The sequence below is a fragment of the Bifidobacterium pluvialisilvae genome, from assembly GCF_019331695.1.
Classification (GTDB): domain Bacteria; phylum Actinomycetota; class Actinomycetes; order Actinomycetales; family Bifidobacteriaceae; genus Galliscardovia; species Galliscardovia pluvialisilvae.
This window is the reverse complement of the sequence record NZ_JAHBBI010000009.1, coordinates 57,672-115,342: the sequence shown is the minus strand read 5'-3', so window position 1 is coordinate 115,342 and position 57,671 is coordinate 57,672. Positions and strand designations below refer to the sequence as shown.

At 62.5% G+C, this 57,671-nt stretch carries 39 protein-coding genes, 2 tRNA genes and 1 pseudogene (2 of these 42 cut by a window edge); 18 read left to right on the top strand and 24 right to left on the bottom strand.

Translation table 11 applies throughout. The features are described from left to right. Positions 1-1,362 carry the 3' portion of a Stk1 family PASTA domain-containing Ser/Thr kinase gene (gene pknB / locus KIH77_RS08245; protein WP_219100850.1) on the top strand. It extends 723 nt beyond the left edge of the window, so only the last 1,362 of its 2,085 coding nucleotides appear in the window; the start codon falls outside the window, past its left edge; the stop codon is at positions 1,360-1,362. A 125-nt stretch (positions 1,363-1,487) separates the two neighbouring features. Here the strand turns inward: pknB and KIH77_RS08240 are convergent, their stop codons facing one another. The 3 genes from KIH77_RS08240 to KIH77_RS08230 are packed head-to-tail and all read right to left on the bottom strand — an operon-like array spanning position 1,488 to position 4,100. Next, positions 1,488-2,168: an anthranilate synthase component II gene (locus tag KIH77_RS08240; protein ID WP_372445385.1), complete on the bottom strand. Its 681-nt coding sequence runs from the start codon at positions 2,166-2,168 to the stop codon at positions 1,488-1,490. 51 nt (positions 2,169-2,219) lie between these two features. Further along, complete coding sequence (locus tag KIH77_RS08235; RefSeq protein WP_219100848.1) at positions 2,220-3,344, bottom strand: class E sortase; 1,125 nt, start codon at positions 3,342-3,344, stop codon at positions 2,220-2,222. Positions 3,345-3,353: 9 nt separating this feature from the next. Then, entirely contained in the window at positions 3,354-4,100 is a 747-nt protein-coding gene (locus KIH77_RS08230; RefSeq protein ID WP_219100846.1) for a DUF881 domain-containing protein, read from the bottom strand. Between the two features lie 91 nt (positions 4,101-4,191). Here KIH77_RS08230 and crgA point away from each other — a divergent pair, with 91 nt between their 5' ends. Next, positions 4,192-4,782 carry a cell division protein CrgA gene (gene crgA / locus KIH77_RS08225; RefSeq protein WP_372445384.1) on the top strand — a complete coding sequence of 197 codons (591 nt, stop codon included), beginning with the start codon at positions 4,192-4,194 and terminating at the stop codon, positions 4,780-4,782. 358 nt (positions 4,783-5,140) lie between these two features. On the opposite strand, the gene KIH77_RS08220 is transcribed toward crgA, so the two are convergent. After that, on the bottom strand, positions 5,141-5,899 hold the full coding sequence (locus KIH77_RS08220; protein WP_219100844.1) for a rhomboid family intramembrane serine protease: 759 nt from the start codon (positions 5,897-5,899) through the stop codon (positions 5,141-5,143). Positions 5,900-6,041: 142 nt separating this feature from the next. Here KIH77_RS08220 and KIH77_RS08215 point away from each other — a divergent pair, with 142 nt between their 5' ends. Then, the gene (locus KIH77_RS08215) at positions 6,042-6,287 is read left to right on the top strand and encodes a hypothetical protein (RefSeq protein WP_219100841.1); all 246 of its coding nucleotides are present in this window, start codon (positions 6,042-6,044) and stop codon (positions 6,285-6,287) included. Positions 6,288-6,551: 264 nt separating this feature from the next. On the opposite strand, the gene KIH77_RS08210 is transcribed toward KIH77_RS08215, so the two are convergent. Next, the gene (locus tag KIH77_RS08210) at positions 6,552-9,005 is read right to left on the bottom strand and encodes a glycogen/starch/alpha-glucan phosphorylase (RefSeq protein ID WP_219100839.1); all 2,454 of its coding nucleotides are present in this window, start codon (positions 9,003-9,005) and stop codon (positions 6,552-6,554) included. Between the two features lie 96 nt (positions 9,006-9,101). Between KIH77_RS08210 and KIH77_RS08205 the strand changes: the two genes are divergently transcribed. Next, positions 9,102-9,560 (top strand): sterol carrier family protein, encoded by a 459-nt coding sequence (locus tag KIH77_RS08205; protein ID WP_219100837.1) that lies wholly within the window; start codon positions 9,102-9,104, stop codon positions 9,558-9,560. Positions 9,561-9,821: 261 nt separating this feature from the next. On the opposite strand, the pseudogene KIH77_RS08200 reads toward KIH77_RS08205, so the two are convergent. Continuing rightward, positions 9,822-10,148: pseudogene (locus tag KIH77_RS08200) on the bottom strand (DUF3073 domain-containing protein); the annotation flags it as partial. 150 nt (positions 10,149-10,298) lie between these two features. Between KIH77_RS08200 and trpS the strand changes: the two are divergent. After that, on the top strand, positions 10,299-11,390 hold the full coding sequence (trpS, locus tag KIH77_RS08195) for a tryptophan--tRNA ligase (RefSeq protein ID WP_219100833.1): 1,092 nt from the start codon (positions 10,299-10,301) through the stop codon (positions 11,388-11,390). 739 nt (positions 11,391-12,129) lie between these two features. On the opposite strand, the gene KIH77_RS08190 is transcribed toward trpS, so the two are convergent. Beyond that, the gene (locus KIH77_RS08190; protein WP_219100831.1) at positions 12,130-12,618 is read right to left on the bottom strand and encodes a MerR family transcriptional regulator; all 489 of its coding nucleotides are present in this window, start codon (positions 12,616-12,618) and stop codon (positions 12,130-12,132) included. A gap of 114 nt (positions 12,619-12,732) precedes the next feature. Between KIH77_RS08190 and KIH77_RS08185 the strand changes: the two genes are divergently transcribed. Next, positions 12,733-13,746: an aldo/keto reductase gene (locus KIH77_RS08185; RefSeq protein WP_219100829.1), complete on the top strand. Its 1,014-nt coding sequence runs from the start codon at positions 12,733-12,735 to the stop codon at positions 13,744-13,746. Between the two features lie 613 nt (positions 13,747-14,359). Here the strand turns inward: KIH77_RS08185 and KIH77_RS08180 are convergent. Next, a complete protein-coding gene (locus KIH77_RS08180; protein WP_219100887.1) occupies positions 14,360-16,129 on the bottom strand; it encodes a threonine/serine exporter family protein in 1,770 nt (589 codons plus the stop codon). Between the two features lie 450 nt (positions 16,130-16,579). On the opposite strand from KIH77_RS08180, the gene KIH77_RS08175 reads away from it, so the two are divergent. Further along, entirely contained in the window at positions 16,580-19,345 is a 2,766-nt protein-coding gene (locus KIH77_RS08175; protein WP_219100827.1) for a phosphoenolpyruvate carboxylase, read from the top strand. A gap of 145 nt (positions 19,346-19,490) precedes the next feature. Here KIH77_RS08175 and fucP read toward each other — a convergent pair whose 3' ends face one another. The 3 genes from fucP to KIH77_RS08160 all read right to left on the bottom strand — a co-directional run bounded on the left by fucP (position 19,491) and on the right by KIH77_RS08160 (position 23,350). Then, the gene (gene fucP / locus KIH77_RS08170) at positions 19,491-20,858 is read right to left on the bottom strand and encodes an L-fucose:H+ symporter permease (RefSeq protein ID WP_236024577.1); all 1,368 of its coding nucleotides are present in this window, start codon (positions 20,856-20,858) and stop codon (positions 19,491-19,493) included. Between the two features lie 85 nt (positions 20,859-20,943). Next, complete coding sequence (locus KIH77_RS08165; protein WP_219100823.1) at positions 20,944-22,176, bottom strand: anhydro-N-acetylmuramic acid kinase; 1,233 nt, start codon at positions 22,174-22,176, stop codon at positions 20,944-20,946. Between the two features lie 121 nt (positions 22,177-22,297). Beyond that, positions 22,298-23,350 carry a LacI family DNA-binding transcriptional regulator gene (locus KIH77_RS08160; RefSeq protein ID WP_219100821.1) on the bottom strand — a complete coding sequence of 351 codons (1,053 nt, stop codon included), beginning with the start codon at positions 23,348-23,350 and terminating at the stop codon, positions 22,298-22,300. Between the two features lie 238 nt (positions 23,351-23,588). Here KIH77_RS08160 and KIH77_RS08155 point away from each other — a divergent pair, with 238 nt between their 5' ends. From KIH77_RS08155 to KIH77_RS08140, 4 genes are all read left to right on the top strand, one after another. Next, a complete protein-coding gene (locus tag KIH77_RS08155; RefSeq protein ID WP_219100819.1) occupies positions 23,589-23,945 on the top strand; it encodes a hypothetical protein in 357 nt (118 codons plus the stop codon). A gap of 165 nt (positions 23,946-24,110) precedes the next feature. Beyond that, positions 24,111-24,713 (top strand): carbonic anhydrase, encoded by a 603-nt coding sequence (locus KIH77_RS08150; protein ID WP_219100817.1) that lies wholly within the window; start codon positions 24,111-24,113, stop codon positions 24,711-24,713. A gap of 414 nt (positions 24,714-25,127) precedes the next feature. Continuing rightward, positions 25,128-26,513, top strand: coding sequence for a hemolysin family protein (locus KIH77_RS08145; RefSeq protein ID WP_219100815.1), 1,386 nt, complete (start codon positions 25,128-25,130; stop codon positions 26,511-26,513). A 253-nt stretch (positions 26,514-26,766) separates the two neighbouring features. Continuing rightward, the gene (locus KIH77_RS08140) at positions 26,767-27,246 is read left to right on the top strand and encodes a Dps family protein (RefSeq protein ID WP_219100813.1); all 480 of its coding nucleotides are present in this window, start codon (positions 26,767-26,769) and stop codon (positions 27,244-27,246) included. Positions 27,247-27,425: 179 nt separating this feature from the next. On the opposite strand, the gene KIH77_RS08135 is transcribed toward KIH77_RS08140, so the two are convergent. Continuing rightward, positions 27,426-28,079, bottom strand: coding sequence for a M48 family metallopeptidase (locus KIH77_RS08135; protein WP_372445383.1), 654 nt, complete (start codon positions 28,077-28,079; stop codon positions 27,426-27,428). 124 nt (positions 28,080-28,203) lie between these two features. On the opposite strand from KIH77_RS08135, the gene KIH77_RS08130 reads away from it, so the two are divergent. Further along, positions 28,204-28,277, top strand: a tRNA-Ile gene (locus tag KIH77_RS08130). A 72-nt stretch (positions 28,278-28,349) separates the two neighbouring features. Continuing rightward, a tRNA-Ala gene (locus KIH77_RS08125) sits at positions 28,350-28,422 on the top strand. A gap of 314 nt (positions 28,423-28,736) precedes the next feature. Here the strand turns inward: KIH77_RS08125 and KIH77_RS08120 are convergent. Together KIH77_RS08120 and KIH77_RS08115 are read right to left on the bottom strand one after the other, a co-directional pair. Beyond that, positions 28,737-29,933 carry a coiled-coil domain-containing protein gene (locus tag KIH77_RS08120; RefSeq protein WP_219100811.1) on the bottom strand — a complete coding sequence of 399 codons (1,197 nt, stop codon included), beginning with the start codon at positions 29,931-29,933 and terminating at the stop codon, positions 28,737-28,739. A 150-nt stretch (positions 29,934-30,083) separates the two neighbouring features. Continuing rightward, positions 30,084-31,088 (bottom strand): AEC family transporter, encoded by a 1,005-nt coding sequence (locus KIH77_RS08115; RefSeq protein ID WP_219100809.1) that lies wholly within the window; start codon positions 31,086-31,088, stop codon positions 30,084-30,086. 727 nt (positions 31,089-31,815) lie between these two features. Here KIH77_RS08115 and KIH77_RS10485 point away from each other — a divergent pair. Both KIH77_RS10485 and KIH77_RS08110 read left to right on the top strand, forming a co-directional pair. Next, on the top strand, positions 31,816-33,234 hold the full coding sequence (locus KIH77_RS10485; RefSeq protein WP_236024576.1) for an isopeptide-forming domain-containing fimbrial protein: 1,419 nt from the start codon (positions 31,816-31,818) through the stop codon (positions 33,232-33,234). Beyond that, positions 33,182-41,086 carry a Spy0128 family protein gene (locus KIH77_RS08110; RefSeq protein WP_308283317.1) on the top strand — a complete coding sequence of 2,635 codons (7,905 nt, stop codon included), beginning with the start codon at positions 33,182-33,184 and terminating at the stop codon, positions 41,084-41,086. Before KIH77_RS10485 ends, KIH77_RS08110 begins: the two co-directional genes overlap by 53 nt. A gap of 66 nt (positions 41,087-41,152) precedes the next feature. Here KIH77_RS08110 and KIH77_RS08105 read toward each other — a convergent pair whose 3' ends face one another. Together KIH77_RS08105 and KIH77_RS08100 are read right to left on the bottom strand one after the other, a co-directional pair. Then, positions 41,153-42,760: an MDR family MFS transporter gene (locus KIH77_RS08105; protein WP_219100805.1), complete on the bottom strand. Its 1,608-nt coding sequence runs from the start codon at positions 42,758-42,760 to the stop codon at positions 41,153-41,155. Between the two features lie 341 nt (positions 42,761-43,101). After that, entirely contained in the window at positions 43,102-45,396 is a 2,295-nt protein-coding gene (locus KIH77_RS08100; RefSeq protein WP_236024575.1) for an exo-alpha-(1->6)-L-arabinopyranosidase, read from the bottom strand. Positions 45,397-45,411: 15 nt separating this feature from the next. Between KIH77_RS08100 and KIH77_RS08095 the strand changes: the two genes are divergently transcribed. The 3 genes from KIH77_RS08095 (at position 45,412) to cdd (ending at position 47,067) form a co-directional block, all read left to right on the top strand. Next, positions 45,412-45,678 (top strand): hypothetical protein, encoded by a 267-nt coding sequence (locus KIH77_RS08095; RefSeq protein ID WP_219100803.1) that lies wholly within the window; start codon positions 45,412-45,414, stop codon positions 45,676-45,678. A 42-nt stretch (positions 45,679-45,720) separates the two neighbouring features. Continuing rightward, a complete protein-coding gene (locus tag KIH77_RS08090) occupies positions 45,721-46,347 on the top strand; it encodes a TetR/AcrR family transcriptional regulator (RefSeq protein ID WP_236024574.1) in 627 nt (208 codons plus the stop codon). Positions 46,348-46,569: 222 nt separating this feature from the next. Beyond that, positions 46,570-47,067 (top strand): cytidine deaminase, encoded by a 498-nt coding sequence (gene cdd, locus KIH77_RS08085; RefSeq protein WP_372445382.1) that lies wholly within the window; start codon positions 46,570-46,572, stop codon positions 47,065-47,067. A gap of 211 nt (positions 47,068-47,278) precedes the next feature. On the opposite strand, the gene KIH77_RS08080 is transcribed toward cdd, so the two are convergent. The 8 genes from KIH77_RS08080 to gyrA form a co-directional block, all read right to left on the bottom strand. Next, positions 47,279-47,965, bottom strand: a complete 687-nt coding sequence (locus KIH77_RS08080; RefSeq protein ID WP_219100800.1) for a LysE family translocator — start codon at positions 47,963-47,965, stop codon at positions 47,279-47,281. Between the two features lie 65 nt (positions 47,966-48,030). Beyond that, on the bottom strand, positions 48,031-48,690 hold the full coding sequence (locus KIH77_RS08075) for a GntR family transcriptional regulator (RefSeq protein WP_219100798.1): 660 nt from the start codon (positions 48,688-48,690) through the stop codon (positions 48,031-48,033). Between the two features lie 171 nt (positions 48,691-48,861). Further along, positions 48,862-50,307 carry a GntP family permease gene (locus KIH77_RS08070; protein WP_219100796.1) on the bottom strand — a complete coding sequence of 482 codons (1,446 nt, stop codon included), beginning with the start codon at positions 50,305-50,307 and terminating at the stop codon, positions 48,862-48,864. 51 nt (positions 50,308-50,358) lie between these two features. Next, positions 50,359-51,525, bottom strand: a complete 1,167-nt coding sequence (locus KIH77_RS08065; RefSeq protein WP_219100794.1) for an Ldh family oxidoreductase — start codon at positions 51,523-51,525, stop codon at positions 50,359-50,361. Between the two features lie 240 nt (positions 51,526-51,765). Next, positions 51,766-53,088 (bottom strand): gluconate:H+ symporter, encoded by a 1,323-nt coding sequence (locus KIH77_RS08060; RefSeq protein ID WP_219100792.1) that lies wholly within the window; start codon positions 53,086-53,088, stop codon positions 51,766-51,768. A gap of 251 nt (positions 53,089-53,339) precedes the next feature. Further along, positions 53,340-54,662 carry an alpha/beta hydrolase gene (locus tag KIH77_RS08055; protein ID WP_219100790.1) on the bottom strand — a complete coding sequence of 441 codons (1,323 nt, stop codon included), beginning with the start codon at positions 54,660-54,662 and terminating at the stop codon, positions 53,340-53,342. Between the two features lie 313 nt (positions 54,663-54,975). After that, on the bottom strand, positions 54,976-55,515 hold the full coding sequence (locus KIH77_RS08050; protein WP_219100788.1) for a DUF3566 domain-containing protein: 540 nt from the start codon (positions 55,513-55,515) through the stop codon (positions 54,976-54,978). A 17-nt stretch (positions 55,516-55,532) separates the two neighbouring features. Then, a protein-coding gene (gyrA, locus tag KIH77_RS08045; RefSeq protein WP_219100786.1) for a DNA gyrase subunit A crosses the window boundary here: on the bottom strand, positions 55,533-57,671 show its 3' portion. 540 nt of this gene lie beyond the right edge of the window; only the last 2,139 of its 2,679 coding nucleotides appear in the window; the start codon falls outside the window, past its right edge — the gene reads right to left on this strand; its stop codon occupies positions 55,533-55,535.

Below are 57,671 nucleotides of genomic sequence, written 5' to 3'. Positions count from 1 at the left end.
ACGCCGCCGAGCGCCATCGTGCCCGGCCTGCCGAAGATGTGGGATTCGATCTGCGCCAAGGCCATGGCCAAGGACCGTCAGAACCGATACACCACGGCCACGGAGTTCCGCAACGACGTCATCGCCCTGATGAACGGCGGCACCCCCGCCGCAGCGGCCTTCAACCCGCTGACCGACCTGAGCAACGCCAAGACGCAGGCCATGAAGCCGGCCGTCGGCCCCACCGCCCAGCCGGCGGCCTACGAGCCGGGGACCGGCACCAAGACCGAGGCGTTCAACCCCGTGACCGGCACAATGACCGGCACCGGCACGGCCACGGACGCGGCCACGCGCGGCGGACGCCGGGCGGCCGCCGCGGCGAAGGCGAAAAAGAAGAAGCAGATCGCCGCGATCGTGGCCGTGCTGGCGGTCGTGGCCATCGGCCTCGGCCTGTGGTTCCTCCTGCACGGCGGCGCCACGCAGACGGCCACCGTGCCCACGATCACCGAACAGATGTCGAGCGCCCTCGCCAAGGAGAAGATCGAGGAGGCCGGCTTCACCTATGTGGAGAAGCAGGACAACAACTCCGACAAGGAGAAGGGCACCTTCACCAAGCAGAGCCCGGCCGGCGGCACCCAGGCAGAGAAGGGTTCCACGGTCACGGTATGGTTCTCCACCGGCCCCAAGCAGGTGAAGGTACCTGACGTGAAGGGCGAGACCCAGGAGGAGGCCAAGGCCGAACTGGAGAAGCTCGGGTTCAAGGTGAACGGCTCCGCCTCCGTGGAGGAGAGCAGCGACGTGGACAAGGACATGGTCACCCGCACCGACCCGGCCGCGGGCACCACGCAGAGCAAGGGCGCGAGCATCGTGATCTACATCTCGTCCGGCATGACCACCGTCCCCGACGGCCTCACCGGCATCTCCGAGGACCAGGCCACCGCCAAGCTGCAGCAGTCCGGCCTCACCGCCACAATCCGCTCCGCATACTCCGACACCATGGCCGCCGGCGCGGTCATGCGCGTGGATCCCGGTTCCGGCACCAAGGTGGAACAGGGGTCGTCGGTCACCCTCTATGTGTCGCAGGGCAAGGAGAAGGTCACGGTCCCGTCCGTCGACACCAGCGGATCGTCCACGCTATCGTCCATCCGGCAGCAGCTGGAGTCGGCGGGCTTCAAGGTCTCGGTCAGCGGCAACAGCTCCGATGACGCACTGGTCACGGGAATCAACCCCGGCGCCGGCCAGCAGGTCGACAAGGGCAGCACGATCACCGTGACCACCAAGGCCCCCAGCAGTCCGAGCCCCAGCCCGACGAACAGCAGCACAAGCAGTACGTCGCCCACCGACTCCGCAACCGGATCCACCGGCGGCGACAGCAAGGAGTAGCGGCGGTTCCCGACGCACAAATCACCGGGATATGGTTGTGCCCCGGTCCTTACCGATGAAGGACCGGGGCACAACCATATCCGGACGTGGCACGGAGCCAAATCCAGTGTGCCAACCATATGCGCCTAGGCGGCGGCGACCTTGGGATGCAGGCCGGCGGAACGCGCCACCGCGGACTTCTGTCCACAGACGGCGAGCCAGTTGGCGAGCAGACGATACCCGCCCTCGGTCATCACCGATTCGGGATGGAACTGCACCGCATACATCGGCATCCCTTTCACGCGGAGGCCCTGCACGATATGGTCATCCTTCGTCCAAGCGGTCACCTCAAGCGTATCGGGCACGCTATCGGGCTCCACGGCCAGCGAATGGTATCGCGTGGCCGTCATCGGATTCGGCACCCCGGCGAAGATCTCATCGTCGACATGCTCGATGAGGCTGGTCTTGCCGTGCATGATGGTGGGTGCGTGGCTGACCGTGCATCCATACACCTCACCAAGCGCCTGCATGCCGAGGCACACGCCGAACATGGGCTTGTGCTCCCTGGCGCACAGACGGATCATGTCCTCGCTCACGCCGGAGTCGGCGGGCGCACCGGGACCGGGGGAGATCAGCACGCCGTCGAAATCGTCAAGCAGGCCCGGCTTCGCGGGATCGATGGCGTCGTTGCGCACGACCGTCACCGTCGCGCCGAGCGTCTGCACATAGCCGACGATCGTGTAGACGAACGAATCATAGTTGTCGATGACGAGGACGCGCGCGGAATCCTCCGGCACGTCCATCGGGGAAGATGCTGAATCTGTCATGATGTCTCCTGAACAATCAGACGTCACTCGGACGTCGGAACCACTCTACGGCTACTCTACGGCAACAAAGTTGGACGTGACCTGCAGATACGGGATATTGGACGCCGCCCACGGGAAGCCCCACTGGAACAGGCATCCGACGATGGCGAGCGCCACGATGAGCAGCAGCAGCCATCGAATGAGCGCGGGTCCGGGCTGGTGACGGTAGATCCAACCGTAGATGCTGGCGCCGGGGGCGGGACGATGGCCGGTCCGCAGCTGGCGCAGGGCCGGATACCGCCATGCGATCAGCGAGGCCAGATAGACGACGACGTAGGCGAGGGCGAGGCCGATGATGACCTTGGCCATGACGGAGGACAGACGGGCCAGGGGCGAGGCCTGGTTCTGCACGAATTCGACCTTGCCTGACGACATGTCGCCGGCCAGCTCCTGCGGGATGCCGTCGGACACCTTGGCCCAATAGTCGAACTTGCCGTAGGAGATCCAACGATGCGTGGCCGTGGTGTATCGCGGCTCGCAGGTGGTGAGCGTGACGTAGCGGTCCTTGGGGGTCTCACCGGGCTTGCCGGGCACGGCGGCCACGACCTCGGTGTGCTCGGGCGTCACGATGGTGTAGTTCGTGTACGAGTAGACGTACCAGTAGTCCTTCGTACGCAGGATGATCTTGTCGCCCTTCTGGAATTCGTCCACGTGGGCGAGCGGCTCGCCGTAGCCGGAACGGTGGCCGGCGATGGCGACGTTGCCGAGCTCGCCCGGCATCTGCAACTCCTCATAGTGGCCGAGTCCGTGGCGGGAAAGCTCATAGGCGTCGGTTCCCTGCACGACGTTGCGATGCCATGCGGAGCCGAAGCGCGGAATGTAGATCTGCCCTATCAGGTCGCCGGTGTTGGCGCTCTTCGGCTCGACCGGCGGCTCCCCGGACTGGGCCTTGGCGATGGCGTAGCCGTTACCCGACTGCTTCGGGGCCACCCAGGAGGCGTTGCTGCTCTGGTCGGCCTGCGCCTGTTCGGCCACGACGCCGGTCCACCACAGCTGCCATGCGATATACAACGCCAGTACCGCGGCCATGGTCAGCAGTATCTCGCCGATGATGCCGAGGATGGAGGATGCGAATGAGCCGCCCCCGCGGTTGTTCGCGCGTCGTGAGGACACTGCCGACGATGCTTGTCTTGCCATATGAGTTCCTTAGCTTTTCTTTACCTTGGCGTATTTCAGTGTCTGTAGCGACGACGTTGCCGCGGGGAATCGAAGATCGTCGGACCGTTCCAGCTTCCATCCCAATCCGATGGACGTGACGTATTCCTTGTACACCTGTATCGAGGGGGAGTCGTTCAGGGCGCGGATCATGGCGTCCTGCGGTCCGATGGCTGCGATCCTGAACGGGGGAGCGTAGCGTTTGCCTTGCAGCAGCAGGACGTTGCCCACGCAACGGACGGCGGAGTTGGAGCGCACGCGCTGGTCCTCGATCATCATCGATTCGGCGCCTCCCGCCCACAGGGCGTTGACCACGCCTTCGATGTCCTGCTGATGGACGACGTAATCGTTGATGTCGGCCGACGATCCGGTATCGCCGACCTTGGTCTCCCAGAGTGGGGAATCATCCAGGGTGACGGTGACGCCCGGGCCGGTGACGGCGGGCAGTTTCGTACCCGAGCCGGTGTCCTCGCCCTTGGGCTTTGCCGTGCTGGAATCCGTGGTCAGGGTTTTCAGGGCGTCGATCTGGCTGCTGAGGTCATCGACCTCGCTCTGCAGCTCGGTCACACGTTTTGACCGTTCGTTAAGCAGCTGCGACGTATCGGAGTTGACGGTGACGGAACGGTTCACGCGCACGTTGACGGTGAGCAGATATCCGGCCAGCGCCAGCACGACGGCCACGGCGACCGCGCCCGCGAACGACTTGCGCGCAACGTGCCTGCCACCATGCTTTCCCATACTTGCCTTACTATTGAATCTGTCTGTTCGACGGTTTCCACTCTAGTCATTACTATGACTAGTAGCTTTTACGATAAAGGAGTATCCTCTTATGGCTGAACAGGACGAGCAGAAGCTCGACGAGACCACCACGACCGAAGACGCGGTCACCGAGACGACCGCCGACACGGCTGCCGATATGACGGATGCCGACGCCACGGAGGATGACGCCGCCAAGAACGAGGCCTCTGACAAGGCCGAGGCCACTGACACCGACGATAAGGCTGATGCAGCCGACGAGGACGGCAAGGCCGATAAGAACGGCAAAGACGACGAAAACGGCAAAGACGACTCGGACGACGGGAACGACGACGCCGACGATTCGTACGGCATTTCGATGGACAAGGTCGAGGCCGTGCTGAGCAAGTCCGCCGATGAGAACGCCATGACGCCGCAGATGCGCAAGATGTTCGCCCGCCAGCAGGAGAGCACGAAGCGCGTGGAGGAGTCCATCAAGGGCACGAAGTCGAATCCGTCGTGGTTCGTCCCGGTGTTCTGCGCGCTGCTCATCATCGGCCTGGTATGGGTCGTGGTCTTCTACATGACCGGCAAGTATCCGATTCCCGGCATCAACAACTGGAATCTGGCCATCGGCTTCGCCATCATGCTCATCGGCTTCCTCATGACCATGTGGTGGCACTGATCGTCATCCTGCCCCCGCTCCCGCTGGAGGGAGCTGTCAGGCGAAGCCTGACTGGGGACGGTCAGTCCGCCCCTCGTCAGGCCCTCCCCGTTGTGTCATCCTGAGCGGAGGCCGCAGACCCTCCTCGTTGTGTCATCCTGAGCGAAGGGCGAAGCCCGGAGTCGAAGGATCTTGCCACGATCGGCGCCAAGATCCTTCGACTCACTCCGTTCGCTCAGGATGACATAAGTCCGTTCGCTCAGGATGACATAAGAGGGACGTTTACTCAGTATGGCGAAGAGCCGTCCTACATCACGGGAACGTCCTACATCACGGGAACGTCCTACATCACGGGAACGTCCTACATCACGGGAACGTCCTACATCACGGGAATCAGGCACCACGCGCCGGCGGCGACGATGACGACCAGCAGCGGAATGCCATAGACCAGCGAACGTATGGTGAGGCTTTTGCCCCGCGTAATGGGGATACGCGACGTCAGCAGCAACGCATAGACGCCGCCGATGATGAAGCCGCCAACGTGGGCCTGCCATGCGATGCCCTGGATGACGAACGGTGTGGCGAAGTTGATGGCCATCCACACGAGCATCGACGTGATATCGATGCCCTGACGTCTATAGGTGACCAATACGGCGGCGAAGAGACCGAACAATGCGCCCGAGGCGCCATAGACGGAGACCAGCCAGCCGGAGCCGCCGGGGTAGAATCGTGCCCACAGCAGCAGGGCCAGATCGCCGCCGAGCCCGGACAGCAGGTACATGCCCAGGAAGCGCCAATGGCCCAGCAGGTGTTCGATCACCGGCCCTACCGCCCACAACGTGAGCATATTGAACAGGATATGGAATATTCCGGGCTCATGAAGGAACATCGATGTGATGAGCGTCCACGGATAGTGCGGCACGACGGCCGGTGTGAGCATGCCGAGGCTGAGCAGGGCGTTGAGCAGCGCGGGGGAGAGGAATCGCGCGACGATCTCCACGGCCCACATCACCACGCAGATCATGATGATGGCCTGGGTGATGACCGGCCCGCCACTACGCCATTCGCGGCGGACGGCGTCCTTGTTGAACAGACTGCGTGCCCTGGGGGAATTCGGGAACAAACGGAATTGACTCATGAGTCCCACTGTATTGCACATGCGGTAATTGCGGTATAGCGAACACGTGTTGGGAAAACACAGCATCGCCACAACGTCGGCATAGAATGGGTAAGAACGGTCTGAATGGGCAGGCTGTACAACCTTTGGGAAAGGAGCCATCATGGAGAACAGGTCGTCAAGCGGGTGGAAGTTCTTCGCGCTTCTGTTTGGTGCGTTGCTTGCCGGTCTCGCCGCGCTGTACGTCTACAAGCAGCAGAATCCGGAGTATGACCCGTGGGAGGAACCGTGGGAGAACAGCTCGTCTCCGGTCGATCTCGGCATCGCCAAGAAGAACGCCACGGACGAGGGCGACGATGAGGGGGCCGAAGCTTCTGACGCCGGTGACGCCGAGCCGGCCGTCGCCTGATTACCGCTTCGATACGCCATACGCTGAATAACCGCCGTTGATGGGTTTGAGCCCGTCAACGGCGGTTTTGTTGTGTATCCGCCCGACGTATGGCAGCGCATGGGCTGGGACGTGATATGAAAAAGCCCCGCCCGCCGAAGCGGACGGAGCCAAACAATGCCTCAGAGCGGAGCAAGTCTGATGATGTGTGTGTCCTCTAGGCGCAGGGGATGAAGGCGTACAAAAGTACGTCGAATCCCCTGCAACGACGAGGACACTCCATCATCAGGCGAGCGGGCCGGTGTGCCAGATGCGGTCCAGATAATCCTGAATCGACCGGTCGGAGCTGAAGTAGCCGGAGTTGGCGACGTTGAGCAGGGCCTTGCGGTTCCACTCGAGCGGGTCGCGGTAGAGGTCTTCGATGTCGCGCTGGATCTTGGAGTAGGCGGTGAAGTCGGCCAGGGTCATGAACCAGTCCTTGGTGAGCCAGTCGGCGACGAGCGGCGCGTAGGTGTTGCGGTCGCCGTTGGAGAAGGTGCCGTCGGAGACCATGTCGATGGCGGCCTTGAGGCGGGGGTCGCGCTCGTAGTACTCGGCGGGCATGTAGCCCTTCTCGTAGAGGGCTTCGACCTCGTCGACGGTCATGCCGAAGAGGAAGAAGTTGTCGGCGCCGACGCGCTCACGGATCTCGACGTTGGCACCGTCGAGGGTGCCGACGGTGAGGGCGCCGTTGAGGGCGAACTTCATGTTGCCGGTGCCGGAGGCCTCCTTGCCGGCCTGGGAGATCTGCTCGTCGAGGTCGGTGGCGGGGATGAGGTGCTGGGCCAGGCGGACGTTGTAGTTCCAGGGGAAGTAGACCTGGAGCTTGCCCTTGATGTCGGGGTCGTTGTTGACGACGCGGGCGACGTTGTTGATGAGCTGGATGGTGAGCTTGGCGAGGTAGTAGCCGGGGGCGGACTTGGCGCCGAAGATGACGGTGCGGGGGAGCACGTCGTCCACGGAGACCTTGCCGGACTTGATGTCGGCGTACCGGGCGATGAGGGCGAGGATCTTCAGGGCCTGGCGCTTGTACTCGTGGAGGCGCTTGATCATGGAGTTGAACATGGTGTTCGGATCAAGGTCGAAGCCGTACTGGCGCTTGGCGTAGGCGGCGAAGTCCTCCTTGTTGGCCTGCTTGACGGCGGCGAACTTCTTGACGAATTCGTCGTCCTTGGCGAGCGGCTCGAGGCCCTTGAGGAGTTCGAGGTCGGACAGCCACTTGTCGGTGCCGAGGCCTTCGGTGATGAGGGCCGAGAGGCGCGGGTTGGCGAGGCGGATGAAGCGACGCGGGGTGACGCCGTTGGTGACGTTGGTGAACTTGTCCGGGTAGAGGTCGGAGAAGTCACGCAGCGTGACGTCCTTGAGCAGCTGGGAGTGCAGCTCGGCGACGCCGTTGACGTGGGAGCCGCCGGCGGTGGCGAGGTAGGCCATGCGCACCTGCGGGTTGTCGCCCGCGGTGACGATGCGCATGCGGTCGATCTTCTCCTTGTCGCGGGTCTTGGTCTTGAGCTCGTCGAGGAAGTGCTGGTTGATTTCCTTGATGATCTCGAGGTGGCGCGGCAGCAGCTCGCCGATGAGGGAGGCCGGCCACACTTCCAGGGCTTCCGGAAGCAGGGTGTGGCAGGTGTAGTTGAAGGTCTTGGTGGTGATGTCCCAGGCGGTGTCCCAGGCGTAGTCGTATTCGTCGATGAGGACGCGCATGAGCTCGGGGATGCCGATGACCGGGTGGGTGTCGTTGAGCTGGAAGGTGATCTTGTTCGGCAGGGTGGTCAGGTCGGGCTTGTCCTGTCCGGGGTAGAACACGCGGATGACGTCCTGGATGGAGGCGGCGACGAAGAAGTACTGCTGCTCGAGGCGCAGCTGCTTGCCCTGCGGGGTGGAATCCTCCGGGTAGAGGATCTTGGAGATGTCCTCGGCCTTGACCTTGGGCTTGACGGCGTTGAGGTAGTCGGACTTGTTGAAGGTCAGCAGGTCGAACTCGTCGTAGGAGCGGGCGGACCACAGGCGCAGCGTGTTCACGCGGCCGGAGGCGTAGCCCGGAACCATGTAGTCGACGGGGACGGCGCGCACGGACCAGGCCGGCTTCCAGATCTTCTTGCCGTTCTTCTCGATGACGTCGCCGCCGAAGGAGACCTTCTGCGAACGGTTGTAGTCGACGTGGCCCCACGGCTCATCGTTGGCGAGCCAGTATTCGGGCTTCTCGATCTGGCGGCCCTGCTCGTCGAACTCCTGACGGAAGATGCCGTAACGGTACTGGATGCCGTAGCCGAAGGCGGGCACGCCAAGGGAGGCGAGGGAGTCGACGTAGCAGGCGGCGAGACGGCCGAGGCCGCCGTTGCCGAGGGCCGGCTCGTATTCGGAATCGACGACGGTCTGCGGATCGAATCCAAGGCCCTCGACGGCGGCGTCGAACTGGTCGAGCATACCGGCGTTGAGCAGCGCGTTACGCAGCTGCTTGCCGATGAGGAACTCGGCGCTCAGGTAGCCGACGGCCTTGGTGTTGCCGTTGACCATGTCCTGCTGGGTCTTGAACCAGGCATCCTGAAGATAATGACGAACAACAAGGGAGGATGCGACGTATACATCGGCGGGAGTGGCCTGTTCCGGGGTCACGCCCTGACCGTACTTGAGCTGTTCACGAATGCCATCGGTGAATTCGGCAGTCGTGACCGGCGACTTGGGAGCAGTGATTTCAGTCATATCATACTCTTTCTCGAGGAAACTCCTCTTTCATTATCCGTCCTCGGCCATGTGGCGGAATGCCATCAGCATGAATTCTGCGTTACATTACTGGGTATGGGAGTTATCAAACGGCAGGATATCGCGGAAGGTGAGCGCTCTCTCACCGTATGGAAAGAAACTGCGAAACATGAAGCTTCGGGCGTTTTGAACGATAAAAAAACGTACTTTTCCGATATCGACGCGCGGCGGCACCAGGGAGCCGACGCCGGCGTCGACGCGCTGCCGCGGCGCACATGGGCCATGGCCGTGCGCTATTCGCTGGCGCTGCTGGAACGCAAGGCGCCCGGCGAAGGCGTCGAGGTGCGCGTGGCGCCATGGGGCGCGATCAAGATCCTCGACGGCCCGGCATCGGACCCGCATAACCTCACGCCGCCCGACGTCATCGAACTGGAACCGGACGTATGGCTCCGCCTCGCCTGCGGACTGACGACATGGGACGAGGAGAAGGACGCCGGCCACATCAGCGCGGTGGGCGAGCGCGACGACCTCTCCGACCTGCTGCCACTGGTATGACAACGGTTATACGGACGTTTATCAAATAAAAAAAAAGACCGGGCGATACGCAGGAACGTATCGCCCGGTCAACGTACACGATGTCGACGGCCATCACCGTCGCAACAGTCGTAATAATCAGTCGGCCTTGGTCGACGTCTTCTTCGCAGCGGTCTTTCGCGCGGTCGACTTCTTGGCGGCCGGCTTGCGCGACGTCGACTTCCTCGACGATTCGGACTGCGGAGTATCCTCCGCCTTCGAATCATCCGGCTTCACGGTCTTCTTCAATGCGGAAGGCATCGGCATGGGAATCGGCTTACGGTGAACCGGAGCCTTGACCACCGGCTTCTCCTCGGCCTTCTTCGCGGCCTCGGCAGCCCACTGCGCATACTCATCCAAGTCCTCTTCATTCACCGAACTCACGGCATCATCATGGTCGTGGGCGTGAATCTGAGTTTCGATGGAAGCGAACGGATCCGCTGCGGATGGAGTCACCTCATCCTGACTCGACAGCTCCTTCGCCAGCTCATCATAATCGGTATCAGTGGTGAGGTACTTGAGCTTCCGGGCAATTCGCGTCTGCTTAGCCTTCTGACGTCCGCGGCCCATCTGACCCCCTTCGCCAGTCTCTTGTGCCCTAGGCAACATTTTCCTAATTCATCACATAAGAGAGTACCACTTATTATGTGATGTCGGCTCAGACTTTTACGATTAGAGCGTTATTTTTCAATACCTTCAATAAATACGGGTTGGTGTGCAATGGCGGAAGATCAGCAGCTGACGGCAGCAGGCAACGAAATGAGCGCGAGTTTCCTCGCGGCGAAGAAGCGTTCGGACGCCACACTCGCCAAACTTGAGGAAAACCCCGGCAAGTTCACCATGCTCACCGGCGACCGCCCGACCGGACGACTCCACCTCGGCCACTACTTCGGCTCCATCAAGGAACGCGTCGCCATGCAGAACCGCGGCGTGAACACCAACATCATCATCGCCGACTACCAGGTCATCACCGACCGCGACACCACCGAGCACATCGAAGACAACGTGCTCAACCTCGTGCTCGACTACATGGCCGCCGGCATCGACCCCAAGAAGACCATGATCTTCACCCACTCCGCCGTGCCCGCGGAAAACCAGCTCATGCTGCCGTTTCTCTCGTTGGTGACCGAGGCCGAACTGCATCGCAACCCCACCGTGAAGTCCGAGATGGAGGCCTCCGGCCACGCCCTCACCGGCCTGCTGCTCACCTACCCCGTGCATCAGGCATGCGACATCCTCTTCTGCAAGGCCAACGTCGTGCCGATTGGCAAGGACAACCTGCCCCACGTCGAGATCACGCGCACCATCGCCCGACGCTTCAACGAGCGCTTCGCCAAGAAGAACCCCGTGTTCCCCGAACCCTCGGCCATCCTCTCCGATGCCCCGGAAATCCCCGGACTCGACGGACGCAAGATGAGCAAGTCCTACGGCAACTCCATCATGCTCGGCGCCACCGCCGAGGAAACCGCCAAACTCATCAAGAAGAGCCCCACCGACTCCGAACGCCGCATCACCTTCGACCCCGTCAACCGTCCGCAGGTCTCCGCCCTGCTCACCACCGCCGGCCTCGTCACCGGCCGTGACCCCAAGGACATCGCCGAGGAGATCGGCGACTCCGGCGCCGGCGCACTCAAGAAGCTCGTCACCGAATCCGTTAATGAATTCCTCGCCCCGCACCGCGAACGCCGCGCCGAACTCGCCAAGGACATGGACACCGTGCGCGACATCCTCCACGACGGCAACAAGCGCGCCAACGCCATCGCCGAAGAGACGCTGGATGAGGTGCGTTCCGCCATGGGCATGAAATACTGAGTTTTTGGATGATGGAGCGTTATCCACGTTGCGGAGAGCTCGACGTACCTTTGTACGCCTTCGCTCTCCGCGCCTTGATACCGCACGCATCATCCAAAAACTCACTCCGGTAGCGGATAGCGTCGGTTATAACGCATACGGGGCACAGCAGCTGGGCAATCCGCAGCAGACAACAGCTGAGTGCTCCGCAGCAGACAATTGGGTTTGTGGGCCTGTTTGTTCACAGAAATACGAAAGTGGGTCTATCCGTTCGCGAGGAAAAGATTTTTGACGTCCCTGTATACCTTCTAGACCCACAAACCTCTTTATGATGAGTTAGACCCACGATTATTGAACGTCCCAGACCCACAAAGTCATCGATTTGTCCGCCCAGACCCACAAAACCGGACAGGTAGACCCACAAAACCGAATAGGCAGACCCACAAAGTCATCGATTTGTCCGCCCAGACCCACAAAACCGGACAGGTAGACCCACAAAAGACGATTTCGACTACGAAGACTAGCGGAGAGGCCATCTCAGCATGGCAAACCCTCCGTCTTATGCCCTTCCAATAGGAAAATGCGAGTTTTGGGTGTTTGGTTTTGGCGGTCTTCATCCAAGTGCCTGTAGCAACGCTGCAATTGCAACGTTTTTGGATTCAACTTATTCCACGAAAGACCTTATCTCGCAAAGTAAACACCCACAACTCGTATATTCGGTATGAAAACCACGAACCGGACGACCGAAATGGCGAATCCGTCAGTTGTCGAAATCCTTGCAGCGGTAGTCGCGCCAGTCGGGCAACGGGGCTCCGGCGCGCACGGCCTTCTGGATGTCGCCATAGTAGTGCATCTTGCGCAGGATGTGGGCGTACGCCTCGTCGAGGGCCTTGCGCTGTTCGGCGAGCGCGTCGCGGCGTTCGCCCAGCAACGTCATGATCTCGTCGATATGACCGGGCTCATCGTCTTCGTAGTCGAAGAAGCGACGCAGCTCGTCGATGCTCATGCCCGCATGCTTGAAGCAGCAGATCGTGCGCATGCGGTTGATATGGCATTGCCGGTAGACGCGCTGCCCCTTGGCGTCGCGACCGACATTGGTGAGCAGTCCGGCATCCTCGTAGTATCGCAGCGCGGACGTCTGCATATGGAACATGCGCGCGACCTCGCGGATGGAGTAGGTGGGGTCGGTTGTTGTGTCGGGCCCGTCGGCGGTTGTCGTCGGGGCGTTGACCGTTGCGGTGATCGTCATGATTCCTCAGGCTCTTTTCTCAGCGAACATCACGATTTGCATTCAAGTTTACTTGAAGTGTGAGGATAAGGGCAGTGGCATGCAACCGCCAACGAACACCAACGAAGGAGCATCATGTTCGAACCGACCACCGTCTACACCCCGTCGCCCACGCGCTACGACGACATGACCTACAACCGCTGCGGGAATTCCGGTCTGAAGCTGCCGGCGCTGTCGCTGGGCTTCTGGCATAACTTCGGCGACATCACGCCTTACGAGCATATGAAGCAGCTGGTGTTCACGGCGTTCGACCATGGCATCACGCATTTCGACCTGGCGAACAACTATGGTCCGGAGCCGGGTGCGGCGGAACGGAACTGCGGGCGTCTGCTGCACCAGTATTTCCGCGCGCACCGCGACGAGCTCATCATCAGCACGAAGGCCGGCTATGAGATGTGGCAGGGCCCGTACGGCGATCATGGCAGCCGCAAGTATCTGCTCGCGAGCCTCGATCAGAGCCTCGAACGGCTGGGATTGGACTACGTGGACATCTTCTATCATCACCGTCCCGACCCGGAGACGCCGCTGGAGGAGACGATGGGCGCGCTGGCGCAGGCGGTGAGCAGCGGTAAGGCGCTGTATGTGGGATTGTCGAACTATGACGGGCCGACGATGGAGAAGGCGGCGGCGATTCTGAAGGAACTGCACGTGCCGTTCATCATCAATCAGAACCGTCTGAACATCTTCGACCGGAAGCCGGACGAGAACGGCCTGCTGGATTCGGCGCTGAAGCTCGGCAAGGGCGTGATCACGTTCAGTCCGCTAGCGCAGGGTCTGCTGACGAACCGGTATCTGAACGGCGTGCCCGAAGACAGCCGTATGAAGGCGGACGGACGGTTCCTGCATGAGGATGCGCTGACCCCTGCGAAGCTCGGGCAGATTCGCGCGCTGAACGAGTTGGCGGCCGACCGCGGGCAGACGCTGGCGGAGATGTCGGTGGCGTGGCTGCTGCATCATCCGGCGGTGACGACGGTGCTGGTGGGCGCGTCGAAGCCGCAGCAGATCATCGACAACATCGGCGCGTTGAAGAACACCGACTTTTCGGAGGATGAGCTGCGCCGCATCGACGAGATCGCGCTGGGAAAGTAGCCGGTGAATAGTGAGCGGGGAGGTCGGCTCCGCCCCTGCCGTCATCCTGGCCGAAGCCGGCCACTGCCATCCTGAGCAAGGCCCCTGCCATCCTGAGCAAGGCCCCTGTCATCCTGAGCGAAGCCGCTTGCGGCGCAGTCGAAGGATCCTGACGTTCGCAGAGATCCTTCGACTCGCTTCGCTCGCTCAGGATGACAACAGGGAGGGACGCTCAGGACGACAACAGAGGGAGAGGCTTCACTCAGGGCGATAGGGGGTTATAGCAGGGCGACAGAAAAAGCGCAGCGCGGATTAGACAGACGCATCTCCCCGAGAGGTGTCCGACCACCCCCAGTCCGCCTGCGGCGGACAGCCCCCGCCAGCGGGGGCGGGCCCAAGGCACTGCATCACCCTCCACACGAAAATCATCGGATAACGCGTGTGGCATCAAGACGCAGAACATAAAGGCGCACGAAGGTACGTCGAATGTTCTGCAACGCGGATGACACTCCGTTATCCGATGATTTGCAGAACAGTCCCATGATGTGTGCGGCCTCAAGGCACGGAAGACGAAGGCGTACAAAGGTACGTCGAGTCTTCCGTAACGCAGAGGACGCTCCATCAGGGGACTGTTCTAGATGTCGTAGCGCCAGGAGCGGTCAGTCACTACGCGCGCCATCGCGAGCCCGATGGGCAGGCAGATGATGACCATGAAGGCGCGGAAGGCCCAGTCGAGGGCGCTTTGGGTGTTGAACTGGCCGAGGTAGAACATGGCGCGGTACATGTACATTCCGGGGACCATGATGACGATGGAGGGGACGGTGAGGCATATTCTCGGGTAGCCGAGGTGCGGGGGGAGGATGCCGCGTCGGACGGCGGTGCGCCATGCGGCGGCGAGGAGTCCGGCGAGGAAGGCGCCGATGAAGGTGGCGACTTCGGGAGGCATGTTGAGCAGGTCGGTGAATTCGAGGCGTGTGGTGTCGGTGATGGCGCCGATGATGGCGGCAACAAGGCACATGCGCTGGGGGGAGTTGAACATGACGGAGAAGCCCCAGACCCCGATGAAGGCGAAGACGAATCGGAGGAGACCGGTGACCCAGACGTTGAGTCCTTGGGGTTCGAAGCCTTGGGGGTTGAGCATGACGATGCGGGCGACGGCCCAGCCTGCGAGGGTGGCCATGAGGATGATGGACAGGGCGTAGGCGAGTCGTTGGATGCCGGATGGGAAGTCGATTTTGGCGATGTCGAGGCCGCCGGTGATCAATGGGAAGCCTGGGATGACGAAGAGCATGGCGCCGATGTAGGCGGTGTCGTGGGCGAGGGCGATGGGGTCGTAGATGCCGATGAGTCGCAGCGTGCCGGTGCAGGCGAGCGCAGCGATGAAGACGGCGACGAAGGTGACGAAGAACTGGTTGAGGTGTTTGGCGAAGAGTTTGCGCCGCAGCCAGTGGCCGATGCCGGCGCCGACGAATGCGCCGGCCATGTCGTAGAGTCCGCCGCCGAGGAGGAAGACGAAGGATGCGCAGGCGAGCGCGGAGGCGAGTCCGGCGAAGGCGGGGGTGTAGAGCGGTTTGCGGTGTTCGATGAGGTCGAGACGCTTGTGGGCTTCGCGGACGGTGATGGGTTTGAAGTTGGGGTCGGAGGCGTTGGGAGCGAGTTTGCCGACGTGGTCGAAGTGCTGGGCGTATTTGCCTTTGGGCGGCTGGTGGTTGCGGACCTTGGGGGATTTGCGGGGTTTGCGCGCGGAGGTCGGGGCCGTGCCGTCATGGTTGGTGGTGTTTTTCGCGGGGTCGCTGGCGTGCATCTGCCTGACGATGGGGTCGTCGGCGTCGATGTCGCGTTGGCGGTCGAGTTCGTGGAGCCGCTCCGCTTTGGTGGTGGCCGTGGTGGTCTGCATGGGGGAGCCGTCGGGGACCGGTGCCGTATCGGAGACGGTGTCGGCCGTTCCCTCCTTGGCGAGTTTCTTCCTGAGGCGCAGTTCCTTGGCGGCTTTGGCGGAGACCTGGGAGACGTCTTTGGCGTCGAGGTTTTCGACGAGCTTGTCGGAGACCTCGAGTCCGCGGTTGTGGTAGACGGCGGAGTGGCCGAGGTTGACGCTGAACCAGTCGGCGAAGTGTTCGAGGAGCCAGATGCGTTCGGTGTTGACGCCGGTGGTGGGCAGGTCGATGACTTCGGTGACGCGGTTCTTGCCGTCGGTGCAGGAGGCTTCGATGTCGGTGAGGTTGACGTCGGCACGGACGTGCACGCCGACCGGGTAGGCGATGCGGTGCATCATCTGCCGTACGCGGAAGCTTCCGGTGCCGGCGCCGAGGTCGAGCATGCCGACGCGTACGATGACGCTGGTCTTGGCGGCGATGCCGGCTTCCATGACCGGCTTGTCGAGGTCGCGCTCGATGTCCTCCATGTCGAGGGGGATGGAATGAGTATGGTATTTCGTGACCTTTTCGACGCCTGCCGGAATGGCGGCGACGTGTTCTGATGCTGTGGCGTTCTTCTTCCCGAAAATCACTCTCCTATATTTACTCAGCGGTGAAGAATGATTTCGACGGAATAATTGCGAGGAATGTCAATATTTGGTCACGAATCAGCGGAATGACTGATTTTTCGTCACATATAACCTTTCACACGGTGTCCACGTTATGGAATATCAATATCTTTCGATTTTTTTCGCGATATTGCGCGGATTATCGGGAAAGTACGAAAACTGTTGGAAATAAAACACCCGAACCGGGCCCTACAATGAAGGGGCGTCTGTTCACCGGCTTTGGGTTTGGAACGGTCGGCCGTCATAACTACGGAGGAGCCGTAGAAAGCCGATAGACGAACAACCGGTGACGAGGCTAAGGAGGTCTGGATGACATCAACAGACGAAACGATCAAAGCCGCGGATTCGGGCATCATCAGCACCGGAACCGGCACGAAAGGCCCTGAGGAGCAGGGTCTTCCCGCCGATCTTCGCGGCAACATGGATCTGTTCCTGCGTCTGCTGCGAACGGTGTTGAACGAGTATGACGAACATCTGCTCGAGAAGTTCGACACGTTGCTGGATTACGCCAATGAGGCGACCAGCGAGGAGTTCGGCGGCAAGGGACTGGGATATGAGGATCCCGATCCGGAACAGGCCGGTTTCGACAAGGCCGTGAAGCTTATCGATTCGGTTTCCGTGGATGATGCGACGCTGCTGGCGCGCGCGTTCGCGACCTATTTCCATCTGGCGAATCTGAGCGAGGAGAACTACCGCGTTTCCGTGCTGCGCAAGCGCGAGAAGGAAGTCCCGCTGAACGCCGCCACCGATCCGATCAACGAGATGACCGGCGCCTACAAGCGCATCATTTCCGAGGTCGGTCCGGCCCAGGCGCAGAAGCTGCTCGACAAGCTGGAGTTCCATCCGGTGTTCACCGCCCACCCGACCGAGGCCCGTCGTAAGGCCGTCGAGGGCAAGATCCGCCGTATTGCAGAGCTTTTGGAGGAGCGCCCCGCGTTGGGCGGCTCCGATCTGGCGGAGAACGAGCGCAAGATGCTCAACGAGATCGACGCGATGTTCCGCACGTCGCCGATCGCGCTGAAGAAGCCGACGCCGGTCGAGGAGGCCGATACGATCCTCGACATCTTCGACAACACGCTGTTCGACACCGTGCCGAAGGTGTACCGCCGTTTCGACGACTGGGTGCTGGGCGACAACGCGGGCAAGGTCCCGCCGGTGTGCCCCGCGTTCTTCCATCCGGGCAGCTGGATCGGTTCCGACCGTGACGGCAACCCGAACGTGACCGCGAAGGTGAGCCGCCAGGTGGCCCGCAAGTTCTCCGATCACGTGATCGCCAAGCTGGAGGAGGCCACCCGCGAGGTCGGCCGCAATCTGACGCTGGAATCCAAGGACACCAAGCCGTGCACCGGCCTGCTGGACCTGTGGAGCCATCAGCGCGAGATGAGCGAGCGTCTGACCGCGAAGGCCGAGCTGATCTCCACCAAGGAGCCGCATCGCGCGGTCATGCTGGTGATCGCCGACCGTCTGCACGCCACCATCGTGCGCGACCATGATCTGATGTACCACTCCTGCGAGGACTACATCGCCGATCTGAAGACCGTGCAGAAGTCGCTGGCCGACGCCGGTGCGCCGCGTGCCGCCTACGGTCCGATGCAGACGCTGATCTGGCAGGCCGAGACGTTCGGCTTCCACATGGTCGAGATGGAGTTCCGTCAGCACTCCGTCGTGCATTCCCGTGCCCTGGACGACATCCGCGAGCATGGCCTGCATGGCGAGCGCGGCGAACTGCAGCCGATGACCCGCGAGGTGCTCGACACGTTCCGCGCGCTTGGTTCCATCCAGCGCCGCAACGGTCTGAAGGCCGCCCGCCGCTACATCATCTCGTTCACCAAGTCCGCGCAGAACATCAAGGACGTGTACGAGCTCAACCGTCTGGCGTTCTCCCACCCGGAGGATGTGCCGACCATCGACGTGATCCCGCTGTTCGAGCAGCTTGAGGATCTGCAGAACTGCGTCGGCGTGCTCGACGGCATGCTGCGCATCCCGGAGGTTCAGGCCCGTCTGAAGGCCACGAACCGCAAGATGGAGGTCATGCTCGGCTACTCCGATTCGTCGAAGGACGCCGGTCCGACCACCGCAACGCTGGCCCTGCATGAGGCCGAGGCGCGCGTGGTCGCTTGGGCCGAGGCCAACGACATCGACCTGACGCTGTTCCACGGCCGTGGCGGCGCCGTCGGCCGTGGCGGTGGCCCCGCCAACCGCGCCGTGCTGGCCCAGCCGCGTGGCTCCGTGAACTGCCGCTTCAAGCTCACCGAGCAGGGCGAGGTCATCTTCGCCCGTTACGGCAACCCGATCCTGGCCGTGCGCCACATCGAGTCCGTGGCTTCGGCGACGCTGCTGCAGTCCGCCCCGAGCGTCGAGAAGACGAACACGGAGATGACCGCGAAGTACGCCGACATGACCAAGCAGCTGGATGACGCGTCGCACGCACGATTCCTCGATCTGCTGAACACGCCGGACTTCGCCCCGTGGTTCTCCATCGTCACGCCGCTCACCGAGGTCGGTCTGCTGCCGATCGGCTCCCGTCCGGCCAAGCGCGGCCTCGGCGCGAAGTCGCTCGACGACCTGCGTACGATTCCGTGGGTGTTCTCCTGGGCCCAGGCGCGAATCAACCTCGCCGCCTGGTATGGCCTCGGTTCCGCCTGCGAGCAGTTCGGCGACCTCAAGACCATGCGCGAGGCGTATGAGGAGTGGCCGCTGTTCAGCACCTTCATCGACAACATCGAGATGTCGCTCGCGAAGACCGACGAACGCATCGCCAAGCTGTATCTGGCGCTCGGCGACCGTGACGACCTGCGCGACAAGGTGCTGCACGAGATGGAGCTCACCCGCAAGTGGGTGCTCAAGATCGTGGGCGACGAGTGGCCGCTGCAGCACCGTCACGTGCTCGGCCAGGCCATCCGCATCCGCTCGCCGTACGTGAACGCCCTGTCGGTCACGCAGGTGCGCGCGCTGCGTTCGGTCCGCCGTCGCGACGAGAAGAACGAGTTGAGCGAGTCCCAGACCGCCGACTTCATCTATCTCATCCTCTGCACCGTGTCCGGTGTCGCCGCCGGCCTGCAGAACACGGGCTGATTTTCGGCTACCCGCATTGCCTTGTGCGTCTTGGCGCATGGGAAAGGCCCCGATTCGTTGCATTCGCACGAATCGGGGCCTTTCCCATATGTGCTGGGTGTTTGCGGGGTATATATATATCGGGAGATTTCCTGTGCTGACTACGCTAGTCCGCAATCGCGTATTCCGCGGCGGAGGCGTGCTCCAGTTCGCGCTGCTGCTTCGGTGTGAGCTTGTCGTGACTCATCTCGATGAGGAAGTAGAGGCCCACGACGGCCAGTTCGGCGGCTGGCAGCGCAAAGGACGTATGCATACCGAAGGCGTCGGAGATGGCACCTTGCACGGCCGGCATCACGGCTCCGCCGATCAGCGCCATCACGATGATCGCTCCAGCGGTTTCGGTGTAGCGACGATCCTTCACCGTTCCCAGAATGTGCGCGTACGTGGTGGGCCAGCCGGGGCCAAGGAAGAAACTCGCACATACGATAAGCCAGACCGCGAGCGTACCTTGGGCAAGCAGTCCCGCGGCGATGAAACCGGCACCCAGCAGCATGTATGAGGCTAGTACACGGGTCTCACGGAACCGGGTCAGCAGCGAGCTGGCGATCAGACGTCCGACGAAGAACGCCGCATAGCTGATGATCATGAAGTTCGACGAGTCACGGTCGCTCAGTCCCGGATTCAGTTCCAATGCGAGTCGAATGGTGAACGACCAGACACCGATCTGCGCACCCACGAATAGGAACTGCGCCGCAATGCCGGTCATGTACCGTCGATTGCGTACCAGGTGGGACAACGTCTCGCCGAGCGGCGCGGACTGCACCTTGCCTTCGTCGTTGTGTACGCGGCAGCGGGGGAACTTCGTGATGGCGAACAGCACCAGCAGCACGGCAAGCATGATCAGGAACCACTTGTATGGCTCCAGTGTGCGCCCCAGCTGTGCGATGCCATAGGCCCGAGCCTGCTCCGGAGGCATCGCGGCCATCTCCTCCTTGAGATTCGAATCCTGGAACACGAGATACTTACCCATCAGGATGCCGATGATCAGTCCCATGGCGTTGAACATCTGCGCAATGTTCAGGCGCAGCGTGCCCAATCGTTTCGGCCCCATCACCGTCGCATAGGTGTCGGATGATGTTTCGATGCAGCTCAGGCCGATGGCCTCCACAAAGATCGCGAAGAGGAACAGCTCGTAGGTCACGATGCTGGACGCAGGAAAGAACAGCAGGCAGCCCGCGCCGAACACGGCGAGACCGGTCATGATGCCGACCTTGTAACTGGTCTTCTTCAGGAACAGCGATACGGGAACGGCCATGATGAAGTATCCGCCGTAGAAGGCGCTTTGCACGAAGGCGGTGGCCAGATCGCTCAGCTCGAACACGGCCTTGAACTGGGTGATGAGGATGTCGTTCAGGCTTGATGCCGCGCCCCAGATGGCGAACATCAGCGAAGTAAGTACGAATTGCAGAATGGGGGTGCGGTCCAGATATCCGTTCGGCTGCTCGGCCCAGGACGCTTTTCTTATAGAGAGCATGTCAATCTCCAATGACGATGATGCAGCGGAATGCAATAACGGCGTCGATGGCAGTCCGTCTTTGGACTCCATCGACGCCGCGCGCTCACAGGGAGGCGCCGCCCGCGATGTGACGCGGGGCGAGGGCGATCTTGCCGAGGATGGAATACTGCGACGCATGGCCTGCTGCGGGAATATTGCCCGGCATGCAGTTGATGGTGGAGTAGGCGATCGTGGCGAACTTCACCGCCTCCTTGTATTCCGGCGGAATGCCGAGTTCGGCGGAGGTGGTCAGGCGGATGTTGGCGGGGATGCGTTCCTGGATCTCCTTCATGATTCTCGGGTTGCGCACACCACCGCCGGACGCGTACAGGGTATCGGTCTGTGCGATGACGTCGGCCGGAACATTGTCGACCATGCTCTTGGCGACGGCTTCGCCGGTGAAGGCGCAGGCCGTGGCCAAGATGTCGTTAACCGACAGATGACCGAAACGTTCCAGCACCTCGTCGATGTAGGCGTCATCGTAGTCGGCGATCCAGCCGGAACGCGGGACGGGACGATCGAAGAACGGATGATGCATGAAGAAGTCGAGCATTTCGGCATCGACGTTGCCGGCCATGGCGAGTTCAGCGTCCTTGTCATATTCCTTGCCGATCAGCTTGCGGCACAGGGAGTTGGAGATGGTGTTGCCGGGGCCGGTGTCGAAGCCGAACATCTTGGACTTGTCCTTCATGGCCACATGCAGGTTGGCGATGCCGCCGATGTTCAGCGTCATGGTGGGCTTGTCGGAGCCGCGGAACAGAATCCAGTCGAGATACGGCATCAGCGGAGCCGCCGCGCCGCCCCACACATGGTCGGCCGGGCGGAAATGCGTCACCGTGTCGATGTTGAGCAGGTTGGCGATCACTGAGGTGTCGCCCATCTGGGTGCCTGCCGGGTATGGGCCGTTCAGCCAGCGGTGGACCCAGTCGGCCTTCTCCACATCGCTCATCGCGGCGATGCGGTCATGCTCGGGCTGCTCCTGGTAGATGGTCTGCGTATCGAGGCCGAGGACCTTGACGTCCAGAGGATTGATGTCGTTCTCCTCCATGAACTGCTTGCCCTTTTCGGCGAATACGGCACCGCAGATGTAATTCAGACGGTTGAGACCGACCATATCGACTTTGTTGTCGAAGGCGCCGCGCACCAGAGGAACGACCTCCTCCGGCCAGTCATACGAACCGCCCTTGAGGAACTTCGGAGGCTTGGGGAAGCCGTCTTCGTCCCGTTCGATCTCGGCGAGGATCACGTCGATGCCGTCGAACGACGAGCCGCTGTTCATGCCCATGATCAGATCCATTTGGTATGCTCCTTATGTGAAATCGCTTTGTCAGAGAAGTTGATTTTGTTGTATTCGCTTTCCGAGGCAAGCCGTGAAGCCGCAAACTTCGCTTGCCGCGGGAGGCGTTTTTTGTTGGCCGTCATGCAGTCTTGCAGCGACCGCATGAACGTCTGTCGATCAGCTGTGCAGGGAACACGGACACCGTCGCCTCGTGCTCCGCATGATTCGATTGCTTGCCGTCGCCGGCCAGCAGCCTGCGCACGGCCTCCTTGCCCATCAGTTCGACCTGTTGGTCCACGGTGGTGATGCCCATCAGCACGTTGAGCATGTCGTCGTCCCATGAGACCAGCGAAATGTCATCTCCTAGGGAGAGACCGCGTTCGTCGAGTTCCTGAATCACCCCGGCGCACAGGTCGTTGTACATGACGTACAGGGCCGTGCAGCCTCGGTCCAGCAGCTCGGCCGTCGCCTCGCGGGACAGACGGGCGAGTCCCTGCGCCGAATCATCGTCCACGGGAGGCTGGATGAATCGAATCAAATCCTCGTCGTATCGGATGCCGTGCTGCTCGCACATTCGCCGATATCCGTCGATGCGTTCCATCACCGAGACGGAACGGTTCACTGTCATCACGCCGATGGACCGGTGGCCGAGATCCAGCAGCTTCCGTATGGCCTCGCTTGAGGCATCCACGTTGTCGCTGCAGATGACGTCGCTGTCCAAGCCGACGATCGTGCGGTCGACGAACACCATCGGCATATCGCCCCGATACAGATCGAGATACTGTGTATCGATCTGTGACACGTTGCGCGCCGACGACATCACGATCACGCCTTCGACCTGACGCGAGCTCATGGAACGCATGTGCCGCAGCTCGGTCTCGACGTTCTCGTGGGTGTTGCAGATGATGACATCGTAGCCGAATGCGCTGGCTTCGCTTTCCACCGCATGAATCAGCCGATTGCAGTAGTTGTTGCGGATGCTGGGAAGGATGATGGCCAGCGTCTTCATGCCCTTGCCCCGCAACCCCTTTGCCGCCATATTGGGAATGTAATTGAGAATACGCGCGGCTTCCTCCACGCTTGCACGGGATTTCTTGGACGCGCTTCCATAACCGCCCATGACGCGGGCCGCAGTGGCCCGCGAGACGCCGGCCAGCTTAGCAACATCATCGATGGTAACCGCTCGACTCATAATCACACCTTCCAATACACTGAGAACGATATCAATTATATGCCCGGCAACCTCCTTTGCACCGCACGGAAACGACGCGACATAGCGTCATTCTTCAATCGGCGGAGTGGAACAAGCCCATGAAAATACTTACTTTTCGTTATTATTATGCAAATCACGTCACAGTGAACCGCACATAAAGCAGTAAGACGCTCTGGCGCATCTTCTGTCCGCATCAAGTTTGATATCGTTCTCAAACTTGATGCTGATATCATATATCCAACATTCAACAACCATCAACCTGCGCGTGTCGCATTTTTTTCTTCGCAATCATATACAAAGAAAAACGTTGAAAAATAAAGGAAATCGACGCATTGAAAGCCCTTATCGACAGGGGAGAAACGGCGGAATCAAACGAAGTGACATTCATAAAACCTTGATTGAGATTGTTCTCAACGTAACAGCAGTGCAAAACGACTTTTCGGATGGTGTGCGAATGCCAGTGGCTCTGGTCCACTGCCTTTTGTACAGCGGGGGCTGCCGAGAATCACTCGGCAGCCTTTTGCTTTCCCGTCATCAGCCAATCGAAAACTACACTGGGGAATCGATAGCTTAGACCAATCGGGAGGGATGCGAATCAGTCTTGCATATGGGGGAACGAGTCGAAGACCTTCCCATACACGGGCTACCCAGTTCACGAATCGCGAGATACCCGCGAAATTAACGTTCACAACACCCGTATCTCGCGATTCGTGAATTACACATCCATGAAAGGAACACCATGACCACACAAACCACATGGAACCGGCTCATTAACGACAACCGACGGTTTGCTGCGGGGAATGCCGAACATCCGCATCAGGACCGCGTCACCCGCGAATCGCTCGTCGCCGGCCAGCATCCCAAAGCGGCCGTGCTGTCCTGCTCGGATTCGCGGGCGACCCCGGAAATCGTCTTCGACCAAGGGCTCGGCGACCTGTTCGACATCCGCACGGCCGGCGAGGTCGTCGACGACGCCGTACTCGAATCATTGGAATACGCCGTCGAACACCTGCACGTCCGTCTGATCGTCGTCATGGGGCATGAGCACTGCGGTGCCGTGGCAGCCGCGATGGAGACGCTCGCCGACGGGAACGATGGCGCCGACGACGACAGCTCCCGCTCGATGCTTATGCGCAAGGTCGGGGCGTCCGTCCGGCTCGCGTTCGCGGACGATAGCGATGCGACCGCCGATGACGTGGAACGCGTCCACGTGGCACGGACCATCGAGGAGATCACCAACGGTTCGACGACGATTCGCGACGCCGTACGTTCCGGCGAAGTCGCCATCGTCGGCGCACGGTACCGGCTCGGCGACGGCACGGTGGAGGTGCTGCCGCTGTAGCCCGGGCCCAACCACCCTCAGTCAGGCTGCGCCTGACAGCTCCCGCCAGCGGGAGCGGAAGCCCTCCCGTCATCCCGCGTTACGGACTGCTCTCCGTCATCCTGAGCGAAGCCGCTTACGGTCTGCTCCTTGTCATCCTGAGCGAAGCCGTTTACGGCGGAGTCGAAGGATCTTGAACTCGACCGGGGCAAAAGATCCTTCGACTCCGGGCTACGCCCTCCGCTCAGGATGACAGGGGAATAACGCTACGCCCTTCGCTCAGGATGACAGTGGGGGTAGCGCTACGCCCTTCGCTCAGGATGACAGTGGGGGTAGCGCTGCACCCTCCGCTCAGGATGACAAGGAGGATAACGCCACGCCCCTCGCTCAGGGTGACGGGGAATATCAGTAAGGGGTCTCGGATAGTGTGGAATCATGTCACTAGGCCTGAACGTACTGCTGATTTTCGTTTTCCTGCTGCTCGGAAGCATCTTCGCCGGCACCGAACTGGCGCTGGTTTCGCTGCGAGGGTCGCAAATCGATCAGATGGAACAGGAGGACGTGCGCGGCGCCCGCGTGGCAAAAATCGCCCGCGACCCGAACACCTTCCTCTCCACCGTGCAGATCGGCGTCACGCTCTGCGGTTTTCTTTCGGCATCGTTCGGCGAATCCTCCATCTCGCCGTTCATCGTGCCCGTGGTCGAGGGATGGGGCGTGCCCACGCGCATCGCGGCACCGCTGACCACCATCGTGCTCACGCTCATCATCTCCTACTGCTCCATCGTCATCTCGGAGATGGTGCCCAAGCGCATCGCCATGCAGAGGACCGAGGCGATCGCCCGTGCCGTCGTGCCAGCCATCGACGTGTTCGCGACCATCTGCCGCCCCATCATCTGGCTGATCGGCAAGAACACGAACGGCATCGTACGTCTGCTCGGATTCGATCCGAACGAGACCGAATCCGAGGTCAGCGACGACGAATTGCGCGTGCTCGTCTCGTCGAACACCAACCTCAGCAAGGACGAGCGCGTGATTCTCGACGACGTGTTCGACGCCTCCGAAACCATCGTCGCGGAGGTCATGCGGCCGCGTGCCGACGTCGTCTTCATCGACGGCGACATGAGCATCGAGGACGCCGCCGATTTCGTGCGCGACAAGCCGTACTCGCGTTATCCGGTCACCGGCAAGGACTTCGACGACGTGCTCGGCTTCGTGCACGTGCGCGACCTGCTCGACGTCCGCAACAGGCAGGCGAAGACCGTGGCCGACGTCACGCGCGAGGGCATCTCGCTGCCCGGCACATCGAAACTGCTGCCCAGCCTGTCGCTGCTGCGCAAGCGCGGCATCCACCTAGCCATCGTCATCGACGAATACGGCGGCACCGACGGCATCGTCACGCTCGAGGACATGACCGAGGAGCTCGTCGGCGACATCCGCGACGAATACGATCTGCCCACCGAGCCCGGCGGCATGAAGCCCGGTTCGGCGTTCGTAGGCGGCGTCGCGCGCATCGACGGCGGCATGACCATCGAGGACTTCGACGAACTCACCGGCATCGAACTCGAGGATGGACCGTATGAGACCGTCGCCGGCTATTTCCTCGCCAAAACCGGCGAAATGGGCAAGGTCGGCGCGGTGCTGCATTCCGACGACGGATACGACATGGTCATCACCGAAGTGGACGGCCGACGCATCCAGACGATCGAGGTGCGTCGCAGCGGCGCGAACCCGCCGGCCGAAAGCGGCGAAGCTGGCAACGCAGATGCCGACACGGACCATATCGCGAAGGCGAAGGACAAATCGGTCGACGACCCGTCATGACGTCGGCCCCGGCATGCGCCACCGTAATCAGCGAATCCGATGGCCATGACTGTCACGACTCGCCCAAGCGCCGCGGATTGCACCGTTCACAACGTTGCAATCCGCGGCGCGGCATTTCTGCGCTGTGCGCTGAACGATTCCGACGGCCTCCGCTTCTAGAATGGAGACACCAGACACCGGCGGTATCAATGCCAATGCCATCGCCGGATTTGCATACGGTAAGAAGACCGATCAACCAGGAAAGAAGACCATCATGACTCTGAAATTCACCGTTCCGGGACTCAGCGAGGAGCAGGCCGAGAAGACCATCGCCATTCTGCAGAACCGTCTCAGCCAGGAGCAGGAGGCGGCCCTCGTGCTCAAGCACGCCCACTGGAACGTGCAGGGCCCGAACTTCATCGCCGTGCACGAGATGATCGACCCGCAGGTCGAGGTCGTGCTCGGCCAGGCCGACGAGACCGCCGAACGCATCGCCACGCTGGGCGGCGCCCCCGACGGCACGCCCGACGCCATCGTGCGCAACCGCTCGTGGAAGGGCCTCGATCTCAAGGGCCGCGCCTCCACCGAGGACTACATCAAGGCGCTCATCGACTACTACGACGTGTTCATCACCGACGACCGCAAGGCCATTGCCGAACTGGACGAGCTCGACGTCGTCAGCTCCAACATCATCCAGGACCACGTGCAGGCGCTGGAGCTGTTCCAGTGGTTCCTGCGCAGCCACATCGCGTAACTGCACTGGAATCGCACGGGGATCTTCCCCGTTCCGGCCTTTTTCAAGGGCAAACAGCGAGTTGTGGGTGTTCGATGGACGAAACCGGCGTTTTTACTCGCCGAGATCGTTGCAATTCCGGTAGCGATGAATCGATATCGGAAAAACAAACACCCACAACTCGCGTTTTCTATGTTTTCCTATACCAGCTGGTTCAGTTCGCAGCGCAGACGCTTCCATTCGGGAAGATATTGCGTCATACGGCGCTGGAACCCCTCGCCGTGGCCGCGCTCCCACAGATGCGTCAGCTCATGGACGAGCACGTATTCGAGATACACCTCCGGGAGGAACGCCAGTTCGAGGTTGATGCGAATCCGACCCGTGGACGGTGTGCACGACCCCCATCGCGTGCTCATGCGGCGCAGCGAGATGTTCGTCGGCACCTTGCCCACGATCGGCACCCAGTACAACAGCATCTGTGAAATACGCTCATTGAGGATGCGCTTGGCCTCGCGCTTGCGCTCATCGCTCCACGGCTGTTTAAGCGGGGACTGAGCGTCGGCGTCGATGACGTTACGTCGCGTGGCTTCAATCCATTCCCGACGGGCGTGCACGAACCGGGCGATGGAGGCACGACTCAGCCGCTTGGGGGCTGTTATCTCGATGCGACCGTCCGGCGGCTTGATGCGCAGATACATGTTCTTGACGGTCTTGCGCGTCACGGTGACTTTCAACCCCTCGATATCCAGGACCTCCACCGACAGGGTCCGTGCACGGCCGCGGGATGGCGCACGTCGCGTGGCACCGGACCGTGTTCGGCCGCCTGATGGGGGAGTGCGCGCTGGTTCGTTCATGCCCAACATCTTGCCCCGACGGGACGATAAGGAACGCTCTCCTTCAACGCGACACGCCGATTAGACAGAATTCCCATCGCTCGCTAATATAAACACTTGTGCGTTTGAGAAAGCGCAACGAGTTGGGCCCGTAGCTCAGGTGGTTAGAGCGCATCCCTGATAAGGATGAGGTCGGAGGTTCAAGTCCTCCCGGGCCCACACAGAGAAGAACACAGCGGCTTTTCGAGCCGCTTTTTTTCTCTCCGAATAAGGCTGGAAACATGCCCGAACGGGGCATTGGCGCAGCTGGTAGCGCATCTGCTTTGCAAGCAGAGGGTCACCGGTTCGAACCCGGTATGCTCCACCCGTTACATCCTCGGAATCACGACGATTCCGAGGGTTTTTGTTTATCACCGCCAAGAGGCAAATTTAGGCCGTTTTAGGCCGTTTTCATCACAGCTAATCGCACGGGTGATGCAGGGCCGCTAATTAGGCATTAGACAACCCTCAGCCGGCTTTTGATGTCATCCTGGGCGGAGCCGCCTGCGACGGAGTCGAAGGATCTTGACACCGACCGGGGAAGATCCTTCGACTCCGGGCTTCGCCCTCCGCTCAAGATGACACAGGAAGAAACCCACTCACGACGACACAGCAGGAGACCGAACGCCCCCAGCGACCTCAGCCCTTGAACATGAGGGTGCCGATACCGCCCATGCTGTTGGGATTGTCCTCCATCTGGATCTTCGGGGTGTTCGTCGGATCGGTGATGCCGGCCGGCGCCAGGAACTCGGGCGTCATGGTGGCCTGCAGCGGCGCGTAGGAGCCGGCGGGGTAGTAGGTCAGCTTGCTGCCGTCGGATGTGCGCCATGAGAAACGTCCGCTGCCGAGGTCCTGATATGAACCGGCCACGTACTGCGAGGCAGGCCAACCTCCTTCGCCGCTGCCGATATTGCAACCGGCGTCGATGACCGGCCCGCCGCCCGAGTTCGCCGGCGCATAGATGCCGACGATGGCCGAGCAGCGTGACTTGTCCGCCGCGGCCTCTTGTGCCTTCTTGTCGGCCGCCGCCTTTTCTCGAACGCTGGTGTTCACGGCGTCGATGGACGTCTGTATGCCCTGCGTCTTGGATTTCAGTGAGGATAACGCCGAGGAATCCGCCGACGTCGACGATGACAGGACCTTCTTCGCGTCCGCGATCTGGTCTTCCAATATGCCACGGCTGCGATCGTCGTCCTTGACCTTGCCGTCGGACGATTTCAGCAGCTTCTCCGCAATGGCGATCTGCTTCTGCAATGCCGCCTTGGCGTCGCTCAGCGTCTTCGCATCCTTGCTTGCCGAGACCGCTTTCACGGCCTTGTCGAGCGCCGTCGTGGACGTGTTCAGCTTGTCGAGCGAGGTTTTCGCCGAATCGGCCGCCGACCGCAGATCCTTGGCCGAGGTGTCGTCGCCGCATTGCGGCAGTGCAGACGTCACGTCGACATCGCTGATGGCCGTTTGCAGCGTCGTCAGCGTCTTTGCGTCCGCCAGCGATTTGGCATCGGTTTTGGCCGTCTCCTTGGCCTTGTCAAGCTTGGATTTCGTGGTTTCCTGCGCGGAGGCGAGCGCGTTGACCTGGGTCTTGCAGTCGTCCAACGCACTGGCCTGCGAACGCGAGTCGACGATCCGCCATCCGATGATGGCGCCGACGATGACGATCACCGCCACGATTATCGCGATGATGATGCCGACGCGTTTCCTGCCTGGCTTGGATTTGCCGGATTTGACGCCCTTGTCACCGGAACCGGCTGAACCGCCGGAGTCGACCGAACCGCCGATTCCGCTTCCCGGCATGGGAACCGGCCCGGGATCGTTCCTCTTCGTCGAATCACCGTTCATTATTCCCCTCCTCTTCTCCGTACGACCTTGTATGAAACTAGATTACCAAGGCAAGAAGAAGAGGGGAGGGGGTGTATCATGTCTCGCTCCGCAGGAACCGCGCGCAACAACCGAAATCGCGCAACAACCGAACTTACGCGACAACCGGACTCACGCGGGGATGACGATGTTCGCGACGGTCATGGCGATCAGTCCCAGCACGCCTGTCGAAGCCAGGCACAGGCCGGCGAGCTTCGCGTTACCGAGCACGCGGTCGGTGAACAGGGTGGAGAACACGCCCACGGGCGCGAAGCATACGAAGATCACGGCCTTGCGCACCCACGGGTCGACGGGCAGGATGAACCATGCGGCAGCGGAGAGGATGAACGCAAACGCCCATCGCCAGACAATCACCGTGGCCAACGGCTTGACCTCCTTCATGCCGTTGGGCAGGTCCATGAGCATGCCGACCATGAACATGGAGCAGAAGGCGTTGGCGCTGGCCAAAGGCTGCAGGACAGTGCCGACGATCGGGGGAATGGTGACGTGCGCGACCATGAACACGAGCATGAGCATGTAGGTCATGAACGCGGCCGAACTGTAGAAGTTCCGTGCGATGCGCCGGAAGCTCGCCCATCGTTGGAGTCGCCGCGCGTCCTTGTCCTGGATCTTGCGCGGCGGCTTGGGACCGAGCGGCTGCGCCTGCTGTTCGGGGGTGAGGGGATGGGTGTCGTCGATGCGCAGCAGTTGCGTGGTCACGGCGTTCATGCCGGCCGACATCATGACGGAGTTGCCGATGTCGAACATGACGACCGCCACGGCGGCGGCCGGCCCCATGAGCGCCTGGACGACGGGCATGGCGAAGCAGCCGATGTTGAATCCGGAACCGTTGAGCATGTAGTAGGCGCGGTTGCCGAGCGGCGTCCTCTTGGTGCACAGGTAGATCACGAGGATGGGGATCAGAGCGGCGAGGAATCCGAACAATGCCACCCACAGCAGGCTCATGTCGTGTTTGCCGTTGACGAACGAGTTGATCACGGCGGCGGGCAGCAGCAGGTTGAAGACGATCTTCTGCATGATGCGGTAATCGTCGGTCTTGCACCATCCGATGCGTTTGAAGCCGTATCCCAGCAGGATGATGCATAGGAACACGACCGGCTCGATGATCTTGTCCATTCAGTCGCTCTCTTCTGTCTTGTCGGGGTCGTCGTGGCTGCGGGCGGTTGCGGCGCCGTCGTCGTTGACCTTCCAGCACGACGACCGTCGTACGTCGTAACGGTTATACCGTATATCGTCTCGTCGAGAACGTCATGGCATTGGCCATGGTTTTCAGGATGATGTCGAAGACGACGCTGCCGAAGATGCCGATGTTACGGAATCGTCACGATTTGCCCAGAGAAATCCAAGGATTTCACAGCGTTATGCCAAGAGTCGTGCTGTTATATAGGAACTGTCAACGGAAACGTTGATGAGATTCCTTCCGAATCTGATAACTGAACCCTTCTTCTCTCTTCCTCTCTCTACCCCGGCGTTCCAACCCGCCGGGGTTCTTCTTTTTTCGGGAACCTTCCCGATGTATTCGTTATTTGGCCGAATCGGCCAGGACCGGCGTCCTGCCCGACGGAGAATCGCGACCGTGTGAGACAGGCCACAACACGGTCCAAAAACCGTCCCCGTAACACCCTTATTGGAGGGGATGAGATACACTGAAACGGATATGGGCCCCTACCCCCCCCCCCCCGGAACACAGTCATCCGGCCGGGAGGCGGGGAGTCGATATCGCCAAATCATTTGATTTTCCAGAGGTTTGAAGGAATGATGGGCGATGCAACCGCATAGCGACAATATTTTCGGAAGGGTCCTGATTGCCATAATCACCACCCTTGCCACATTGGTGACGGGGATGGCGATAGTACCCCTGTCCAACGCCGCCGACGAGGGGTACGCTCCCGACGCCCCGTCGGTGCAGGTCACCAGCGGCGTGACCGTCAGCATATACAAGGACAAGAACCACACGCAGAAGTTCGATCCGGACAAGGACATGGCCGGCGTCGGTCAGACGTTCTACGGCCAGATCAGCTTCGACTTCTCGGATGCGCAGAAGCCCACGCTGAGCAGTCCCAACCGTTCGTACACGTTCCCGAAGAACATCAGCGTCAAGGATGTGAAATCGTCCACGTTGTACGACGGCGACGGCAACGTGGCCGGCACGTGGACCATCAAGGACGGCGTGGTCAGCGCCCACTGGAACGAGGACTGGCTCACCGACCATCCCTCGGAGATCTCCTCGTACGTCAGCTTCGATTTCACGCTCGGTGAGGACGCAGGCGGCGACGGCAACAAGGAGCATATCGTCTTCCCCGGCGGCGGCGGTGACATCACCATCACCATCGACAAGTCCGAGGTGAGCGGCGACAAGGACTACAAGCTCAACGACGACGGCACGGTGACGTTCACCGTCACGCTCAAACCGCAGTTCGCCGTGAAGAACATGGTCGTCACCGACACGATGGGCTCCAACTTCACGTTCGTGCCCGGCACGTTCCAGCTCGATGGCAAGGACGTGACCGCCACCATCGACGGCCAGAAGGCCACCATCAACCTGGGCGACCTCGACAAGGCCGGCAAGAACGGCTACCAGCTCACCTACAAGGCGAAGCTCACCGACGCGGCGAAGAAGACCCTCGCGCAGGGCGGCAAGCTCGACGACGCGCAGAACACCGCGCAGTGGACGTGGGACGGCGCCGACAAGCCCGGCGAGGCGGACACGACGCCGAACCTGAGCTACAAGATGATCAACAAGAAGGACGGTTCCGGCAGAGCCGACGACATCAAGTGGACCGTCGAGCTCAACACCGGCAACCTCAAGGCCGACATGGGCGGCTACGTGTTCAAGGACACCATCAAGGACGGCCAGCACTACATCGGCTCCTACGAGGTCATCAAGGGCACGGACTGGAACAACCCGGTCGCCACCGGCACGCTCGACGGCACCGCCAGGAGCTTCGAGTACAAGTTCCCGCAGGACGCCGGCCGCGCAGACGTACTACATCGTGTACCATACCGCGCTCGACGACGCCTCCTCGACCGCGACGGTGAACAACGACGCCATCGTGACCCCGCCGGACCCGGGCACGCAGCCGGGCGGCGAGGACTCCGGCAAGTACACGCCGAAGGACACCAACACCTACGTCACCAAGAGCGTCGACTCCTCCACCGCGGCCACGGACGGCAAGGCCGAGTGGACGTCCGATGTAAGGTTCTCGCTCATGGACGCGAACACCGACCCCACGAGCGTGCAGTTCACCGACGAGAAGCTTGAATTCGACCAGGCGGCGAACGCATCCGGCTCCGATGATGGCGGGTTCGGCTTCGACCAGTCCCGCAAGCCGGTTCTCACCATCGGCGACACGACGCTGACCGAGGGCGTCGATTACTCGCTCGACAAGTACCAGGCGGATTCGTTCAAGATCACGTTCAAGAACAGCAGCGCCATCAAGGCCGCCATCGGCAAGACGGATGTGCAGGTCAAGTACTGGACCGTGAGCGACAAGACGTCCGGCACGTACAAGAACACCGCGAAGGTGAAGTATAACGGCAAGACCACCTCCGCCGACGCCTCCTACGACGTCGAGAACACGAACCTCGTCGCCAAGACCGGCAAGATGTCGTGGGACAAGGACTTCGACTGGTCGCAGATCAACCCGAACGACACCACGAAGGGCGCCTGGGTGGCCACATGGCAGGTCACGGTCAACGAGGATAACGACCAGAACAACGGCGTGGGCAAGACCGAGCTCCACGGCCAGCCGATCGTCGTGACGGACACGCTGCCCGAGGGCATGAGCTACGTGCCCGGCGGCAAGTACAAGGTGCAGGCGGGCAACTGGCCGGGCCCCGTCAACGGCAAGCTCGACGACGTGCGCACCACCGACGCGAACGGCAACACCGTCTTCACCATCCCCACCAAGGACGTCATCCAGAACGAAGACGGCTCCGACAAGGCGTACGCCGTGCTCACCTACTCCACCGCCGCCAAGGGCACCGGCCAGGAGGTCGACTTCACCAACAAGGCGACCGCCGACTCCGGCAAGACCCACTTCGGCGAGGACACCAGCACGGTGACCGGCAGCAGCAAGGTCATCGACAAGTCGGCCGCCCAGGTCAAGGACGTGAACCACGTCCGCTACACCATCAAGGTGAACCCGGAGGGCGCGGACCTCGTCAAGGATTCGGACACCGTGACCCTCACCGACGTGATGGACGCCGAAGGCACGTTCATCCCCACGTCCCTGAAGGTCATCAACTCCAACACCGGGGCGACGCTCGTCGTGCCGGTGAAGGTGGAGCGCGTGACCGACGGGAACGGCAGCCCCACCACGAAGCTCACGCTCACCCTGCCCGACTCGACGCCCGTCACCGTGACATACGACGTCAAGCCCAACGGCAAGCCCGGCGACAAGGTGAACCTCTCCAACACCGCCACGCTGGACGGCGTGACCGGCGGCGAGAGCATCAACAAGAAGGACTGGACCGTCACCAACCCGTCCGCCGGCACCGAAGGCGCGGCGGGCACGATCACCGTCACCAAGACCGACGCCTCCGACCTCTCCCGCACCCTGCCGGGCGCGAAGTTCGCGCTGTACCAGGTGGATATGGGCAAGCTCAGTGGGAATGCGGTCACGTTCGATGAGGCGAAGGCCGCCGCCACGAAGGTCGGCGACGACGTCACCACCAATGCCAACGGCGTCGCGACGTTCGGCTCCGCGGACAAGCCGCTGGCGACCAACACGCTCTACTTCTTCGTGGAGACCGAGGCGCCCAAGGCATCGAACGGCGTGGAATACGAAATCAACCCCGATCCCACGTACTTCATGCTGCCCGGCACGGATGCGGCTGAATCAAGCGCCGCGCTCGCCAAGGCCAAGGCGTTCGGACTGCCCGTGTCCGACGCCACTTCGTACAACGTGTATGACGCGCGCAAGCCGCAGTCGGTCAAGGGCTCCGTCACACTCGGCAAACAGCTGACCGGACGCGCCTGGAAGGACACGGACGCCTTCACGTTCGAGCTTGCCGCGGACGCCGCGGACAGCAAGGGCGTGAGCGAGGCCGAGGTCAAGGCCGCGATGCCCGCGAACACCACCGCCACCGTGAAGAAGAGCGGTGACGGCGCGGACGGCAGCATCTCAAAGTTCTCATTCGGCGACTTCACGTTCTCCAAGGCCGGCACCTACGTGTACACGGTCAAGGAGACCGGCAAGGGCGGCGACGGCGTGACGCTTGACGACCGCACCGCGACCGTCACGTTCGACGTGGCGAAGAACGCGTCCGGCAACCTCGAGGTCAGGAGCGGCCAGCCCATGATCGCCGGCGTCGACGACCACAATGGCGTCCGGGCGTTCAAGAACACGTACACGCCCACCCCGGCCACGACCTCCGGCACCATCAAGGTGCAGAAGGACCTCTCCGGCCGTGCTTGGAAGCAGGGCGACTCGTTCGAGTTCCGTCTCGCGCCGACCGCGCAGAACCCCGACGCCCCGCTGCCCGCGGGCGCGAAGGACGGCTATGCCGCGCTGACCGTGACCGACGGCGAAGTGCATGCCTTCGGCGACATCACGTACACCAAGGCCGGCACCTACGAGTACGACCTGTACGAGCACACGCCCACGGCGAACGACGGCGAGCAGGCCATCCCCGGCATCGACTACTCCAACGCGCTCTACCACGTGACGGTGAAGGTAGCGGATGACGGCAACGGCAAGCTGTCCATCGATCCGGACGACGGCGTCGTCGTGACCAAGGCGTCCAACGACAACGGTTCCGACTACAAGAACCCCGAGAAGCCCGTCGCCTTCAACAAGGCGTGGTTCACCAACTACTTCGACGCGGAGAGCATCAACTTCAGCCTGCTCGCCACCAAGAAGTACGAGGACAGGACCGGCTCCAAGCCGCTGACCGACGGCATGTTCTCGTTCACGCTCAGCGCGGACGGCAAGGCCCCGATGCCGGAAGGCAAGAGGGGAGGCTCCGTGGTCGCCGCCGTCAAATCCGACGGCACGGTGTCGTTCCCGGCCATCAAGTACACCGGCTCCGATGATGACGGCAAGACCTACACGTACACGCTCAAGGAGAACGCGCCTGCCGGAGCCAAGACCAGCGCCGACGGCAAGACCGCCACGCTCAACGGCATGACCTACGACCTCACCACCTACACGGTGAAGGTCGTGCTCTCCACCACCACGGACGGCGACAAGCCGGTGCTCAAGCAGAGCACCACCATCCTCGACCAGGACGGCAACAAGGTCGCGGCCGGCAAGCTCGACAACGGCCGACCGGTGTTCTCCAACACCTATACGCTCAACCCCGTGGATGCTTCGATCGCAGGCCGGAAGACGCTGACCGGGCGTGACATGGACGCGGACGAGACGTTCACGTTCAGCCTCGGTGCGGCGACCGACGGCACCGACGCGGCCAAGGCCGCGAGCGCCGGCCTGAAGGACGATTCCATCGTCCTCGGCGGCGACGCGAAGGCCAGCACGCTCGAGGCCACCGTCAAGGGCGCGAAGGACGACGCTCCCGCCGGCTTCAGCTTCGACGGCCTGCACTTCACCAAGCCGGGAACCTTCAAGTTCGCGGTCACCGAAACAGGCAACGTGAAGCAGGGCACGCAGAAGGACGATCACGTCGGATACGTGACCGTCAAGGTCGTGGACAACGGCCAGGGTGGTCTGAAGGTCGCGTCGACGGCCTACGACAATGCCACTGCGAAGACCGACGCCGACAAGGCGTTGACCGACAAGGCCGGCTTCACCAACACCTACGCGCCGGAAGGCTTCACGTTCTTCCTGCTGCACAAGAATCTGACGGCCGCCAGTGGCGTCGCTTCGCCGAAGCTTACGGCCGGCAAGTTCAGCTTCGGCCTGTATCAGGGCGACGGCACGGATGGCAAGACGCCAATCCAGACCAAGACGAACACCGCGCCCGCCGGCGGCGAGACCTCCGGACGCGTCACCTTCAACCGCATCGCCTACACGCCGGCCTCGCTGGCGCAGGCGGTGAAGGACGGCTACGCGACGTACAACGACAAGGCGAAGACGTGGACCGTGACCTACACGGTGGCCGAGCTGGACGACAGCGGTAATCCGGTGGTCAAGGGCGTCACGAAGGACGGCATCGCCTACGACGCCACCACCCGCAAGGTGGTGGTGACGGTCGCGGACGCCGGCAACGGCACGCTGAAGACCAGCTACATCGTCAGCGACGGCGATCCGGCGACATCCACCGACGCCGACTCCGACGAGGCCGCGTTCGACAACGTGTACAGCCCCGCGCCCGCCACGGCCGAACTGCATGCGCAGAAGACGCTCAGCGGCCGCGACTGGCAGAACGGCGACTCGTTCACGTTCAAGCTCGAAGCCGTGGGCGGCACGCTCGCGGTCGGCGACGCGAATGTGGCCAAGAACGACGTCCCGATGCCTGATGGGGCCAGGAACGGCGTACTCACGCACGACGCCACCGACGGCGACGCGTTCGGCTTCGGCCAGATGACCTACACCAAGGCCGGCACCTACACGTACAACATCAGCGAGGAGGAGCCCGCCGACCCGCTTCCGGGCGTAAGCTACTCCACTGACATGTACCGTGCCACGGTGACGGTGACCGACGACGGCAAGGGCCAGCTGACCAGCGCCGTGGCCATGGTGGAGCTACCCAAGGCGTCCGCCGCCTCCAAGCAGGCGCTCGCCAAGGCCAAGAAGGTCAAGGCCGCCCAGGACGCCGACCCGGTGGCGGTGATTGCCAACACCTACGACCAGCTCTCGCAGGACTGGAGCCCGACGGTCAGGAAGACCTACACCGACCTCTCCGGCGCCAACAAGATGCAGGCCAATCAGTTCACCTTCCAGCTCGAAGGCCTGGACGGCGCCCCGATGCCGAACGGCGCCACGGGCGGCACCGTCACGACCACGAACAACGCCAACGGCATCGGCGCGTTCAAGGCCATCACCTTCACGGACAAGGACCTGGGCGAGAACGGCGCGGCCAAGACGTACCAGTACCGGATCTCCGAGGTCAAGGGAACCGCCGCGGGCATGACCTACGACACGACCGTCTACACGGCCGCCGTCACGGTCTCGCTCGAGAACGGCGTGCTCAAGGTCACCCCGGTCATCACGAAGGCCGACGGCACGACCGTCACACAGCCGACGTTCGCCAACACCTACCAGCCCACCGCCGTGGACGTGCGGCTCAAGGCCCACAAGACCCTGAACGGCGCCACGCTCAAGGACAAGCAGTTCAGCTTCAACCTGTACGACGGGCTGAGGTACGGCGAGAACACCGCGGACCCGCTGCAGACCAAGACCAACGCGGACGACGGCGACGTCACCTTCGACAAGCTCACCTTCGACAAGGCCGGCACCTACCAGTACTCGATCCGCGAGGTCGTGCCCGAAGGTGCGCTGGGCAACGTCAAGGATGGCGTCACCTACGGCGACGCGTGGAACTACGTGGAGGTCAAGGTCACGCTCGACAAGGCCACCGGCACGCTCAAGGCCACGGTGACCGACGCGAACACGAACACCGACACCACCGAGATCACGAACACCTACGACGCCACCGGCGCGGCCACGCTCACGGCGAAGAAGGCGTTCACAAACGAGGACGGCTCCAGCCGCGCGATTCCGCAGGGCGCCTTCACGTTCCAGCTCCACGAGGGTGCCACGAAGGACGGCAAGCTCCTCCAGACCAAGCCGGCTGCAGCCGACGGCTCGGTGGCGTTCAGCCCGATCGCGTACCAGCTGAGCGATCTGGGCGGTGCCAAGTCGAAGACGTTCACCTACACCGTGAACGAGGTCATCCCGGCGGACAAGGACAAGCTGCCCGGCGTCGCCTACGACACCGCCGCCCACACCTACACGGTGACGGTCAAGGACAACGGCAACGGCAAGCTCGCCACCACCGTGAAGGTCGACGGCAAGTCCACGCCTTCCCAGCCGACGTTCACCAACACGTACTCGGCGGCCGGTTCCACGGCCATCGCCGGCACGAAGCAGGTGAAGGGCGATGACGGCAAGGACTACACGGCCGACTTCGGCGGCAAGTTCACGTTCACGCTCACCGGCAAGGACGGCGCGCCCATCCACGTGGCTGGCGACGACGGCAAGACGGAGACCAAGGACTCGCTCACCGCACAGAACACCGCGGCCGGCGCCGTGGACTTCGGCACGCTGCAGTACACGCTCGCCGACCTGAAGGGCGTCACGCCCGGCGCGAACGGCTCGCGCTCCAAGGCCTTCACCTATGAGGTCAAGGAGAGCGGCACGACGGCCGGCGTCACCAACGACGCGACTGCCGTCAAGACCTTCACCGTCACGGTGACGGACGATGGCACCGGCGCGCTCAAGGTGGCCACGAGCCCGGTCGACACGGCGAAGCTGTTCGCCTTCGAGAACACCTACGCCGCCTCCGCCAAGCTGGACCTCACCGGCACGAAGACCATGACCGGCCGCAAGCTCACCGACGCCGACAAGTACACGTTCAACGTCTACGAAGGCACGGCGGCAAACGGCACCCCGGTCTCCACCGGCACCAGCGACTCCACGGGCAAGATAACCTTCGACAAGTCTCTGGGCTACACGCTCAAGGACCTGGGCGACCACACGTACACGGTCGTCGAATCGGAAGCGAACCTGCCCGGCGGCGTGACCGCCGTGACCCGCACCCACACGTTCACCGTGAACGTGGCGGACAAGGACCACAACGGCACGCTCACGCTCACCACGAACGGCCTCGACGGCCAGAACGGCGGCAGCGGACTCGCCTTCGAGAACAACTACACCACCACGGACTCCACCCCCATCGAGTTCAAGGGCGTGAAGCTGCTCGACGACGGCGACTACGCCACCACCCTCGACCAGCTCAAGGGCAGGTTCGCCTTCACGCTCACGCCCGTCGACGGCGCGCCGCTCCACGTGCTCGGCACCGACGGCAAGACCGTCACGGACAAGCGCGAACTGACCGCGCAGAACGACGAGGCCGGCAACATCGACCTCGGCAAGGTGGTCTACAGGTTCGCCGACCTCGGCGGCCAGACCGAACGCACGTTCACCTACCGCGTCGCCGAATCCGGTGACGTGGCGGGCGTGACGAACGACAAGGCCCTCACCCGCACCTTCACCGTGACCATCAAGGACAACGGCGACGGCACGATGAGCGCCACCACCGACCCCGCCACCGGCGCGCTGTTCTCCTTCGAGAACACGTACTCGGCGGGCACCGTGACCGACTCGTTCGACTTCACGAAGACGCTCGACGGCCGTGCGCTCAAGGACGGCGAATTCACGTTCACCCTCACCGGTGCGCAAGGCGCGGACGGTGCCACCGTCCCGATGCCGAAGGATGCGAAGGACGGCGTCGCCACCGCGAAGAATAGTGCCGACGGCACGATCTCCTTCGGTGAGATCACGTACGCCAAGCCCGGCACCTACGCGTACACCGTGCGCGAGAAGGCCGACAAACTCGGCGGCGTTACCTACGACGACACCGCGTACACGGTCGTCGTCACCGTCGTGGACAACCATGACGGCACGATGAGCGCCACGCATGAGATCAGCCTCGACGGCCACGCCGTGAAGCCCGCCGACGCCGTGTTCTCCAACACGTACGCCCCGACTCCGACGACCGCCACGTTCTCGGCGAGCAAGACCCTCAAGGGCCGCGCGCTCAAGGACGGCGAATTCACGTTCGAGCTGCGCGACGCGAACGGCAGAACCGTGCAGACCGCAAAGAACGCGGCCAACGGCAAGGTCACGTTCACGCCGGTCGAGTTCACCAAGCCGGGGGAGTACCGGTACACGATCCGCGAGACCGTGGGCAACGCCGAAGGCATCCGCTACGACCGGACCGTGTACGAGGCCAAGGTCACCGTGACCGACAGGCTCGACGGCACGATGAGCGCCACCGTGGCATACTCGTCCGGACTGTTCGGCGGCGACCATACGGCACCGGTGTTCGAGAACACCTACACGCCGGTGGTCCGTCTGTCGAAGACCGGCTCCGACGCCGCGGGCGTCCTCGCCCTCGCCATGCTGCTGCTCGGCGGAGGATTGGCGGTCACCGCCGTCCGACGTCGTTCCGCAACGGCGGGAGCCCCCATCGGCCGTCATCGCCGATGATTCGGTAGTCCGCCTATGAGAAAACCCCGTCCTTGCGGCGGGGTTTTCTCATAGCAACGGAATACGTCACCGGTGGTTGAGGCCGCGGATCTTCCGTATCGCGCCGCGGCCGAGCGCATGGGCCGAGCCGGCGCCCTGGCCGCGCACGCCGAAGACGGAAAGCAACACCATGATGAAGCACAGGGCGCCGCTGATGCGCAACGCCCACTGGATGCCGAAGATGCTGGCGGCCACCGCCGTGGCCTGTCCGCCGCCGAGCGCCGCATGATGCGCGTCCGCGATGACCTCCATGAGGATCACGAGCACGGGCGCGCCCATGGCGCCGGCAATCTGGCGCACGGTGTTCGTCACCGACGAGCCGGCCGAGACGTCCTCCGGCTCCAGACAGTTCAACGACCATGTGGTGACGGGCATGAGCACGAATCCCATGCCGATCTGGCGGATGAACTGGCAGATCGACACCCACCAGATCCACGAGTCCGCGGAGATGAGACTCATCGCGAACGTACCCAACGTCAGGATGATGCTGCCCGACAGCACGACCGGACGGGCGCCGAACGTGTCGAGCGCACGGCCGCCGAAGAACTGCGTGATGGCCATGCCGATGGCGCCCGGCAGCATGATGACGCCGCTCATCAGCGCCGAATAGCCACGGTCGTTCTGGATGTACAGCGGCATGATCACGAGAATGGAGCTGAACGCGAAGAACGCGACGGCCGCGGTGATGGTGCCGACCATGAAGCCGCGGTTCTTGAGCACACGCAGGTTGAGCAGCGGCTGCGGACGGCGCAGCTGCCGCGCCACGAACCAGATGATGCCGATGACGCCGATGGTCATCGGCAGCCACGTCATCGGATGCGTGATGGGGTAGGACTCGATGTTCGTGAATCCGAACATGAGGCCACCGAATCCGAAGATCGACAGCATCACGGAGAAGAAGTCGGCCTTGACGGTCGGATCATGCTCGCCGAAGTTGCGCAAGCCAAGCACGGACGCCGCCAGACAGACGACGCCGATGATCGTCAGCGTGACGAAGATCGACCGCCAGCCGCCGACGTCGACCTGCCAGCCGCCGAGCGTCGGACCGATGGCGGGGGCCACGCTCATGGCGAGGCCGACCGTGCCCATGGCCATGCCGCGACGCGACAGCGGATAGATGGAGAACACGGTGATTTGCAGCACCGGCCACATCACGCCCGTGCCGACGGCCTCGAGCACACGTCCGAGCAGCACCAGCACGAAGGTCGGCCCCAGCCATGAAATCGCCGACCCGATGGTGAACACCACCATCGACGTGATGACGATCTGTCGGGTGGAGAACCGTCGCGTGAGGAACGCGGTCAACGGCACCATCACGCCCATGACGAGCTGGAACACGGACGTGAGCCATTGGCCGGTCGTCACGCTGATATGGAATTCGTCGACGATGGCCGGCAACGCGGAGCTCAATTGCAGCTGCGTGAAGTTGCCGACGAACGTGATGAGCGTGAGGATTGAGAGCGACACCATCGCCACGCGTGTGAGATGGCCGTTCTGGAACGATTCCTCGCGGGTCAGTGTTTTGAGGGACGATGGGGACTTACCGATATTGTCGCTACCGCTGTCTGTCTCACCTGTCTTGTCCGACCCGTTGTGGGGGAGTGTCCGCCGTTGTCCGTTCCGCTCGTCTGCCATGCTTCACCTGTTTCCGTCGCTCATCCTCTGTCGGTCCGCGGGCGGTATCGCATCCTGCGTCATTCGATTGACGTTCGTCGTAGCTTCGACCGGCGTTCGTCGGATATGGCGTCGTATCGCACGCGAATCATAGGTACTTTCGACGGTCACCCTATCGACCGCCGAAAGTACTCTACGCCCATTCTCGGATTTACGCCGTTGGCAATTCACGACGTGGATGACGGCGCGGCGGCGCTACCGCACCGTCCCGCCGGTCGTTGCGCAAGGCCGTCTCGTACGGATATTACGTACGGCAGTTTCGTATGACTATTTCATATATATCGTACGACTATTCCATATGATTATTCCGTCCTCGTCGCCTTGGCGTATTCGTCGAGCAGGAATGCGGTGAGTTCCCGGCCGCCGTCGCTTTTGATCATCGGCATCGAATTGATGGGCATGTTCTTCAGGAAGACGCGCACGATGTCGGTGTCGGGCAGCTGGGGGAGCGTGCCGGCCCGGCCACGCGCCTCCATGTCGGCGACGATCGCCGCGCCGACGGGATCGTCCTGCCATTCGCCGTACGTGGACCATTCGGTCAGCGGCTTTGTCTTGCCGTCGCCGTCAAGCGTGACGACGCCGGTGGCGACGATATCGCGCGAGCTGATGCCGACCTCGATCGTGTAATCGCCGGCTTCGACGTGCCAGCCGTCGAACGTCTCGGACCAGTAGGCGAAGGCGCGTTCGTCGAGGTCGAACGTGACGGTCGTGGATTCGCCGGCCTTGAGGAACACCTTCTCGAAGCCCTTGAGTTCATGACGGGGGCGGGCGACTTCGGCCTTGCCGGGCGCGACGTACACCTGCACGACTTCGGCGCCGTCGACGTCGGACGTGTTGGTCACGGTGGCGGTGACGCGGGCCGTGTTCGCGCCGGACCTCGTCACGACGACGTCGTCGATGGCGAACGTGGCGTAGCTTAGTCCGTAGCCGAACGGGTAGGCGACCGGCTTGTCGTAGGTGTCGTAGTAGCGGTAGCCGACGAACACGCCTTCGCCGTAGTCGACGTGGCCTTCCTCACCCGGCCAGTTCATCATGGTCGGGTCGTCGTTGATGTCCATGGGGATGGATTGGGCGAGCTTGCCGGACGGGCTCTGCCGACCGAAGATGACGTCGGCGAGGGCGGGGCCGCCGGCCTGGCCGAGCAGCCATGATTCGAGGATGCCCCTGGCGTGGTCGCGCCACGGGGCGACGGAGACGACGGAACCGTTCGACAGGACCACGACGACGTTCTCGTTGGCGGCGGCGATGGCCTTGAGCAGGGCGGTTTGCTTGGCGGGGATGTCGAGGGTCTCGCGGTCGAAGCCTTCCGACTCGGCCGCCTCGGGCAGGCCGAGGAACAGTAGGACGACGTCGTTGGACTTCGCGGCGGCGACGGCCTCGTCGGTCAGGGCGGGGTCCTGCGGCTCGTCGGCGAAGGTGAAGCCGGGGGCGAAGGCGGCGTCGATGCCACGGGCGGCGAGGGTGTCGAGGAAGCCGGTCATCTTCGTGGGCGTGATGTGCGAAGAGCCGCCGCCCTGATAGCGCGGCGTGCGGGCGAATTCGCCGATGACGGCCACCTTGGCGTCGGCGGCGAGGGGGAGGATGGCGTCGGCGTTCTTGAGCATGACGATGGATTCGACGGCGGCCTGATGGGCGACCTCGTCGTGGGCGTCGACGTCGTATCGGTAGTCGTTCCGATTCATGGCCGGGCGGGCCTTGTTGATGAGGTCGATCATGCCCTGCGCCATACGGTCGAGCTGGTCGGGGGCGATGCGGCCGTCGCGGGCGGCGTAGACGATGTCGTCGTCGGTGAAGCTTGGCGGCATTTCGAGGTTGAGTCCGGCGTTGAGCGAGGCGACACGGTCGTGGTCGGCGCCCCAGTCGCTCATGACGATGCCGTTGAAGCCCCATTCGTCGCGCAGCACGTCGGTGAGCAGCCAGCGGTTCTGCGCGGAGTGCACGCCGTTGATCTGGTTATAGGAGCACATGATGGTCCACGGCTGGGCGGTTTTGACGATGTGCTCGAACGCGGGGAGGTAGATTTCGCGCAGGGCGCGCGGCGAGATGCGTGCGGAGATGCGCAAACGGTCGGTCTCCTGGTTGTTGGCGGCGAAGTGCTTGAGCGAGGTGCCGACGCCCTTGGACTGTACGCCTTCGACGATGCCGACGGCCTCGTGGCCGGCCAGATACGGGTCCTCGGACCAGTATTCGAAGCAACGGCCGCCGAGCGGGTTGCGTTTGATGTTCACGCCGGGGCCAAGGATGACGGCCACCTTCTCCTGCACGCATTCCTCACCCATGGCCTCGCCGACCTTGACGGCCAGCGCCGGGTTCCACGAGCTGGAGAGGCCGGCGGCGGGCGGGAAGCAGGTGGCGGGGACGGAGTCGTCGAGGTTGGTGTCGCCGGTGTCGGTGGCGAGCGACTTGCGCAGGCCGTGCGGGCCGTCGGTAATCATGTAGCCGGGGATGCCCTTGGATTCGACGCCCTGCAGATGCCAGGCGTCGCCGCCGGAAGTGAGGCTGGCCTTCTCCTCGAGGGTGAGGTCTTTGATGCTGGGGGAAGAGTTGGGGCTGATGTCGGCGGTGGGGTCGGTGTTGGTCTGGGCGTGATCGTTCATGGCTTCCTCGCTTTCATGATGACGAATCGCTGCATCGTCTGGCTGTCGCGTTGCCGCATTGTCGATGGCGGGTTGGGTGGCGTAGGTCCCGGCTGCTGCGCCGGGGCTTCGACGGATGGCGTTGACGTCATCTACGACATCTGGACCAACCGGTCGGTAAGTAATAATATATCATGGAAAATCGATGACGACGACGGCATGTCGGCGGTCGGCCAACATCGTCGGCAGGTCCGCATCAACGGCCGGCCGACGCCCCATCATCTACCGACCGAATGGTATTGACTATGATGGGAAGGCGTCACACTACGAGAGACAGCAGAGGGCATGATGACTTCACAGGAACGCTCGGGAGCACGGAGGCGGCGCCCTGCCGCAGACGGCGCGGAGCTGGATCGCCGCACGCAGATATTGAACGCGGCGATCGAATACTTCGGCACGATGGGATACTACGGAACGTCGCTGCAGAAGATCGCCACCAAGGTGGGGCTCACCAAAGCCGGGGTGCTGCACTACGTGGGCAGCAAGGAAGGGCTGCTCGAACTGGTGCTCTCCGACATCTACGACCGGGAGACCAACGAGCTGCTGGAGGAGTGCGCGGCGCAGCAGAGCCCCTCGATTCCCGAGATGTTCCGCCGTAATGTGGAAATCAACATCCGACGACCGAAGCTGGTGCATATGTTCTCGACGCTGAGCGCCGAGGCCCTGGACCCGAACCACCCGGCGCACGAGTACTTCGCACGGCGCGAGCAGGAGGGCGTCGACCAGGCACGAAAAGTGGCATGGTCAGTCCCCGATGGCGTCGACCCGACCGACGTACTGCTGGCGGGGTTCAGCATGATGGATGGCGTGCAGCTGCGCTGGCTGCGCAGGCCCGGACAGGACCTCGCCGAGATGTGGGCCCACTGCGAGAACGTCCTCTTCCCCCTGCCGCTCTGGCAGGATCATCGATGACCGACGAGGGTCGTTGCGGCAGGACGGTCGTTGCGGCGAGGTAGCCGACGCACGTTCACGACGGGCGTCCGACGCATTGCACGTTTGTTCAGTTTGGACGAGGGCAGCGTTTCATGAAATCCTCCGACCCCTACAATGGGCATGGGTTCGGAGACGATTCAAGCCGGCCCGCCGATGATGTTTCACGTGAAACATCGCGTGTGAAACATCGACGACGGCCGCATGGACACCATCCGAACGGCATCACAACGATTTGCAAAGGAGCATGACATGAGCACGATTTCCACTGAGGAACTCATTACCAAGGCCATCGAGGCGAGGGAGCGCTCCTACTCGCCGTATTCGCACTTCTGCGTCGGCGCCGCGCTCGAGGCGACCGACGGCACGGTGTACACCGGCTGCATCATCGAGAACATGGGCTTCGCGCCGACCATCTGCGCGGAACGCACCGCCTGTGCCAAGGCCGTCTCCGAAGGCCACCACGAGTTCACCCGCATCGTCGTGGTCGGGGGAGCGAAGGGGCCGCTGACGTCGTTCTGCTCGCCATGCGGCATGTGCAGGGAGTTCCTCTGCGAATTCTGCGAACGCGACTTCGAAATCATCCTTGCCAAGAGCCCGACCGAATACAAGTCCTATACGCTCGACGAACTGTATCCGCTCACCGAAAAGCCGGTCTTCGACACCGACGACCCCTTCGGCGGCGCCTTCGGCGGCAAGTGACAGACCGCGCGACACAGGTGCAGTCAGCCAGTAAGTCAGTCAATACCGGCATCGACGGCCGGCATCAATGACCGACACCGTCGGCCGGCATCAACATCGACGTCGCGCAAGCCACACATACGACAAAACGGTGGCCCGGAGGAAGTTCCCTCCGGACCACCGTCGCGATGATTCGATTGTCGTATGGTCGGGCCGCCTTGACCGTCGATGACTACATCCGGCTCCTCACCACATCGGCGATGGTCACGCCACCGAGTATGGCCATGATGGCACCGGATATCAGGCCGAGAATCCGCTGCGAACGCTCGTTATGCAGCCTGCCGGCAAAGTACGATGCGGCGTAGGCGACGGTCGTCAACACCAGCACACTCTCCACGAAGTGCACCAGACCCAGCGAGACGCCCATCTCAAGATTGTTGATGCCCGGCACCAGAAACTGGGGGATAACGGCGATGTAGAACACACCTATCTTGGGGTTGAAGAAATCGGTCAGGAATCCCCGCCAGAACGACTGGAGGCAATCGCCGAACGTCGATGTTTCACGTGAAACATCGACGTGTTTCACGGTGCCGGAACCGACATCGACCGGTTTCGGCGCACCGCCATGGGACTTCTTCTTCCTCGCCATGCTGAACGCCAGATACAACAGATACAGGCCGCCGATCACACGAATCGCGTCATAGGCCAAGGGGAACGCATTGATGAGCGCCGCCAGACCGACGGCGGCGGCCACCGCCCATACCAGCACCCCCAACGAGATGCCCCACACGGCCGCGACGCCACGGCGGCGGCCCGCGTTGATGGTCTCGTGCAGCACCATCATCATGTCAAGCCCCGGCACCAAGGCCATCGATCCGGCCACCAGCGCGAATCCAAGCAACGCCTGCACATAGGTCATGTGTCTTCCCTCCGTTACGACGACATTCCACGAATGCGTGAATGCCATCAGTGTAATACGGGAGGTCAGGCGCGGAAGAAATCCTCCCGCGATTGCGAGATGCGCATGTATCCTTCGCGCGTATTGGTCAGGTGCGCACGGACCGCCTTGACGGCGGCGTCCTCGTCGCCGTCGATCACGGCGTCGATGATCGTCACATGCTCGCGATACGAATCCAACGTGCGCTGCGGCGCCACCGCCGAGAAGAACCGGATGCGCTGGCTCTGCGTCATGATCATGTTCATCAACGAAATCAGATACCGGCTGCCGGATTTGTTCGCGAAATACATATGGAACCGGTAGTCGAAATCATCGTCGGGGGAGTCCGTCTCGAATTCGGGGTTTTCCAGCCGTTCCGTCATCACGGCGCGGAACTCCAGCAGATCCTTGTCCGACAGCACCGGCCACGAACGATGCAGCAGATATGGTTCGACGAGCAGACGGATGTCGAGCATCTCCTGATAATCCGACGACGAAATCGGACTGACGATGACCCCTCGCGAAGGGAACACATTGACCAGATGCTCTTCGGCCAGCTTGTTGACGGCCTCACGGACCGGCATCCGACTGAAGCCGAGCTCCTCGGCGGCCCGCTTCTCGTCCAACGGCTCGCCCGGCTTGATGCGGCACGACACGATCCGCTCGCGCAGATACCGATACGCCTGATCACGTTTGCTTAGCACCATCGACAGTTCCCAGATTCCAACTCGATCTCAACGTTGACTATCTTCCATATCCTATAGCATCGCCGACCCCGACAAAGGAACCGGCCCGCAACGTCGGGGAGGCGTTGCGGGCCGGTTCGCGACCATCATCCGGCCATCAACCGGATGAGTCGACGATAGACGTCACGTCGGCTACATCAACGGGATGGACACCAGCATGATGACGACAAGCGCCCATACCGACAGCAGACATTCCATGACGCTCCACGTCATGAACGTCTCCTTCAGCGTCAGTCCGAAGAACTCCTTGACCAGCCACAGGCCGGCGTCGTTGACATGGGAGAGGAACACGGAGCCGGCGCCGATGGCGAGCACCAGCAGAGCCACACCGACCGGGGAGAGCTGGAGGGCCTGCGCGACCGGCGCGAGCACGCCGCCCGTCGCGATGGATGCGACCGTCGACGAACCGGTGGAGACGCGCACGAATGCGGCGATCAGCCAGCCGACCAACAGAATCGAGATATGCGACGACTGCACGAACTGCGTGATCATATCACCCACGCCGGTGTCGATGAGCACGGTCTTGAAACCGCCGCCGGCGCTGAGAATCAGGATGATGCCGCAGACGGGGCCGAGGGATTTCGCCGCGGCGTCGTTGAGTCGCGTCCATGAGTAGTGCGTCGCCACGAACAGCGAGATCATGGCGAACAGCAGCGACAGCAGCAACGCGACCTCGGGGTTGTTGAGGAACTGCACCAGCTGCGAGCCGAGGTCCTTGGCCTCCTTGATGCCGGGGTTGATGATTTCGATGGCCGACGTGATGAGCAGCAGGATGGCTGGCATGATGATGCACAGCAGCGACAGGCCGAACGACGGGCGACGGTAGTCGGGATCGGTGGGTACTTCGGCCTGGGTGACGGCGCCTTCCTCCGGCGCCATCTTCGGCACCCACTTCTCGCATACGCGGGCGAACAGCGGGCCGGCGACGGCGACCACCGGGATGGCAATGAGCACGCCGATGCCCATGGTCAGTCCCATGTTGCCGTTCTCGAACGATGACAACGCGGCGACGGGACCGGGATGCGGCGGCACCAGCGCCTGCATCGTGGAGACGCCAGCCAAGGTCGGGATGGCGACGCGCATCAGCGGAATCTTCGCCTTGCGGGCCACCATGACCACGACGGGGACAAGGATGATCACGCCGACGTCGAAGAACAGCGGCAGTCCGAGTAGGGCGCCGATGAGGGCGAGGGTCCACGGCAGGAACTTGTCGGGCGTCTTGGCGAGCAGTGTATCGACAAGGACGCCGGTCGCGCCAGTGTCCATCAGCACCTTGCCGAGCATGGCGCCGAATCCGACGAGCATACCGACGCTTGCCGCCGTGCTGCCGAAACCGGAGGAGAATCCTTCGACCGTGTTCATCAGACCATAGCCCGATCCGATGCCGGCGGTCAGCGAGGCGATGGTGATGGCGATGAACGGATGGATTTTCGTGAAGCTCACCAAGGCGATCAGCACGGCGACGCCGACGACGATGCTGATGAGCAGCTGGGTGGAATTGAGATGTACTTTGGCCGTCTCCTCGGCGAGAACGAGGGCGGACGACGCCTGGGGCAGGGATTGGCTGAGGAAGTTCATGGCGTAAGACTCCTGTGTCGTATTCCTCTATTACGTCTATTGCGGGTCGGGTCAGTGGTCGAGCACGCCGGTGTAGGAGATGCCGAGTTTGTCGCAGATGCCGCGCAGCTCCTCGACGGTCTTGCGGTAGAGCGGCACGCCGTTGACGATGCGGTCCTCGTACGCTTCGGCCTCTTTGTCGCCGTGCACGTAGATACGTTTGCCGGGTACGGCGTGCAGGTGGCGGATCTCGTCGAGATAGTCGGAGAAGTTGTTGAGGATGGTGTCAGCGTCGCCGAAGATGCGCGGATCGATGGCCATGAATCCGTGGCTGATGCCTTCGACCGGGTCGCCGACCGCGGTGCGGTCGGTGGTGGCGCCTTGGGAGACGATGCCGGAGAAGAACTCGACGAGCACGGAGAATCCGTAGCCCTTATGACCACCCGTGTATTCGCTGTTGCCGCCGGTGGCGAGCAGACCGGCCTCGTTGTCGTAGCGCATGAGCCTCCCGAGGGCATCCGTGGAGTCGTAGATCGGCTCGTTGTTCGGATCGACGACCCATGCGGCCGGGGTGTCCTTGCGCTGCTTGGAATACAGTTCGACCTTGCCGTAGGCGACGACCGACGTGCTGGCGTCGAAGAAGAACGTATGCGGCCTGGTTGGGATCGCGCAGGCGATGGGGTTGGTGCCGAGCCATACGTCGTTGGCGTAGAGCGGGTAGACGGCCGGTTCGGTGTTCGTCACCGAGAATCCGATGAGTCCCTGCTCGGCGGCGAGGTTGGCGTAGTATCCGGCGGCTCCGTAGTGGCAGGAGTGGCGGACCGCGGCGATGGCCATGCCGGTCTTCTTGGCCTTGGCGATGGTCATGTCCATGGCCTGCCGGCCGGTGACCTGTCCCATGCGGCGATGACCGTCGATGACGGTGCTGACCGGCGTATCGACGACGACCTCGGCTTCGGCGGTCGGGTCGATTTTGTTGCCCATCTGGGCATCGTAGAGCTGGAAACGCTGCAGACCATGTGAGTCGATGCCATGGGTGTCGGCGAACGAGAGCACGTCGGCCACGATGTCGCCGTCGTGTTCGTTGAGTCCGTAGCCTTGGGCGATCTTGCTGGTGAGCGCCTTGAGCGCCGCGGCGTCGTAACGGTGACGGTCGGCGGCGGCCTCGGCCGGCCCGTCATCGATATTCGATTGTATGGTGACGTTCATCTTTGGTTTCACTGCTGCATCCGTGCCCATCGGCTTTCCTCCTTGAAAGCGGAATCATTGCGATTCGTTACTATATATAACCGATATATCGGTTGGATATGACTATAGGACCATGAGTCGATCCTGTCGAGTTCCGTTGCCGGCAGTTTCACAGTTCGCTCTTTTTCACCCAGGAAACGAACGAACGCACAGCAAAAGGGCCTCGACCCGCGCACGCGGAATCGAGGCCCCTGACATCAGCCGCATGCGGTCATGCGGGAATCATGACGATCAGACGAACAGGTCGATGACCAGCACGGCGAGCAGACCGACCACGGAGTTGATGAGCTCCAGCAGACCCCAGGTCTTGAACGTGTCCTTCATCGAAATGCCGAACGTCTCCTTGAACAGCAGGAAACCGCCGTCGTACATCAGCGTGATGGTGTTCGAACCGCAGGCCACGCAGATCACCATCAACGCCGGGTCGAGACCGAACTGGGTGACCAGCGGCGCGACCATGCCGGCTGCGGTGATGGCCGCCACGGCGCCCTGACCGGTGAGTACACGAATGATGGCGGTGATGATCCACGCGATGATGAACGGCGAGACCGGGATGGAGGAGACCAGCTGCACGATGTGGTCGGCGGCGCCGGACTCGATGATGACCTCCTTGATGATGCCACCGGAGCAGATCACAATCAGCACATTGCCCACCTGGCCGATGGCCTCCTCCATCTTGTGGGTGAGGTCGGCGACGGTCTGGCCCTTGCTGTGCATGAGCAGGAAGAACGCGGCGAAGAGGGCGAGCAGCATCGAGATCTCGGCGGAGCCGATGAAGCCGAACACCTTGTACACGGTGGTCTTCTCGCCGAAGAACTCCTTGATGACCGACGAGGCAATCATCACCACGGCCGGGGTGAGCGGGATGGAGATGGAGGCGGCGAACGACGGCAGCTGATCCTCGGGCATGGTGGGCGCAGGCTTGAGCATGGAGTTCAGCGGGATCTCCTTGATGCCGGGCAGGAACTTCGGCAGCAGCAGACCGGCGCACAGCAGCGCGGGGATGATGGCGAGGATGCCGTAGATGTACACCTTGGAGATGTCGGCGTCGAAAGCGGCGACCAGCGCGACCGGGCCGGGCTGCGGCGGGAAGAGCGAATGGCCCATGGTGCAGCCGACGACGATCGGGATGACGAGCTTCATGTACGGCACCTTGGCCTTCTTGGCCACGGCGAGCACGAGCGGGACGGAAATCAGGAAGGCGACCTCGTAGAACATGGCGATGCCGAAGATCACGCCGATGAACATCAGTCCGACCGGCAGGAACTTGGTGCCGCACTTGTCGATGACGGTATCGGCGATGCGCTGGCTGGCGCCGGTGTCGGTCATGATCTTGCCGATGATGGCGCCGAACAGGATGATGATGGCCAGTTTGCCGAAGATGCCGCCGACGCCGGTCTCCACCGCCGTGATGATCTTGTCAATCGGGATGCCGGCGGTGAGTGCGATGAACAGACCCACCAGCAGCAACGACAGCATGTTATGCATCTTGAATTTCAGATTCAGGATCACCAGCAGGCAGATGCCGACCAGTACCCATACAAGCTGAATCATGGAGCGATTCCCTTTCCTGATATTTCATGCGTCGTTCGTCAACCGTGACCGAAATTCGGCACCTTCGCCGAACAAGCGCATAACCTCTTTCCTCATGTGCGATTGCGCACACGGTCAGTGGTATCGCCCGTCCCCGACCTGACACGGTTTCGTTGCCAGGTGTTGCCATATTTGCGCGGCGGATGCGACCAGTCAGCGTCATCGCGACCGGTATCCCGGCCGTCCGGCGCAACCGATTCCGTGGTCTCCGGTCACACCCCGCCGCGCACCTGCGCCACCACGTCGAGCGCGCGGGCGATGGCGGCGGGGCGCAGCGGCCGATGCGGGGATTCACCGCTCCACGCGTACTGGTTCGCCCACGCGGCCACCGTGGCGAAATACCGCCACCGTGCCACGCTTGCGGACATCGACAGGTCATGCAGACCGCCGCGGATGCGTGCCAGCGACACGAAATCGCCGAGATTGAGCGCGTTCTGTCGGATCGCCGTCACGTCGAGCACGGTGTCGGCCTCGTGCATGGCCTCGTCCCATTTGCCGAGGATCATCGACTTGTCGGATGTGCACACCAGCACGGGCACGGTGATGTCGAGCCCGCGGGAGACCTCGTCCTGCGCACGGTAGACGGCGTCGAACCAGCCGGCACGCGTGAAGAACTCGGCCTTCGGCCACGGGTATCGGGTGTTGTAGTCCCATTCGCCGTCCTGGTCGGCCCAGAGCGTGCGTCCGTAGAAGCCTGGGTCGCGGATGGGGATGACGTTTTTTGCGCCGGCCAGCCCGAAGCCCTTGACCACGGGCGTGGTCATGATGCGGGTGATGCGGTTGCCCTGCAGTTCCAGCCACGGCGAGTTCAGCGCCAATGCGGTCACATGGTGCGGATGCTCGTTGGCGAGCCACAGCGACGACGTCAGTCCGCCGAACGAGTGCGCAAGCACGAGGATGCGAACGTCGTCGCCGAGTTCGTCGACGATGACGTCGCGCAATGCGTTGAGTTCCGTGAAGTACTCATGCAGGTCGTCGATGAATCCCGCGGTTTGTCCGTCGTGAAACGAACGTCCGTATTTGCGCAGGTCGACGGCGTAGAACACGACTCCCAGCGACTCCCAGAATTCGGAGACGTGCCTGCGGTAGAAGAAGTCGTTCCAGCCGTGCACGTAGAGGATGGCGAGGGGCGTATGACGCACCGTGGCGTGCTTCCATCGGGCGATACGATGCCGCCACGTCAGCGTGGTCGGATCCTTACGTATGAATGTGGCGGTGAGTTCGCCTTCGTCATCCTCGCCAAGATGCAGCGTGCGCTGCTGGTAGCCGGGGATGATGGTGTCGGGGCGCCATTCGGAATCGAGTGATTCGGGGAGGGCGGAGGATTCGGGGGTGTGGCTCGCGTCGTCGCCGCCGGAACCGCTGTCCGCTGTGACGTCGGCGACGGTGCCGGACGTCGTGTTCGCGTTGGATGGTGCGGCGGCATCGGCGGCGGTCGGCGTGGCGGTGCCGGTGGACGCGATATTGCCGGTGGACGTGGCAGCGGTCGACGCATCCGCAGGTTCGTCGATGTGTGCGTCTGATGTTCCTGTCATGGCAGCCTCCCGACCTCAACGATAATCGCCGAACCCGCGTTTGTGCATCAACACAGGTCCGTGGTTTGTTGCGTTTTGATCGTGGCCGGAACGATGTTCGACGAAAAGGAATCCACGCGACGACTCGGTTCTCATCCGTCGCATCCCATACGACGAACGGGAACGAAACAGCGCCCACGGTTCCTATCCGTCACGGCCTCTCAACGGAAAGGAATCCACACGGTGATTCGGTTCCCATCCGTTGTATGGGATACGACAAACAGGAACGAAAAAGGCGCTCCCGAAGGAGCGCCTTGGTTAGCGAATCGTTCTGTCAGTCGTCGCCGAGCGTCAGATGAATGCCGCCGACGAGGGCGCTGACGAGGTTGTAGATGAACGCGCCGATGGTGGCGAGCACGGTGATGAGCACGACCTCGAAGATGGAGAAGATCGTGGTCACGCTGAGCACCTTGCTGAGGCTGAGGAACCCAGCGACGTCGAGGCCGCTGCTGTCCAGGCCGGTGGTCGACACGATCTGCGTGATGTTGTCGAACAGGCCGATGGAGTTGAGCAACGCCCAGACGGCGGCCATGGCGACGACCTGGATGATGCCGAGGGCGATGGCCAGCAGGAACGACACCTTGGTGACCGACCACGGATCGATCTTGGTCAGCGACAGCTTCATGCGGCGTGCGCGCGGGATGCTGGACTTGCGTTCGCCCGGCTGCTTGCCGCCACGGCCGTTGTTCGGCTTGTACGAGGCGGGGACGGCCTCGTCGCGCTGCTTGAGATTTTCCTCGGAAATCAACTGGTTGGACGCAGCGGAGCGGGACGTACGCGCCTCGCGAGGCTGTGGCTTGGACTGTTCGCTCATCGAATCTCCTTCAGATCTCATTCAGCGCTGTCTTCTGCTGCACTGAGGTTACCAGCATTTTCGGACGTGGGGGCCTGTGCGGACGGCGTTTCCACGGTTTCGCCATCGTTGCCCTCGGCGGTCTGGTCCTCGTCGTCGTCCTTCTCCGCGTTGCGTGCGATGGAGAGGATCTCGTCGCCCTTGTCGGGCTTGGCGAGCGTGACGCCCTGCGTGGTGCGTCCGGTGCGCTTGACCTCGGACACGTCGGAGCGGATGACCTTGCCGGACTTCATGATGGCCATGACCTGGTCCTCCTCGTTCACCACGAGGGCGCCGACGAGCGAGCCACGCCCCTCGGCCAGCTGCACGGCCTTGACGCCGTAGCCGTTACGGCCCTGCAGACGGTATTCGCTGATGGCGGTGCGCTTGGCGAAGCCTTCGTCGGTGACGACGAGCAGGTCGTCCTCAGACTGTTCGGGGACCACGTCCATGGCGAGCAGTTCGTCGCCGTCGCGGAACTTCATGCCCTGCACGCCGGCGGTCTGGCGGCCCATCGGTCGCAGCTGCTCGTCGTTGGCGGCGAACTTGAGGCTCATGCCCTTGCGGGAGACGAGGATGATGTCGTCGTCGGCGTTGCACAGTGCGGCGCCCACGAGCTCGTCGCTCGTGCCGTCCTCGGATTCCATGAGACGCACGGCGATGAGGCCGCCCTGGCGCGGGGAATCGTATTCGGCGAGCTTCGTCTTCTTGACCTTACCGCTCTTGGTGGCGAGCACGAGGTAGTCGGCGACCTCGTAGTTCGGGATGGAGAGCACCTGCTGGATCTTCTCCTCGGGGGCGAGCTGCAGCAGGTTCGCCACATGCTGGCCCTTGGAGTCGCGCGAGCCTTCCGGCAGCTCATAGCCCTTGAGACGGTACACGCGGCCCTTGTTGGTGAAGAACAGCAGCCAGTTGTGCGTGCTGGTGAGGAAGAAGTGGTCCACCACGTCGTTCTCACGCAGGCGTGCGCCCTTGATGCCCTTGCCTCCGCGGTGCTGGGCGCGGTATTCGTCGGCCTTGGTGCGCTTGATGTAGCCGGAGTGCGTGACGGTGACGACCACGTTCTCCTCGGCGATGAGATCCTCCATGTTGACCTCGCCGCTGAACGGCAGGATCTTCGTGCGACGGTCGTCGCCGTACTTGTCGATGATCTCGTCGAGTTCGTCGCCGACGATCTGGCGCTGGCGTTCCGGCTTGGCGAGGATGTCCTCGTAGTCGGCGATCTTGCGCATGAGCTCGTTGTGCTCGTCGAGGATCTTCTGGCGTTCGAGGGCCGCGAGACGACGCAGCTGCATGGCCAGGATGGCGTCGGCCTGCACCTGGTCCACGTCCAGCAGGTCCATGAGTCCGCTGCGGGCGGCTTCCACGGTGGGGGAGCGGCGGATGAGGGCGATGACCTCCTCGATCATGTCGAGCGCCTTCAGGTAGCCCTGCAGGATGTGGTCGCGTTCCTCGGCCTCGCGCTTGAGGTAGCGGGTGCGGCGTTCGATGACTTCGAGCTGGTGGTTCACCCAGTGGCGGATGAACGCGTCGAGCGAAAGCGTGCGCGGCACGCCGTCGACGAGCGCGAGCATGTTCGCGCCGAACGTCTGCTGCAGCTGGGAGTGCTTGTACAGGTTGTTGAGCACGACCTTCGGCACGGCGTCGCGCTTGAGTACGAGCACGAGACGCTGGCCGGTGCGGCCCGAGGTCTCGTCGCGCATGTCGGCGATGCCCTGGATCTTGCCGTCGCGCACGCCCTCGCGGATGGACGCGGCCAGACGGTCCGGGTTCACCTGGTACGGCAGCTCGGTGACCACGAGGCACATGCGGCCCTTGATCTCCTCGGTGTTCACCACGGCGCGCATGGTGATGAGACCGCGGCCGGTGCGGTACGCCTGCTCGATGCCCTTGTGGCCGAGGATGGTGGCGCCGGTGGGGAAGTCCGGTCCCTTGATGATGCCGATGAGCGCGTTGAGCAGCTCCTCACGGCTCGCGTCCGGATGGTCGAGCGCCCAGTGCACGCCTTCGCCCAGCTCGCGCATGTTGTGCGGCGGGATGTTCGTGGCCATGCCGACGGCGATGCCGGAGGAACCGTTCGCCAGCAGGTTCGGGAAGCGTGCGGGCAGCACGGTCGGCTCCTGCGTGCGGCCGTCGTA

Bases quoted from the DNA above. Each gene is read 5' to 3' on its own strand.
- KIH77_RS08235 (WP_219100848.1), bottom strand. From the start codon at position 3,344: ATGGCAAGACAAGCATCGTCGGCAGTGTCCTCACGACGCGCGAACAAC.
- KIH77_RS08135 (WP_372445383.1), bottom strand. From the start codon at position 28,079: ATGAACGAACCAGCGCGCACTCCCCCATCAGGCGGCCGAACACGGTCC.
- KIH77_RS08165 (WP_219100823.1), bottom strand. From the start codon at position 22,176: ATGGATCTGATCATGGGCATGAACAGCGGCTCGTCGTTCGACGGCATC.
- KIH77_RS08065 (WP_219100794.1), bottom strand. From the start codon at position 51,525: ATGGGCACGGATGCAGCAGTGAAACCAAAGATGAACGTCACCATACAA.
- KIH77_RS08110 (WP_308283317.1), top strand. From the start codon at position 33,182: ATGGACGCGAACACCGACCCCACGAGCGTGCAGTTCACCGACGAGAAG.
- KIH77_RS08095 (WP_219100803.1), top strand. From the start codon at position 45,412: ATGATGACGAATCGCTGCATCGTCTGGCTGTCGCGTTGCCGCATTGTC.
- KIH77_RS08205 (WP_219100837.1), top strand. From the start codon at position 9,102: ATGGGAGTTATCAAACGGCAGGATATCGCGGAAGGTGAGCGCTCTCTC.
- crgA (WP_372445384.1), top strand. From the start codon at position 4,192: ATGGCTGAACAGGACGAGCAGAAGCTCGACGAGACCACCACGACCGAA.
- trpS (WP_219100833.1), top strand. From the start codon at position 10,299: ATGGCGGAAGATCAGCAGCTGACGGCAGCAGGCAACGAAATGAGCGCG.
- KIH77_RS08050 (WP_219100788.1), bottom strand. From the start codon at position 55,515: ATGAGCGAACAGTCCAAGCCACAGCCTCGCGAGGCGCGTACGTCCCGC.
- KIH77_RS08060 (WP_219100792.1), bottom strand. From the start codon at position 53,088: ATGATTCAGCTTGTATGGGTACTGGTCGGCATCTGCCTGCTGGTGATC.
- KIH77_RS08210 (WP_219100839.1), bottom strand. From the start codon at position 9,005: ATGACTGAAATCACTGCTCCCAAGTCGCCGGTCACGACTGCCGAATTC.
- KIH77_RS08070 (WP_219100796.1), bottom strand. From the start codon at position 50,307: ATGAACTTCCTCAGCCAATCCCTGCCCCAGGCGTCGTCCGCCCTCGTT.
- KIH77_RS08145 (WP_219100815.1), top strand. From the start codon at position 25,128: ATGTCACTAGGCCTGAACGTACTGCTGATTTTCGTTTTCCTGCTGCTC.
- KIH77_RS08240 (WP_372445385.1), bottom strand. From the start codon at position 2,168: ATGACAGATTCAGCATCTTCCCCGATGGACGTGCCGGAGGATTCCGCG.
- fucP (WP_236024577.1), bottom strand. From the start codon at position 20,858: ATGCTCTCTATAAGAAAAGCGTCCTGGGCCGAGCAGCCGAACGGATAT.
- KIH77_RS08100 (WP_236024575.1), bottom strand. From the start codon at position 45,396: ATGAACGATCACGCCCAGACCAACACCGACCCCACCGCCGACATCAGC.
- KIH77_RS08230 (WP_219100846.1), bottom strand. From the start codon at position 4,100: ATGGGAAAGCATGGTGGCAGGCACGTTGCGCGCAAGTCGTTCGCGGGC.
- KIH77_RS08120 (WP_219100811.1), bottom strand. From the start codon at position 29,933: ATGAACGGTGATTCGACGAAGAGGAACGATCCCGGGCCGGTTCCCATG.
- KIH77_RS08175 (WP_219100827.1), top strand. From the start codon at position 16,580: ATGACATCAACAGACGAAACGATCAAAGCCGCGGATTCGGGCATCATC.
- KIH77_RS08105 (WP_219100805.1), bottom strand. From the start codon at position 42,760: ATGGCAGACGAGCGGAACGGACAACGGCGGACACTCCCCCACAACGGG.
- KIH77_RS08180 (WP_219100887.1), bottom strand. From the start codon at position 16,129: ATGGAGGACATCGAGCGCGACCTCGACAAGCCGGTCATGGAAGCCGGC.
- cdd (WP_372445382.1), top strand. From the start codon at position 46,570: ATGGACACCATCCGAACGGCATCACAACGATTTGCAAAGGAGCATGAC.
- KIH77_RS08090 (WP_236024574.1), top strand. From the start codon at position 45,721: ATGATGACTTCACAGGAACGCTCGGGAGCACGGAGGCGGCGCCCTGCC.
- KIH77_RS08220 (WP_219100844.1), bottom strand. From the start codon at position 5,899: ATGAGTCAATTCCGTTTGTTCCCGAATTCCCCCAGGGCACGCAGTCTG.
- KIH77_RS08190 (WP_219100831.1), bottom strand. From the start codon at position 12,618: ATGACGATCACCGCAACGGTCAACGCCCCGACGACAACCGCCGACGGG.
- KIH77_RS08075 (WP_219100798.1), bottom strand. From the start codon at position 48,690: ATGGTGCTAAGCAAACGTGATCAGGCGTATCGGTATCTGCGCGAGCGG.
- KIH77_RS10485 (WP_236024576.1), top strand. From the start codon at position 31,816: ATGGCGATAGTACCCCTGTCCAACGCCGCCGACGAGGGGTACGCTCCC.
- KIH77_RS08185 (WP_219100829.1), top strand. From the start codon at position 12,733: ATGTTCGAACCGACCACCGTCTACACCCCGTCGCCCACGCGCTACGAC.
- KIH77_RS08140 (WP_219100813.1), top strand. From the start codon at position 26,767: ATGACTCTGAAATTCACCGTTCCGGGACTCAGCGAGGAGCAGGCCGAG.
- KIH77_RS08215 (WP_219100841.1), top strand. From the start codon at position 6,042: ATGGAGAACAGGTCGTCAAGCGGGTGGAAGTTCTTCGCGCTTCTGTTT.
- KIH77_RS08160 (WP_219100821.1), bottom strand. From the start codon at position 23,350: ATGAGTCGAGCGGTTACCATCGATGATGTTGCTAAGCTGGCCGGCGTC.
- KIH77_RS08115 (WP_219100809.1), bottom strand. From the start codon at position 31,088: ATGGACAAGATCATCGAGCCGGTCGTGTTCCTATGCATCATCCTGCTG.
- KIH77_RS08055 (WP_219100790.1), bottom strand. From the start codon at position 54,662: ATGACAGGAACATCAGACGCACACATCGACGAACCTGCGGATGCGTCG.
- KIH77_RS08080 (WP_219100800.1), bottom strand. From the start codon at position 47,965: ATGACCTATGTGCAGGCGTTGCTTGGATTCGCGCTGGTGGCCGGATCG.
- KIH77_RS08150 (WP_219100817.1), top strand. From the start codon at position 24,111: ATGACCACACAAACCACATGGAACCGGCTCATTAACGACAACCGACGG.